At 62.5% G+C, this 54,919-nt stretch carries 64 protein-coding genes (1 of these 64 cut by a window edge); 26 read left to right on the top strand and 38 right to left on the bottom strand.

Translation table 11 applies throughout. From position 1 onward, the window contains the following. Positions 1-632, top strand: the 3' end of a protein-coding gene (locus QRN54_RS25130; RefSeq protein WP_003944677.1) for an MBL fold metallo-hydrolase. Its footprint begins 736 nt before the window's first position; 632 of the gene's 1,368 nt are visible here — the last part of the coding sequence; its start codon lies beyond the left edge, outside the window; its stop codon occupies positions 630-632. A 362-nt stretch (positions 633-994) separates the two neighbouring features. On the opposite strand, the gene QRN54_RS25125 is transcribed toward QRN54_RS25130, so the two are convergent. From QRN54_RS25125 to QRN54_RS25110, 4 genes are read right to left on the bottom strand one after another with little or no spacing between them, the layout of a single operon-like run. Further along, positions 995-1,597, bottom strand: a complete 603-nt coding sequence (locus QRN54_RS25125) for a cadmium resistance transporter (protein ID WP_003944587.1) — start codon at positions 1,595-1,597, stop codon at positions 995-997. A 49-nt stretch (positions 1,598-1,646) separates the two neighbouring features. After that, positions 1,647-2,171 carry a signal peptidase II gene (gene lspA, locus QRN54_RS25120; RefSeq protein ID WP_011133466.1) on the bottom strand — a complete coding sequence of 175 codons (525 nt, stop codon included), beginning with the start codon at positions 2,169-2,171 and terminating at the stop codon, positions 1,647-1,649. Beyond that, complete coding sequence (locus QRN54_RS25115) at positions 2,168-4,120, bottom strand: heavy metal translocating P-type ATPase (RefSeq protein ID WP_285183370.1); 1,953 nt, start codon at positions 4,118-4,120, stop codon at positions 2,168-2,170. The genes lspA and QRN54_RS25115 overlap by 4 nt, the downstream gene beginning before the upstream one ends. Then, positions 4,113-4,493, bottom strand: a complete 381-nt coding sequence (locus tag QRN54_RS25110) for an ArsR/SmtB family transcription factor (RefSeq protein WP_054186437.1) — start codon at positions 4,491-4,493, stop codon at positions 4,113-4,115. Before QRN54_RS25110 ends, QRN54_RS25115 begins: the two co-directional genes overlap by 8 nt. 338 nt (positions 4,494-4,831) lie before the next feature. Between QRN54_RS25110 and QRN54_RS25105 the strand changes: the two genes are divergently transcribed. Then, the gene (locus QRN54_RS25105) at positions 4,832-5,254 is read left to right on the top strand and encodes a heavy metal-responsive transcriptional regulator (RefSeq protein WP_011331632.1); all 423 of its coding nucleotides are present in this window, start codon (positions 4,832-4,834) and stop codon (positions 5,252-5,254) included. A gap of 360 nt (positions 5,255-5,614) precedes the next feature. Here the strand turns inward: QRN54_RS25105 and QRN54_RS25100 are convergent, their stop codons facing one another. The 6 genes from QRN54_RS25100 to pstS form a co-directional block, all read right to left on the bottom strand. Beyond that, complete coding sequence (locus QRN54_RS25100; RefSeq protein WP_011331631.1) at positions 5,615-6,679, bottom strand: helicase associated domain-containing protein; 1,065 nt, start codon at positions 6,677-6,679, stop codon at positions 5,615-5,617. A 52-nt stretch (positions 6,680-6,731) separates the two neighbouring features. Continuing rightward, positions 6,732-7,481 carry a winged helix-turn-helix transcriptional regulator gene (locus QRN54_RS25095; protein ID WP_054186436.1) on the bottom strand — a complete coding sequence of 250 codons (750 nt, stop codon included), beginning with the start codon at positions 7,479-7,481 and terminating at the stop codon, positions 6,732-6,734. A 91-nt stretch (positions 7,482-7,572) separates the two neighbouring features. Next, positions 7,573-8,349 (bottom strand): phosphate ABC transporter ATP-binding protein PstB, encoded by a 777-nt coding sequence (gene pstB / locus QRN54_RS25090; protein ID WP_285183368.1) that lies wholly within the window; start codon positions 8,347-8,349, stop codon positions 7,573-7,575. A gap of 21 nt (positions 8,350-8,370) precedes the next feature. After that, positions 8,371-9,273: a phosphate ABC transporter permease PstA gene (gene pstA, locus QRN54_RS25085; RefSeq protein ID WP_003944617.1), complete on the bottom strand. Its 903-nt coding sequence runs from the start codon at positions 9,271-9,273 to the stop codon at positions 8,371-8,373. Then, the gene (gene pstC, locus QRN54_RS25080) at positions 9,270-10,250 is read right to left on the bottom strand and encodes a phosphate ABC transporter permease subunit PstC (RefSeq protein WP_285183367.1); all 981 of its coding nucleotides are present in this window, start codon (positions 10,248-10,250) and stop codon (positions 9,270-9,272) included. Before pstC ends, pstA begins: the two co-directional genes overlap by 4 nt. 98 nt (positions 10,251-10,348) lie before the next feature. Further along, positions 10,349-11,476, bottom strand: a complete 1,128-nt coding sequence (pstS, locus tag QRN54_RS25075; RefSeq protein WP_285183365.1) for a phosphate ABC transporter substrate-binding protein PstS — start codon at positions 11,474-11,476, stop codon at positions 10,349-10,351. Between the two features lie 231 nt (positions 11,477-11,707). Here pstS and QRN54_RS25070 point away from each other — a divergent pair, with 231 nt between their 5' ends. Genes QRN54_RS25070 through arsA form a run of 10 tightly spaced genes read left to right on the top strand, consistent with a single transcriptional unit; the run spans position 11,708 to position 19,033 of the window. Then, positions 11,708-12,400, top strand: coding sequence for an arsenate reductase/protein-tyrosine-phosphatase family protein (locus QRN54_RS25070; protein ID WP_285183364.1), 693 nt, complete (start codon positions 11,708-11,710; stop codon positions 12,398-12,400). Further along, positions 12,397-13,068, top strand: coding sequence for an arsenate reductase ArsC (locus QRN54_RS25065; protein WP_285183362.1), 672 nt, complete (start codon positions 12,397-12,399; stop codon positions 13,066-13,068). Before QRN54_RS25070 ends, QRN54_RS25065 begins: the two co-directional genes overlap by 4 nt. 33 nt (positions 13,069-13,101) lie before the next feature. Then, the gene (locus QRN54_RS25060) at positions 13,102-13,428 is read left to right on the top strand and encodes a DUF3349 domain-containing protein (protein WP_151532320.1); all 327 of its coding nucleotides are present in this window, start codon (positions 13,102-13,104) and stop codon (positions 13,426-13,428) included. A gap of 24 nt (positions 13,429-13,452) precedes the next feature. Then, on the top strand, positions 13,453-13,833 hold the full coding sequence (locus tag QRN54_RS25055) for an ArsR/SmtB family transcription factor (RefSeq protein WP_151532321.1): 381 nt from the start codon (positions 13,453-13,455) through the stop codon (positions 13,831-13,833). After that, complete coding sequence (gene arsB / locus QRN54_RS25050) at positions 13,830-14,918, top strand: ACR3 family arsenite efflux transporter (RefSeq protein WP_285183361.1); 1,089 nt, start codon at positions 13,830-13,832, stop codon at positions 14,916-14,918. Before QRN54_RS25055 ends, arsB begins: the two co-directional genes overlap by 4 nt. After that, positions 14,915-15,331, top strand: a complete 417-nt coding sequence (locus QRN54_RS25045; RefSeq protein WP_285183360.1) for an arsenate reductase ArsC — start codon at positions 14,915-14,917, stop codon at positions 15,329-15,331. The genes arsB and QRN54_RS25045 overlap by 4 nt, the downstream gene beginning before the upstream one ends. 37 nt (positions 15,332-15,368) lie before the next feature. Next, positions 15,369-16,355, top strand: a complete 987-nt coding sequence (gene trxB / locus QRN54_RS25040) for a thioredoxin-disulfide reductase (RefSeq protein WP_182263378.1) — start codon at positions 15,369-15,371, stop codon at positions 16,353-16,355. Between the two features lie 27 nt (positions 16,356-16,382). Next, complete coding sequence (locus QRN54_RS25035) at positions 16,383-16,793, top strand: arsenate-mycothiol transferase ArsC (RefSeq protein ID WP_054186485.1); 411 nt, start codon at positions 16,383-16,385, stop codon at positions 16,791-16,793. A gap of 58 nt (positions 16,794-16,851) precedes the next feature. Further along, entirely contained in the window at positions 16,852-17,259 is a 408-nt protein-coding gene (arsD, locus tag QRN54_RS25030; protein WP_054186484.1) for an arsenite efflux transporter metallochaperone ArsD, read from the top strand. A 16-nt stretch (positions 17,260-17,275) separates the two neighbouring features. Further along, positions 17,276-19,033, top strand: coding sequence for an arsenical pump-driving ATPase (gene arsA / locus QRN54_RS25025; RefSeq protein WP_182263377.1), 1,758 nt, complete (start codon positions 17,276-17,278; stop codon positions 19,031-19,033). 28 nt (positions 19,034-19,061) lie between these two features. Here the strand turns inward: arsA and QRN54_RS25020 are convergent, their stop codons facing one another. From QRN54_RS25020 to QRN54_RS24985, 9 genes are all read right to left on the bottom strand, one after another. Beyond that, positions 19,062-19,466 carry a hypothetical protein gene (locus tag QRN54_RS25020; RefSeq protein WP_054186482.1) on the bottom strand — a complete coding sequence of 135 codons (405 nt, stop codon included), beginning with the start codon at positions 19,464-19,466 and terminating at the stop codon, positions 19,062-19,064. Then, on the bottom strand, positions 19,463-21,184 hold the full coding sequence (locus tag QRN54_RS25015; protein ID WP_285183358.1) for a hypothetical protein: 1,722 nt from the start codon (positions 21,182-21,184) through the stop codon (positions 19,463-19,465). The genes QRN54_RS25020 and QRN54_RS25015 overlap by 4 nt, the downstream gene beginning before the upstream one ends. Before the next feature lie 332 nt (positions 21,185-21,516). After that, positions 21,517-22,617: a hypothetical protein gene (locus QRN54_RS25010; protein ID WP_054186480.1), complete on the bottom strand. Its 1,101-nt coding sequence runs from the start codon at positions 22,615-22,617 to the stop codon at positions 21,517-21,519. Between the two features lie 61 nt (positions 22,618-22,678). Continuing rightward, on the bottom strand, positions 22,679-23,365 hold the full coding sequence (locus QRN54_RS25005) for a hypothetical protein (RefSeq protein ID WP_054186479.1): 687 nt from the start codon (positions 23,363-23,365) through the stop codon (positions 22,679-22,681). Next, positions 23,362-24,246: a site-specific integrase gene (locus QRN54_RS25000; protein WP_054186478.1), complete on the bottom strand. Its 885-nt coding sequence runs from the start codon at positions 24,244-24,246 to the stop codon at positions 23,362-23,364. The genes QRN54_RS25005 and QRN54_RS25000 overlap by 4 nt, the downstream gene beginning before the upstream one ends. Further along, positions 24,243-24,641 (bottom strand): site-specific integrase, encoded by a 399-nt coding sequence (locus QRN54_RS33670; protein WP_350318891.1) that lies wholly within the window; start codon positions 24,639-24,641, stop codon positions 24,243-24,245. The genes QRN54_RS25000 and QRN54_RS33670 overlap by 4 nt, the downstream gene beginning before the upstream one ends. A gap of 567 nt (positions 24,642-25,208) precedes the next feature. Further along, positions 25,209-25,628 carry a hypothetical protein gene (locus tag QRN54_RS24995; protein WP_147343833.1) on the bottom strand — a complete coding sequence of 140 codons (420 nt, stop codon included), beginning with the start codon at positions 25,626-25,628 and terminating at the stop codon, positions 25,209-25,211. A gap of 2 nt (positions 25,629-25,630) precedes the next feature. Then, entirely contained in the window at positions 25,631-26,017 is a 387-nt protein-coding gene (locus tag QRN54_RS24990; RefSeq protein ID WP_054186475.1) for a hypothetical protein, read from the bottom strand. A gap of 244 nt (positions 26,018-26,261) precedes the next feature. After that, entirely contained in the window at positions 26,262-26,456 is a 195-nt protein-coding gene (locus tag QRN54_RS24985; protein WP_083471082.1) for a hypothetical protein, read from the bottom strand. Positions 26,457-26,463: 7 nt separating this feature from the next. Between QRN54_RS24985 and ligD the strand changes: the two genes are divergently transcribed. Continuing rightward, positions 26,464-27,519 (top strand): non-homologous end-joining DNA ligase, encoded by a 1,056-nt coding sequence (gene ligD, locus QRN54_RS24980; protein WP_350318890.1) that lies wholly within the window; start codon positions 26,464-26,466, stop codon positions 27,517-27,519. A gap of 420 nt (positions 27,520-27,939) precedes the next feature. Here ligD and QRN54_RS24975 read toward each other — a convergent pair whose 3' ends face one another. Beyond that, positions 27,940-28,068 (bottom strand): hypothetical protein, encoded by a 129-nt coding sequence (locus QRN54_RS24975; protein WP_265588687.1) that lies wholly within the window; start codon positions 28,066-28,068, stop codon positions 27,940-27,942. A gap of 164 nt (positions 28,069-28,232) precedes the next feature. Here QRN54_RS24975 and QRN54_RS24970 point away from each other — a divergent pair, with 164 nt between their 5' ends. Then, the gene (locus tag QRN54_RS24970; protein WP_285183357.1) at positions 28,233-28,946 is read left to right on the top strand and encodes an SOS response-associated peptidase; all 714 of its coding nucleotides are present in this window, start codon (positions 28,233-28,235) and stop codon (positions 28,944-28,946) included. Positions 28,947-28,979: 33 nt separating this feature from the next. Here QRN54_RS24970 and QRN54_RS24965 read toward each other — a convergent pair whose 3' ends face one another. After that, entirely contained in the window at positions 28,980-29,345 is a 366-nt protein-coding gene (locus QRN54_RS24965) for a hypothetical protein (protein ID WP_285183356.1), read from the bottom strand. Between the two features lie 36 nt (positions 29,346-29,381). Here QRN54_RS24965 and QRN54_RS24960 point away from each other — a divergent pair, with 36 nt between their 5' ends. The 3 genes from QRN54_RS24960 (at position 29,382) to QRN54_RS24950 (ending at position 30,097) form a co-directional block, all read left to right on the top strand. Continuing rightward, entirely contained in the window at positions 29,382-29,546 is a 165-nt protein-coding gene (locus tag QRN54_RS24960; protein ID WP_285183355.1) for a hypothetical protein, read from the top strand. Positions 29,547-29,624: 78 nt separating this feature from the next. Then, positions 29,625-29,828 (top strand): three-helix bundle dimerization domain-containing protein, encoded by a 204-nt coding sequence (locus tag QRN54_RS24955; protein WP_285183354.1) that lies wholly within the window; start codon positions 29,625-29,627, stop codon positions 29,826-29,828. A gap of 5 nt (positions 29,829-29,833) precedes the next feature. Further along, positions 29,834-30,097 carry a hypothetical protein gene (locus tag QRN54_RS24950; protein WP_285183353.1) on the top strand — a complete coding sequence of 88 codons (264 nt, stop codon included), beginning with the start codon at positions 29,834-29,836 and terminating at the stop codon, positions 30,095-30,097. A 135-nt stretch (positions 30,098-30,232) separates the two neighbouring features. Here QRN54_RS24950 and QRN54_RS24945 read toward each other — a convergent pair whose 3' ends face one another. Next, positions 30,233-32,218 (bottom strand): heavy metal translocating P-type ATPase, encoded by a 1,986-nt coding sequence (locus QRN54_RS24945; protein ID WP_285183352.1) that lies wholly within the window; start codon positions 32,216-32,218, stop codon positions 30,233-30,235. Positions 32,219-32,314: 96 nt separating this feature from the next. Between QRN54_RS24945 and QRN54_RS24940 the strand changes: the two genes are divergently transcribed. Beyond that, the gene (locus tag QRN54_RS24940; RefSeq protein ID WP_285183351.1) at positions 32,315-32,671 is read left to right on the top strand and encodes an ArsR/SmtB family transcription factor; all 357 of its coding nucleotides are present in this window, start codon (positions 32,315-32,317) and stop codon (positions 32,669-32,671) included. Between the two features lie 16 nt (positions 32,672-32,687). Here QRN54_RS24940 and QRN54_RS24935 read toward each other — a convergent pair whose 3' ends face one another. The 7 genes from QRN54_RS24935 to QRN54_RS24905 form a co-directional block, all read right to left on the bottom strand. Continuing rightward, positions 32,688-32,852, bottom strand: coding sequence for a hypothetical protein (locus tag QRN54_RS24935; protein ID WP_285183350.1), 165 nt, complete (start codon positions 32,850-32,852; stop codon positions 32,688-32,690). Next, a complete protein-coding gene (locus QRN54_RS24930; RefSeq protein ID WP_285183349.1) occupies positions 32,825-33,019 on the bottom strand; it encodes a hypothetical protein in 195 nt (64 codons plus the stop codon). Before QRN54_RS24930 ends, QRN54_RS24935 begins: the two co-directional genes overlap by 28 nt. Positions 33,020-33,180: 161 nt before the next feature. Beyond that, positions 33,181-33,879: a DUF305 domain-containing protein gene (locus QRN54_RS24925; protein ID WP_285183348.1), complete on the bottom strand. Its 699-nt coding sequence runs from the start codon at positions 33,877-33,879 to the stop codon at positions 33,181-33,183. Between the two features lie 105 nt (positions 33,880-33,984). After that, positions 33,985-34,998 (bottom strand): hypothetical protein, encoded by a 1,014-nt coding sequence (locus QRN54_RS24920; protein ID WP_285183347.1) that lies wholly within the window; start codon positions 34,996-34,998, stop codon positions 33,985-33,987. 64 nt (positions 34,999-35,062) lie between these two features. Continuing rightward, positions 35,063-37,396: a penicillin-binding protein gene (locus QRN54_RS24915; RefSeq protein ID WP_285183393.1), complete on the bottom strand. Its 2,334-nt coding sequence runs from the start codon at positions 37,394-37,396 to the stop codon at positions 35,063-35,065. A 17-nt stretch (positions 37,397-37,413) separates the two neighbouring features. Then, the gene (locus QRN54_RS24910) at positions 37,414-38,202 is read right to left on the bottom strand and encodes a GNAT family N-acetyltransferase (RefSeq protein WP_285183346.1); all 789 of its coding nucleotides are present in this window, start codon (positions 38,200-38,202) and stop codon (positions 37,414-37,416) included. 97 nt (positions 38,203-38,299) lie between these two features. Continuing rightward, positions 38,300-38,752 carry a hypothetical protein gene (locus QRN54_RS24905; protein WP_285183345.1) on the bottom strand — a complete coding sequence of 151 codons (453 nt, stop codon included), beginning with the start codon at positions 38,750-38,752 and terminating at the stop codon, positions 38,300-38,302. Positions 38,753-38,973: 221 nt separating this feature from the next. Here QRN54_RS24905 and QRN54_RS24900 point away from each other — a divergent pair, with 221 nt between their 5' ends. Both QRN54_RS24900 and QRN54_RS24895 read left to right on the top strand, forming a co-directional pair. Continuing rightward, positions 38,974-40,215 carry an MFS transporter gene (locus QRN54_RS24900; protein WP_285183344.1) on the top strand — a complete coding sequence of 414 codons (1,242 nt, stop codon included), beginning with the start codon at positions 38,974-38,976 and terminating at the stop codon, positions 40,213-40,215. Positions 40,216-40,223: 8 nt separating this feature from the next. Then, on the top strand, positions 40,224-40,601 hold the full coding sequence (locus tag QRN54_RS24895) for an ArsR/SmtB family transcription factor (protein ID WP_285183343.1): 378 nt from the start codon (positions 40,224-40,226) through the stop codon (positions 40,599-40,601). A 153-nt stretch (positions 40,602-40,754) separates the two neighbouring features. Here QRN54_RS24895 and QRN54_RS24890 read toward each other — a convergent pair whose 3' ends face one another. Together QRN54_RS24890 and QRN54_RS24885 are read right to left on the bottom strand one after the other, a co-directional pair. Further along, on the bottom strand, positions 40,755-41,258 hold the full coding sequence (locus QRN54_RS24890; protein WP_285183342.1) for a copper resistance CopC family protein: 504 nt from the start codon (positions 41,256-41,258) through the stop codon (positions 40,755-40,757). Then, positions 41,215-41,505 carry a hypothetical protein gene (locus QRN54_RS24885; RefSeq protein ID WP_285183341.1) on the bottom strand — a complete coding sequence of 97 codons (291 nt, stop codon included), beginning with the start codon at positions 41,503-41,505 and terminating at the stop codon, positions 41,215-41,217. Before QRN54_RS24885 ends, QRN54_RS24890 begins: the two co-directional genes overlap by 44 nt. Before the next feature lie 270 nt (positions 41,506-41,775). On the opposite strand from QRN54_RS24885, the gene QRN54_RS24880 reads away from it, so the two are divergent. Continuing rightward, a complete protein-coding gene (locus QRN54_RS24880; RefSeq protein ID WP_285183340.1) occupies positions 41,776-43,083 on the top strand; it encodes a hemolysin family protein in 1,308 nt (435 codons plus the stop codon). 86 nt (positions 43,084-43,169) lie between these two features. Next, entirely contained in the window at positions 43,170-43,430 is a 261-nt protein-coding gene (locus tag QRN54_RS24875; RefSeq protein WP_285183339.1) for a hypothetical protein, read from the top strand. Here the strand turns inward: QRN54_RS24875 and QRN54_RS24870 are convergent. Next, entirely contained in the window at positions 43,417-43,782 is a 366-nt protein-coding gene (locus QRN54_RS24870) for a hypothetical protein (RefSeq protein ID WP_285183338.1), read from the bottom strand. The genes QRN54_RS24875 and QRN54_RS24870 overlap by 14 nt on opposite strands. Before the next feature lie 1,595 nt (positions 43,783-45,377). Continuing rightward, a complete protein-coding gene (locus QRN54_RS24865) occupies positions 45,378-45,596 on the bottom strand; it encodes a hypothetical protein (protein WP_285183337.1) in 219 nt (72 codons plus the stop codon). Between the two features lie 255 nt (positions 45,597-45,851). On the opposite strand from QRN54_RS24865, the gene QRN54_RS24860 reads away from it, so the two are divergent. Both QRN54_RS24860 and QRN54_RS24855 read left to right on the top strand, forming a co-directional pair. Continuing rightward, positions 45,852-46,115, top strand: coding sequence for a hypothetical protein (locus QRN54_RS24860; RefSeq protein ID WP_285183336.1), 264 nt, complete (start codon positions 45,852-45,854; stop codon positions 46,113-46,115). 61 nt (positions 46,116-46,176) lie between these two features. Beyond that, positions 46,177-46,341, top strand: coding sequence for a hypothetical protein (locus tag QRN54_RS24855; protein WP_285183335.1), 165 nt, complete (start codon positions 46,177-46,179; stop codon positions 46,339-46,341). 374 nt (positions 46,342-46,715) lie between these two features. Here the strand turns inward: QRN54_RS24855 and QRN54_RS24850 are convergent, their stop codons facing one another. Next, positions 46,716-46,958 (bottom strand): hypothetical protein, encoded by a 243-nt coding sequence (locus tag QRN54_RS24850; protein WP_285183334.1) that lies wholly within the window; start codon positions 46,956-46,958, stop codon positions 46,716-46,718. 1,306 nt (positions 46,959-48,264) lie between these two features. After that, positions 48,265-48,390, bottom strand: a complete 126-nt coding sequence (locus tag QRN54_RS24845) for a hypothetical protein (RefSeq protein ID WP_285183333.1) — start codon at positions 48,388-48,390, stop codon at positions 48,265-48,267. Positions 48,391-49,379: 989 nt separating this feature from the next. Between QRN54_RS24845 and QRN54_RS24840 the strand changes: the two genes are divergently transcribed. Then, positions 49,380-49,649, top strand: coding sequence for a MerR family transcriptional regulator (locus QRN54_RS24840; RefSeq protein ID WP_285183332.1), 270 nt, complete (start codon positions 49,380-49,382; stop codon positions 49,647-49,649). On the opposite strand, the gene phoU is transcribed toward QRN54_RS24840, so the two are convergent. Beyond that, a complete protein-coding gene (phoU, locus tag QRN54_RS24835; RefSeq protein ID WP_285183331.1) occupies positions 49,606-50,421 on the bottom strand; it encodes a phosphate signaling complex protein PhoU in 816 nt (271 codons plus the stop codon). The genes QRN54_RS24840 and phoU overlap by 44 nt on opposite strands. Before the next feature lie 575 nt (positions 50,422-50,996). Between phoU and QRN54_RS24830 the strand changes: the two genes are divergently transcribed. Next, positions 50,997-52,178: a hypothetical protein gene (locus QRN54_RS24830; RefSeq protein ID WP_285183330.1), complete on the top strand. Its 1,182-nt coding sequence runs from the start codon at positions 50,997-50,999 to the stop codon at positions 52,176-52,178. A gap of 111 nt (positions 52,179-52,289) precedes the next feature. Here QRN54_RS24830 and QRN54_RS24825 read toward each other — a convergent pair whose 3' ends face one another. After that, positions 52,290-53,027, bottom strand: a complete 738-nt coding sequence (locus tag QRN54_RS24825) for an adenylate/guanylate cyclase domain-containing protein (RefSeq protein ID WP_285183329.1) — start codon at positions 53,025-53,027, stop codon at positions 52,290-52,292. Between the two features lie 4 nt (positions 53,028-53,031). Beyond that, positions 53,032-53,565, bottom strand: coding sequence for a Pycsar system effector family protein (locus QRN54_RS33665; protein ID WP_350318889.1), 534 nt, complete (start codon positions 53,563-53,565; stop codon positions 53,032-53,034). Positions 53,566-54,919 lie beyond the last annotated feature (1,354 nt).

Below are 54,919 nucleotides of genomic sequence, written 5' to 3'. Positions count from 1 at the left end.
CGATCGACCTGTCCATGCCCGAGCCCGTCGATCCAGACGAACTACGTCGCCGCATCGACGCCGGGCAATGGGTCGTTGACCTACGAGCACGCACCGCTTTCGCCGCCGGCCACGTCGATGGCTCTCTCGGGTTCGAACTGTCGACCAGCTTCGTCACCTATCTCGGATGGCTTTATCAGTGGGGCGTGCCGTTGACGCTGATCGGTGAAACAACCGACCAGATCGCCGAGGCGACCCGCGAGCTGGCTCGGATCGGCATCGACAGTCCCTCCGGATCCGCCGTCGGTGAGATTCACTCGCTCGTCGGCGACGGAAAGGTCCGCTCCTACGATGTATCCGACTTCGCCGGACTCGCGGCGGCCACCGGCGAACGTGAGATAAGCGTCCTCGATGCGCGTCAACAGTCCGAGTACGCGGACAGCCACCTTCCTGGTGCCGTGAACATCCCCCTCCACGAGCTACCACACCGACTCGAGGAAGTTTCCGCGGCCGAAGTGTGGGTGCACTGCGCATCCGGTTACCGCGCATCGATCGCCGCTTCACTTCTCGACCGCGAACACCGCACAGTGGTCCTCATCGACGATGACTACGAGCATGCCGTGCAGCTCGGCCTCCACACATCGCCCGCCTGACGAATGCGCCGCCGCTGCGCAAGCCGCACGATGCGAGTGGTTCACGGGGCTGATCTCCCCGATTTCAGCAAACGGCCATCGGATAATTCCGACAGAGGGCAGGAAGCCCAACCCCTGCCCGTGCCGACGTCCGAGAAGGCGGCCACCGCTGGTCCAACGATCATTCGGGCGCCGTCCGAGTTTGTCGTTCTGCCAATTCGCACTGGATCTTCCGCTCGCCTTTGCTTCGGTGGCCGGACCGTTGTGACGCGCCATGCACGGTTCCGGCCGGGATGCGGTGCGCGGAGTCGCAGACATCCGCGTGCCCCGGCGACCGCGAGGAGCCGGGACGGATCAAGGTGCCACCGTGCCAGCAGTGTCGGTCATGCCGCGGCGGCGATCAGGCGGCCGATCACACCGGATTCGAGCAGGATGATGACGCCCAGCCCGATGAAGACTGTGGGCACGAGCCAGTGCTCGACGCGCTCGAGGGTGTCGATGACCTTCTTGTGGGTGCCGAGCATTCTGCCGGCGGCGCACCAGAGTCCGACACAGATCAGGAACACGGCGATGGTAACGATGGTCTGGGGCGCACCGAGAGTGCGGAAGACCGGGGTGTAGACGGCGATGTTGTCGGCGCCGTTGGCGATGGTGATGGCGGCGACGCTGATCGTCCCGGCCGCGACCACTACGGGTTCACCGTCTCCGTCGCTGCGTAAGCCCTGGATCAGTCCCCAGATTCCTAGCGACAGGGGAAGTAATCCGAGTAGTCCAACCCAGTCCTCGGGCACGATCACCAACCCGAGGGCGGCGACCACACTGATCGCGACGAGGGTGATCAGGCCGAGGTACTGGCCGGCAACGATCTGCCATGCCCGCGGCCGTCCTTGACTGGCGGAGGCGACGAACAGGACGGTCAGTACGACGATGTCGTCGATGTTGGTGCCGGCGAACATCGCTACCGCCGCGGCGATGGTGCCGATCATCCTCGCATCCGGCGGCTGCCGCGGCGCGGCCTGATCTCGGGTATTGCTGTCATTTCGAACTCTCCTGTGCGGGCGGGGGATCGGCCGGGTCGTGGGTGGACTCAAAGATCAGTGATGCGACGAGCAGCACGACGCCGCAGGTGATGTAGGTGTCGGCGAGGTTGAAGGTGGGCCACCAGCCGGTGTGGAAATAGTCGGTGACCTTTCCGTCGACGGCACGATCGATCACGTTGGCGGCAGCTCCGGCGAGGATCGCCGACCAACCCACCGTCCCCACCAGTGAAGCGGTGGGGACGGTGCGCCAGGCGTAAATTCCGACGCCGAGAGTGATGGCGGCGGTGACCGCGAGGATGATCCAGGCCGGAAGCTGTTGGCCGATGCTGAACGCGACACCGCTGTTGTACGCCAACTTCAGTTGCAGCAATCCCATATCGACGGTGCGTGCACCGGAAAGGGTACGGCGCGCAACGGGTTCGGCCGACAGTGCGATCGCGATGAGAGCGAGACCGACGACCACGAGAATCACCCGCCGCGTGCTACCTGTGCGGATTGATCGAGCCGCTAATTCGCTCACGTGCGGGCCTCGACCTTCCCCGCCGGTGCGGGTACCGATCCGGTGGGGAAGGCTTGCGCGCGGCCGGCCCGGACACCGTTGGCGATGACCACGATCTCAGCGACCTCGTGCACCAGGACCACGGCGGCCAGGCCGAGAACCCCGAACAAGGCCAACGGCATCAGAACGGTGATGATCGCCAGCGACAGTCCGACGTTCTGCAACATGATGGTCCGGGAGCGGCGCGCGTGCGCCAACGCCTGCGGCAGGTGCCGCAGGTCCTCACCCATCAGAGCAACATCGGCGGTCTCGATGGCCACGTCGGAACCCATCGCGCCCATGGCAATGCCCAAGTCGGCGGTGGCCAGGGCGGGGGCGTCGTTGACACCGTCCCCGACCATTGCCGTCGGGCGGCTCGCACGCAAGGTTTCCACGATCCGTGCCTTGTCCTCCGGGCGCAGGTCGGCGTGCACGTCGTCGATCCCGACGTCGGCGGCCAGCGCCTGGGCGGTGCGTTCGTTGTCGCCGGTGAGCATCGCGACGGTGTACCCGCCGCGTCGTAGCCCGGCAACCACCTCACGTGCTTCCGGTCGGAGCTCGTCACGGACGGCGACCGCCCCGATGACCGTTCCGGCGCGCTCGATCAGCACCGCAGTGGCGCCGGCATGCTGCATCCGCTCGATATCCCCTGCCAGCGGACCCGGGTCGATCCAGCCCGGTCGACCGAGGCGCACAGGTATGCCGTCGATGGCCCCGGTCAGGCCCGCCCCTGTGACCGCGTCCACGTCGTCGGCGGGTGCGTAGTCGTCGACGGCGGCGAGAATCGCGCGAGCGAGAGGGTGCTCGCTGCGCGCCTCCAACGCTGCGGCCACCGCGAGAACGTCCTCGCGGCTGGCGCCGTCCGCCGTGGCCACATCGATCACGGCAGGCTGGTTGCGGGTGAGGGTGCCGGTCTTGTCCAACGCAACGGTGCGGATCCGGCCGAGGGCCTCGAGTGCACCGCCGCCCTTGACCAGGACACCGAGCTTGGACGCCGCACCGATCGCGGCGACAACGGTGACAGGGATCGCGATGGCCAGCGCACACGGGGAGGCGGCGACCAGCACCACCAGGGCGCGTTCGATCCACACCAGCGGATCGCCGAGCACACTGCCGACCGCGGCGATAACTGCGGCGACGATCATCACACCTGGAACCAGCGGTTTGGCGATCTTGTCGGCGAGGCGTTGCGCCTCGCCCTTGCGGGACTGCTCGGCCTCGACGATCCGCACGATTCTGGCCAGCGAATTGTCCTGCGCATCTGCGGTGACCTCGACTTCGAGGACGCCGGTGCCGTTGATCGATCCTGCGAACACCTCGTTGCCGGGACCGGCTTCGACGGGCACCGATTCACCGGTAATCGCGGAGGTGTCCAGAGCGGTGCGTCCGGTGCGGATGACCCCGTCGGTGGCGATCCGTTCCCCAGGCTTGACGACCATGAGCTCGCCGAGCTGGAGTTCGGAGGGCGGAACGGTTTCCTCGCGGCCGCCGCGGAGAACTGTCGCGGTGGCCGGCACCAGAGACAGCAAGGCCCGCAGGCCCCGGCGAGTGCGGGTGACCGCATACTCTTCGAGTCCCTCGCTGATCGCGAACAAGAACGCGAGCATGGCCGCTTCGCCCACCTCACCGAGCAGTACCGCGCCGACAGCCGCGATCGTCATCAGGGTGCCGACCCCGATCTTGCCCTTGACCAGGCGTGCGAGAGTGGACGGGACGAACGTGTAACCGGCAATGAGCAGGGCGCCCACCTCGAGACCGAGCCCGAGAGCATCCGGCCCACCGGTCAGGCCCACTATCAGCGCCGCGATCAGCAGCACGCCCGCAGCTGCAGCCGCCCGGATCTCGGTAACCTGCCACCACTTTTCGGGCCCGTGTTCTTCCTCGCCTTCGACGCGGGGTTCGTCGTGACCGCAACCGCATGCGTCACTCACGGCTATCTCCGATGGCGGTGCCGTAATTCGGGCACAAGGCAACCGCGTTCCCCGTCGCGGCAAGCAGCGTCTCCGCCGAGGCGAGTAGGTCCATCAATTCCGGCCGGGCCAGCGAGTAGAACACCTGCCGACCTTCCGGTCTGCCGTCGACCAAACCGCAATCACGTAGGCATGCAACATGTGCGGACACCGTCGACTGGGCGAGGCCGAGTTCACCGATCAAATCCGCAACCCGCGCCTCTCCTTCGGCGAGACGGCGCACGATCGACAACCGGGTGCCGTCCGAGAGACTGTGGAACAGTGCCACTGCCGCATCCAGACTGGACCCGCTGCCGGTTGCAGCGAGGCATCCCGACTCGTTATTCATCGTCATAAAACGATGATAGCAATGTAGGGCGATTCGAGGAAGATGATGCACCGGACTTGGAAGTGAATGCGGTACGCCAGCCGAACGGTGGCCGGCCGACGTACCTCACCAGGAACGGCGAAGTGACATCGGTAGATTCCGAGTTGCTCGCCACGGCATCACATGGGGGGACAGCAAGGACCCATCGCTCGACACAGCCAGTCGCACAACATCTCCAGTGGGTTCATTTCACACCTCCTTCTGAGCGTTCGCCGTCAGCGCGACGACGAGCGGTCCGAGTCACCTGCGGTTCCCGAACGTCATCCATAATGGACATTCCAGTGCGATGGAAGGTCAAGGATCTCGTGAAAATTGGTGAACTGGCCGCTCGGAGTGGCGTTGCCCCGAAGACGCTGCGTTTCTACGAGGACAGTGGGGTGATTCCCGTCCCGGTCCGAAAGTCCAACGGCTACCGGGATTTCGGTCCGGAATCTCTTTCGCGTTTGCGGTTCGTCCGCAGCGCCCAGTCTGCAGGTCTCACCTTGCGAGAGATCCGCCAGATCCTCACCACCCATGACCGCGGGGCGGCTCCTTGTGAGCAGGTCGTGGAGATGCTCTCGGAGCATCTCTCCCAGGTTCGTGGCAAGATCCGCGAACTTGCCACCCTCGAAACAAACCTTGTTGCGCTGCTGGGTCGAGCGGAAAGTGGGATTCCGCCGGAAACCGACGATGTCGGTGTGTGCTGGATCCTGGAATCTGAGCCTCAGGACGGTGTTGCTGAATCGTGAAATCGATTGCGGGTGCACCCCCCTGTTTCAGCAGGTTCGGCGCTCAGCAATGTGATGAGGTGAGCGAAGCGGTTGTAGCGGTGTTGCCGGTGTGTTGATCAGTCCGGTGCAGAAGTAGTGGTGTCGGGATCTGTCGGGAACATCGATTCGGCGGATTCTCCGGGTGCGGGAATTGACAGGCGCCGCCACTCGGGGGCCGAGGTCACCATTGAGCGTTTCCGGAACTTTCGTTCCCAGGGAGCCATGTGCACTTCGCCTTGCCTTGGAAAGCAGGAATCCTCTGCGAAACCTGCATCGCTGTGATCCAAGGTTGCTGGCGAGCATGAGTGGGGTTGTCTTGCGACGGTTCACTTGCCGGGTTTACTCGTGCTGTTTGTCGTCGATCCAGCGCCAACCTGGAAGTTGTTCGAGTCGTGCGGAGCGGGCGTCGGACAGAATTCCTCGGTGGTGGTGTTTTCGTTGGGTGCTGACCCATTCGCCGAGGGGATAAGTTCCGGTGACCGCGCTCTTGGATGGTCGAGCATGACCGGAGTTCGCGACGAACTGAGTCAATACGGAAAACCCTCTCTCCCATTGTGTTTGGAAAGGATCCCAGTCCCAGCCGGGCAGCGCTTCGAGGGCGGCGATTTTCTCGATCGCCAGGGTGCCGGTTTTGTAGTCGCGGCGCCGGTGGTGGACCCACTGTCCGAGGGAGAACCCGTCGAGGATCTCTGATTGTCGGGGGGAGGCTGTTCCGTGGATGGCGGTGTAGGCCTTAAGGGCCGAGATCCCCTGTATCCACGCGTCGCTCTCGCGGCCCCATCGCCACCCTGGGAGCTTGTTCAGTTCGGCGATACGATCCGGGGGCAGGGTGCCGGCGCGATGCTCTTCTCGGCAGCGGAACACCCATTTGCCCACGTCGAAGCTGTTGGCGCGCGCTGAGCGAGGGACATCGGCACCATCGTGCTCTCGGAGGTACATCTCGAGTGCAGAGCGCCCGGTTTCCCAACGAACGGTGTCGTTGTCCCACATCCAGGCGGGTAGGGCTTCGAGCATGAGAATCTGGGTGTCGGTGAGCTCGCCATTCTGGTGGGCTGTGCGCTGGGCGTTCGCCCATGCGACCAGATCGATACCATCGATCACGAGAGTCGACGACAGGTCCGTGTCGGGGCGCGCGGCGAGCTCGTCCGATAATGCGGACAGTGCTGCTCGCCAACTTTTGCGTCGCGGTTTCCCCCAGGTCCAGCCGGGTAGGTTTTCGAGGAGGTCGGCTTCACCGGCGGAGAGTGTGCCGTCCCAGTATGCGATCCGTCGACGTGCCACCCACCCGCCGAGGTCGATTCCGAACGCATGGACTCGACCTGCGGGGCCGGCATGACCTTTGAGTTCGACGAACTTCGTCAGCGCTCGGAATCCTGATTCCCAGTCGTCTGTGGGTGCGCCCATCACACGACCTGGGAGTTCTTCCGGGTTCTGCTACCGCAGAGAGCTGATGGGTTCATGCACATAAGGAAGGAGCGAGGCGGTAGCCGGCGCCGCGGATGGTGCGAATGAACTGTCCGTGCTGCGCATCCGAGCCGAGTTTTTCACGTAGCCGCTTCACGTGCACCGCGACGGTGTTCGTTTCGGCGCTGTGACCCCATACTGCGAGGCTGATCTCGCTTTGGCTGGCGACGTGGCCGCGGCGTTTGATCAGGTAGACGAGCAGTTCGAGTTCCCGCTGAGTCAACTGTACTTCGCGGTTTCCGACGCGGGTCTCGTAGCCACTGGGGTTGACCCGGATCGGTCCGGCGGTGACGACACTGTCTTCGGCGGGTGAGAGTGTGGTGATGCCGGCGAACGGAGCAATGGTGGTGATGTCGTACGGGCGGGCAACGACCGCCGAGGCGCCCGCGGCGAGGACTTCGCGCACGATGCGCTCGTCGCCCGACTTGGCTGCACCGACCAGGATCGGAACATCGGACCGGCTTCGAATCGTGGCCACCACTCGTGCGGCGTCGACGTTGTCGGTGTGAGCAGCCAAGATCAGGACGGTCGGCACCTCCGCACCCACCGCCAGTAGAGTCTCGGCACCGTCACGGCACCAGTCGGTGCGAATCCCCATGTGGTCGGCGGCCGCCATGAACTGCGCAGCGGTGGCTGGGTCCGGCTCCGCCAGAAGCAGACGCGTATGCGAATCGGCCAAGGAGTAGCCGTAATGCGCTCCCGCCGCGACCTCCCGGTCCGGCTGACGCAATTCGATAGTCAACTGTCGACCCCCTATTTCAGAACGTACCCATTGTCTCACCTGAAGTAGCCGGTGAGGAGGAGGTCGACTGCCCACACAGCCACAGTGTCGCTCAGCCGAAGCGGCCGGAGATGTAGTCCTCGGTAGCTTTTTGTGTCGGGTTCGAGAAGATCTTCTCGGTGTCGTCGATCTCGACGAGTCGACCGGGCTTACCGGTTGCCTCGAGGTTGAAGAATGCCGTCTGGTCACTCACACGCGCAGCCTGCTGCATGTTGTGCGTGACGATGACGATCGTGAAGTCCTTCTTCAGCTCGGTGATCAGGTCCTCGATCGCGAGAGTCGAGATCGGGTCGAGCGCGGAGCACGGCTCGTCCATGAGCAGGACGTCGGGCGAGACGGCGATGGCACGCGCGATGCACAGACGCTGCTGCTGACCGCCTGAGAGGCCGCCACCGGGCTTGTCGAGGCGATCCTTGACCTCGGTCCACAGGTTGGCACCGCGCAGAGAACGCTCGGCCACCTCGTCGAGCTTTTTCCTGTTGCGTTCACCACTCAGTTTCAGGCCGGCGACGACGTTGTCCTTGATGGACATGGTCGGGAACGGGTTGGGCCGCTGGAAGACCATGCCGATGGTCTTGCGAACACCCACCGAATCGACGCTGGAATCGTAGATGTCCTCGCCGTCGAGCAGGACCGAACCCTCGACGCGCGCCCCGGGGATTACTTCGTGCATGCGGTTGAGGGTGCGCAGGACCGTCGACTTTCCGCAGCCGGACGGACCGATGAACGCGGTCACGCTCCGGGGCGGGACGGACAGGCCCACATCGGCGACAGCGTGAAACTTGCCGTAGTAGATGTTGAGATCTTTGATGTCGAGGCGCTTGGCCATGTCTGGTGTTCCTGTCCGTTTCTAGCGCTTGTTGGTGAGGAAGCGGGTCGCGAGCGCCGCAAGAAGGTTGAGGAGTGCCATGACGATGATCAACGTCAGGGCTGCGCCCCACACTCGGAGCTGGCCTGCGGGCTGCGGGTTGATCAGCTCGGTGTAGATCAGCAGCGGGAGCGAGGCCATGTTGCCTTCGAAGACGTCGAAATTGATCGAGCGGGAGTAGCCGACGAGCACGAGGACCGGAGCTGTTTCACCCATGACTCGGGCGATGGAGAGCAAGACTCCGCTGATGATGCCCGGCATCGCGGTCGGGATGACGATGCGCATGATCGTCTTCCACTTCGGAACGCCCAGTGCGTAGGAGGCTTCCCGAAGCTCGTCCGGGACGAGCTTGAGCATTTCCTCGGTATTGCGTACGACGACCGGCAGCATCAGCAGCACCAGCGCCAGCGAGACGGCGAAAGCGCTCTGTTCGAATCCGAGAGTTGCGATCCACAGGCTGAAAACGAACAACGCCGCAACGATCGAGGGCACACCTGCGAGAACGTCGACCATGAAGGTCACTGTGCGAGCAAAGGCTCCGCGCCCGTATTCGACCAGATAGATCGCAGCCATGATGCCGAGCGGGACGGAGATGAGCGCTGCGATCGCTGCTTGGATCAAAGTGCCGTACAGCGCGTGGTAGATGCCGCCGGCGAACTGTTCCGGCAGCACACCCTGCAGAGAATTCGTCCACCAGCCGGAGGAGGTGATGGCGCGCCATCCCTTTTCGATGACGGTGAACAGCACCCAGACCAGAGGAATCAGCGCGATACCGAAGGCAGCGTAGAACAGTACGGTGGCGATACCGTTCTTGGCTTTGCGGCTGGTGCTGATGCTTTGGAACGTCGGCGCCTTGGCCGGCGCATCGAGGAGATCGGCGCTCATCCGTTGACCTTGCCTTTCGCGACCATGCGAGCTAGTGCGTTGACGACGAAGGTCAATGCGAAGAGGACGAAACCAGCGGCGATGTACGCGCCGGTCGGAAGGGGAGCACTGAACTCTGCCGCTGCAGAGGCGATCTTCGAGGCGAAGGTGTATCCGCCGTCGAACAGCGACCAGGTCGAGGCATTGGCAGCCGAACGCAAGATGATGAGCACGGCCACTGTTTCACCGAGAGCGCGCCCCAGACCGAGCATCGACGCGGCAATGATGCCGCTGCGCCCGAAAGGCAGCACGGTCATACGCACGACTTCCCATTTGGTGGCACCGAGCGCTTGTGCCGCTTCGATCTGTGAGCGCGGTGTCTGGCGGAAGACCTCACGGGTGACCGAGGTGATGATCGGCAAGATCATCACTGCGAGAACAATTCCCGCAGTGAAAATGGTTCCGCCGCCGGTCAAGGAGACGTTGCCTTCGCTGAAGAGGAAGAACCAGCCGAGGTTGTCGTTGAGGAACTCCGCGACCGGGCTGAGCTTGGGGGCGAGGATGAAAATTCCCCAGAGACCGAACACGATCGAGGGCACCGCGGCGAGGAGATCGACGATCGAGCCGAAAGCGTGGGAGAGACGCGCTGGCGCGTACTGCGTCAAGAACACAGCGATACCCAGCGCGATCGGCACCGCAATCGCCAGAGCGAACACCGAACTGAGCACGGTGACCGTCAGTAGGTCACGGATACCGAAACGCAGATTCGATGCATCGCTGGTGACGAATTCGGTGCTGGTGAAGAAATTCGCGTTGTTCGCCTGCAACGACGGGATGGCGCGAATGAGCAGGAAGATGGCGATCAGGCCGATGGAGACGACGATCGTGGCACCGGCACCGGTGGCCAGCCACCGGAAGAACTTGTCACCGAACTGGTGTTTTCCGGTCGAAAGAGACGAGGGAATCGTCAGGGAAGTCTTGCCGCTGTGATCAGGCATGCCGGGTATCTTTCCGCCCGCCCCCGGAGCCGCCGCAGTGGGCGTCTCCGGGGAGCGGGTTACGTCGTCGGGGTGCAGAGCCATCGCTGATCAGGCAATCAGGAGATCGCGTTGACTGCGGTGGTCAGCTTCTGCTGGAACGCGCTCGGGAGCGGGATGTATCCGTTTTCCTCGAGACCGTTCTGGCCTGCGCCGATCGTGGACTGCAGAAACGCGCGGACAGCGGTGCCGACCTCGGCGTCGGGGTACTTCGAGCACACGATCTCGTAGGTAGCCAGCACGATCGGGTACGCGCCGGTCTCCGCGGGCTTGTAGAAGGTGGACGTGTCGAGAACGAGGTCGTTGCCCTCACCCTTGATGGTGGCCCCGGCGATGGTCTTGCCGACGGTCTCGGTGCTGATCTCGACCGGTTCGGGACCGGCGGAGGTCACGATCTTGGCGGTCTGCAGGTCCTGAGCCTTGGCGAAGGACCACTCGTTGTAGGTGATCGCGCCTTCGGTGCTCTTGATGGCGGCGGAGGTGCCCTCGTTGCCCTTGGCGCCCTCACCGACGCCACCGACGAACGACTTACCCGCGCCCTTGCCCCAGGCTCCGTCCGAGGCGGAGTCGAGGTACTTCTGGAAGTTGTCGGTGGTGCCCGACTCATCGTTGCGGTAGATCACGTTGATCTTCTCCGACGGCAGCGAAGCACCCTCGTTGAGAGCCTTGATCGCCGGATCGTCCCAGGTGGTGATCGCACCGTTGAAGATCTTGGCAGCAGTGGGGCCGTCGAGCACGAGGTCGTCGACACCCTTGACGTTGTAGGTCACCGCGAGCGGGCCGAAGACGACGGGAAGGTTCCAGGCGTCGCTGGTGCAGCGTTCCTTCGCGCGGTCGTACTCGCCCTTGTCCTTGCTGAGCGGAGAATCGGAACCACCGATGTCGGTCTGGTTTCCGATGAACTCACTCACACCGGCGCCGGAGCCGTTGGAGGTGTAGTTGAGGGTCTGTCCGCTGCACGCCTGCTCGAACGCATTCACGAAACGAGTCATGGCGTTGGCCTGGGCGGTGGAACCACTGCCCTTGAGTGCCGACTTGCCGCCGCATTCGACATTCGAGGTCGAGCCCGCGCCAGTGGATCCGGTCGAACCCGTCGCGCCGGTGTTGTTGTCGCTGCCGCACGCTGAAAGCAGGAGGGTGCTGGCCGCCAGCACACTGAGGGCGGCGCCAGATCGCTTGAGCTTCACGTAGTTCCTTCGAAGTATCGGGGTTGCTCGCGCGGCGCGCGGCCACCGAGATCGAGTGACACTGAGCAGGGCTGATTGCCGCTCGGGTGATGAACCTAGAGGCCGGGGATGAACGGATATCGCTGTGAAAATGAACGGAACATGAATCCATGGGCGAAATTTGAATGAACGGCCCGGTTACCGGCAGGTATTGCTTGACTTTCCTGCATTAACTCAGTGATTATTGACTCAATGAACACTGAGGAAAATCCTTCGCTGGAACAACGGGCCTCGCTCTACGGTGCCCTGGCGGATCCGGCGCGCTTGTCGATCGTCGATATGCTCGTGCTCGGCGATGCATCGCCATCAGAACTGCAGCGCAGGCTCTCCATCTCGTCGAACCTGCTCGCGCACCACATCGGCGTCCTCGAGCGCGCGGGCCTTGTGCACCGATCGCGATCGGAAGGCGACAAGCGCCGCACCTACCTACGACTCGAGCCCGCCGCACTGGATGTGCTTGTTTCCCCCTCGTCGCGCGTGACCGCAACGCGAATCGTGTTCGTGTGCACCCACAATTCCGCGCGCTCGCAACTGGCTGCGGCGTTGTGGAACAAACAATCCTGCATCCCGGCAGCATCGGCCGGCACCCACCCCGCTCCCCGCATCCACAGCGGCGCACTCGCCACGGCCCGTCGCCACGCCCTACCTCTAGAAACATCACGCCCGGCCGCTGTCGAGGACGTCCTCGCGCCTGGGGACATGGTCATCGCCGTGTGCGACAACGCCCATGAAGAAATGCGCGAGAACCCGAACTCTCTTCACTGGTCGATTCCGGACCCTGCCCGCGCCGGCAGTGCCGCAGCGTTCGACCGAGCCTTCGATGACATCGACCACCGAGTCGCTCGACTCGCCCCCCATTGCCTCCCGAACGGAGAACTCTCATGACCGACAACCTCAGCACCGCAACACATCACCGCGATGACCTGACCATCGATCAACGGTTGGCGCTCAAAAGTGCCGCCGCGCACCTTGCCTCTGAATTCACCGACGTCTTCAACACCGAAACCATCGAGCGTTTCCTGCATTCTTCCTATGACCAGTTCGCGGGCCGCGCCTCCGTCGTCAACTACCTCCCACTGCTGGCCGAACGCTTCGCCCGGCAGCGACTGCGCGCCCTGGCCAAAGTCGAAGGACTCTCCAACGACGGCAAACCCACCGTCCTGTTCCTGTGCACGCACAACGCGGGACGATCCCAGATGGCCATGGGATTCTTCGAAAAACTTGCCGGTGAATGTGCCGTCGCGTGGTCAGGCGGATCCGAACCCGGCACCAGCGTCAACGAAGCAGCGATCGAAGCAATGGCCGAACGTGGCATCGACATCAGCAGTGAATATCCCAAACCGTGGACGGACGAAGTGGTCCGCGCTGCCGATGTCGTCATCACGATGGGCTGCGGAGATGCATGCCCGATCTTCCCCGGGCGTCGCTACGAGGAATGGGTCCTTCCCGACCCCGCAGGTCTCGGGGTCGACGCCATCCGTCCGATCCGTGACGAGATCGAACGGCGAGTACTCGCTCTGCTCGATGACATCGACGTTGCTGCCCAGCACTGATGCGCTGGCGAAATTCCGCGAAGAAGGCTTCTCATGTCCATTCCAGCAGTGCTCACCGCTTTTGTGCATTGGCTCCGTAGCGGCTACCCCGACGACGCACCCAGATACGGCCACAGCCCGCTACTGGCCCTGATGGATCAACGGCTCTCACCTGAACAGCTCAGTGAAATCGTGATCGCGCTCGACGGAAAACCTGTCTCCGAGGCCATCGACATCCAAGTGGCCATCACAGCTGCCACAGGGCGAATGCCCTCACCTGCCGATCTGAGTACCGTATGCACGGCTATCGAGAAATCCGCGTCCATCGAGGGGGTCTCCACGTGCTGCAGAATCAGGGGCGTACCCCATGTTGCGAACTGATTCGATAGATGTCAATATTGACGTATGTCGAATCAAGTGGAGCGAAACGAGCCATGCTGCTCGCCGCTCAACCGTGAACCCTTGACCGAGGACTGGGCGGGCGATCTGGCCCGCATGTTCAAAGCCCTCGGTGACCCCGTGCGTCTGCGCCTTCTCAGCTTGGTAGCAAGTCACGAAGGCGGTGAAGCCTGCGTCTGCGACATCTCCGACACGTTCGATCTGTCGCAGCCGACTATCTCGCATCATCTCAAGGTACTGCGCCAGGCCGGGTTGCTCGACTGTGAACGGCGCGGTACCTGGGTCTACTACTGGGTTATTCCGGCTGCCCTGCAACAACTTTCCGCAGTTTTACTCGTGGAATCAGCCCCCACTGTCTTGGACATCCGACAGGAGACAACTGTATGAGCGCCCCAGTCAGTACCGCTCACCCGGCAGTCGTCGGAAAACTCTCTACCCTCGACCGTTATCTACCGGTGTGGATCGGCGTCGCGATGGTCGCAGGGTTGCTGCTTGGCCGCTGGATTCCCGGTTTGAACACCGCGATCGAGAAGGTCCAGATCGACGGCATCTCACTGCCGATCGCCTTGGGTCTGCTGATCATGATGTACCCGGTGTTGGCGAAGGTTCGCTACGACCGCCTCGACACGGTCACCGGCGACAAGAAACTACTCGTGGGATCGCTGGTTCTGAACTGGGTTCTCGGGCCCGCTTTGATGTTCGCGCTCGCTTGGCTGATGTTGCCGGATCTTCCCGAATACCGCACTGGGCTGATCATCGTCGGCCTCGCTCGCTGCATCGCGATGGTCATCATCTGGAACGACCTGGCCTGCGGAGACCGCGAAGCCGCCGCCGTTCTGGTCGCGATCAACTCCGTGTTCCAGGTCTTCATGTTCGCTCTGCTCGGTTGGTTCTACCTGTCCGTCCTACCTGGTTGGCTCGGCCTCGAACAGACCACCATCGACACCTCGCCCTGGCAGATCGCCAAATCTGTTCTGATCTTCCTCGGCATCCCGTTGGTAGCCGGGTTCCTCTCCCGCTTCTTCGGTGAACGCGCCAAAGGCCGCGACTGGTACGACAACAAATTCATCCCCAAGATCAGCCCCTGGGCGCTCTACGGTCTGCTGTTCACCATCGTCGTGCTCTTCTCCCTACAGGGCGAACAGATCACCTCACAGCCGTGGGATGTCGTCCGGATCGCGCTGCCGCTGCTGGTGTACTTCGCGTTGATGTGGGGCGGCGGCTACATCCTCGGCGCCGCAATCGGATTGGGCTATGAACGCACGACGACCCTGGCGTTCACCGCCGCGGGCAACAACTTCGAACTCGCGATCGCCGTAGCCATCGCCACCTACGGCGCCACCTCCGGTCAAGCGTTGGCGGGAGTGGTCGGCCCGCTGATCGAGGTACCGGTGCTCGTCGGCTTGGTCTACGTCTCCCTTGCCCTGCGTAAACGCTTCACCCCCACCGTCGGAAAGGTTTCAGCCTCATGACCAGCAAGCCCAGCGTCCTGTTCGTCTGTGTCCACAACGCCGGCCGATCGCAGATGGCCGCCGGATTCCTCAGCCACCTCGCCGGCGACGCCATCGAGGTCCGATCCGCCGGATCCGCACCCGCGGACACCATCAACTCCGCCGCAGTCGAAGCGATGGCCGAACTCGGAATCGACATCTCCGCCCAGACCCCGAAGATCCTCACCACCGACGCCGTCCAGGACTCCGATGTCGTGATCACGATGGGCTGCGGCGACACCTGCCCGATTTTCCCCGGCAAGAGCTACCGCGACTGGGTCCTCGACGATCCCGCCGGCCAAGGCATCGACGCGGTCCGCCCGATCCGCGACGAGATCAAAACCCGCGTCCAAGCCCTGATCACCGAACTCACCGCCCCGTCGGTATCGCGCTGACCACCCACGCCCCCTTCGATTCCGTGAAAGAGACACTATGACCATCCCGTCCACGGTCCATGACGTCATCATTGTCGGTTCCGGACCGGCCGGCTACACCGCTGGTGTCTACACCGCGCGCGCTGAACTCGCGCCCCTGCTCTTCGAGGGAACCCAGTTCGGTGGCGCCCTCATGACCACCACCGTGGTCGAGAACTTCCCCGGATTCCGCGAAGGAATCATGGGCCCCGATCTGATGGAACAGATGCGCGAGCAGGCACTGCGCTTCGACACCGACATCCGCACCGAGGACGTCGAGGAGATCGATCTCAGCGGCCCGATCAAGACGGTCGTCGCGAACGGCGAAACCTACGCCGCGCACGCGATCATCCTCGCCATGGGCGCGGCAGCCCGCTACCTGGGCATTCCCGGTGAAGAACGCCTCCTCGGCCGCGGCGTCAGCGCCTGCGCCACCTGCGACGGCTTCTTCTTCCGTGACCAGGACATCGTCGTGGTCGGCGGCGGCGATTCCGCGATGGAAGAAGCAACCTTCCTCACCCGTTTCGCTCGCTCGGTCACCTTGGTGCACCGCCGCGAGGAGTTCCGCGCCTCACGGATCATGCTCGAGCGCGCCAAGGCCAACGAGAAGATCCGCTTCCTGACCAATGCCGAGCCCGTCGAGGTGCTCGGTGAGAACAGCGTCACCGGCCTTGTCGTGCGCGACACTGTCACCGGTGAAACTTCCACACTCGAGATCACCGGCATGTTCGTCGCCATCGGCCACGACCCGCGCAGTGAGCTCGTCAAGGGCCAGGTCGATCTCGACGACGTCGGATACGTGCGCGTCGCTCCCGGTTCCACCGCGACCTCCGTCGACGGCGTCTTCGCTGCCGGTGACCTGGTCGATCACACGTACCGTCAGGCGATCACCGCTGCCGGCACCGGATGCTCCGCAGCAATCGACGCCGAACGCTGGCTGGCCGACCGCGGCGACATCACCGCCAACACGCTCGACGCAGCCGGCCACACGGTCGACGCCGTCTGACTCCCACGCCCAGCGAAAGGAACTTCGATGAGCAAGCCTTCAGTGCTGTTCGTGTGCGTCAAGAACGGCGGCAAATCCCAGATGGCCGCCGGCCTCATGCGCAAAGCCGCCGGTGACCAGGTGGACGTGTACTCGGCCGGCACGAAACCAGGCTCGGCGGTCAACGCCCTGTCTGCCGAAACCCTCCTCGAGGTCGGGGTGGACATCACTGGTGAGACCCCGACGCTGATCGATCCGCAACTGGTGCGCGATGTCGACCTCGTCGTCACCCTGGGCAGCGAAGCGAAGGTCGATCCCGTCGCCGGTACCGACTTCGAGAACTGGGACACCGACGAGCCGTCCGAACGCGGCATCGACGGAATCGAACGAATGCGCCTGGTCCGCGACGACATCGCCTCCCGCGTCGACGCTCTCGCTGCCCGTCTAGCGACCCGCTGATATCGGAACCGCTAGCCGCACCATCGAAGACCCGCGAAGTAAGAAAGAGGACATCACCATGAGCACCATCGAAGTATTCGAACCCGCACTGTGCTGCAACACCGGCGTCTGCGGCGACGACGTCGACCAAGCGCTGATCACCTTCACCGCCGACCTCGACTGGGTCGCAAGCAACGGCGGCACCATCACCCGCCACAACCTCGCCAACGACCCCCTTGCGTTCGCCGGCAACGACACCGTCGCAGCATTCCTCAAAATTTCAGGCTCCGAAGGACTCCCGCTGGCGATCGTCGACGGAGTCACCGCCCTGACCGGCACCTATCCCACCCGCAACCAGCTCGCGAAATGGGCAGGCATCACCGAACCGGGCGCCGCGGACGCGCCGGCCGGGATCGCCATGCTCGGACTCGCCGACGGCTCGGCATGCTGCTCCACCGACGACGCCGACTCCACCACCTGCTGCTGAAAGCGCCGACACCGCAATGAAGTTCCTGAACGATGCGCCCCGATTCCTGTTCTTCACCGGCAAAGGCGGTGTCGGAAAGACCTCCATCGCGTGCGCGAGCGCGATCACCCTCGCCCGCGCCGGGAAGAAAGTGCTGCTCGTGAGCACCGATCCCGCCTCCAACGTCGGGCAGGTGTTCGGTGTGAGTATCGGCAACACCATCACCTCGATCCCCGCAGCGGCGGGGCTGTCGGCCCTCGAGATCGATCCGGAACAAGCCGCTGCCGCCTATCGCGAGCGGATCATCGGCCCCGTCCGCGGACTGCTCCCCGAGAAGGAGATCGCGGCGATCGCCGAACAGCTCTCCGGGTCCTGCACCACCGAAATAGCGTCGTTCAACGAGTTCACCGGACTGCTCTCCGGCCAAGGCGACATCACCGCGGGCTTCGACCATGTCCTCTTCGACACCGCTCCGACGGGGCACACCATCCGGCTGCTGCAGCTTCCCGGATCGTGGACCGAGTTCCTCGACGACGGTAAAGGCGATGCATCATGCCTGGGTCCGCTGTCCGGGCTCGAGAAGCAGCGCGCCATCTACGCCGACGCCGTTGCCGCGCTCGCAGATCCGCAGCGGACCCGCCTCGTCCTGGTCTCGCGCGCCCAGCGTTCGACGCTCACCGAAATCACCCGCACCCACCGCGAACTCGCCGACATCGGACTGACCCATCAGCATGTCGTGATCAACGGTGTCCTCCCGGCGCCGGGCGACGACACCGATCCGCTCGCGACCGCGATCCACCGGCGTGAACAAGCCGCGATCGCCGCCCTGCCAACCGAATTGGCGCAATTGCCGACCGATCAGGTCCCGCTCAAAGCGACCAACATCGTCGGCATCGATGCACTCGAGAGCTTCTTCGCTGCCGACCTCAGCCCGGTATCCGCGGCCTCAGCGGACCCGTCCCTGCAGCTGCTCAGTGCTCCGCTCTCATCCCTGATCGACGAACTCGACACCGATGATCACGGCCTGATCATGTGCATGGGCAAAGGCGGAGTCGGCAAGACCACCATCGCCGCCGCCATCGCTGTCGCCCTCGCCGAACGCGGCCACCAGGTGCACCTGACCACCACCGACCCGGCCGCACACCTGACAGAAACTTTGAACGGGGAACTCGACAACCTCCAGGTCTCCCGAATCGACCCCGCCGACGCCACCGAGCAGTACCGCAACCGGGTCCTGACCACCAAAGGCAAGAATCTCGACGACCGCGGCCGCGCGAACCTCGCCGAAGACCTCCGATCGCCCTGCACCGAGGAAGTGGCGGTCTTTCAGGCGTTTTCGCGGGTGATTCACGAATCGAGCCGCAAATTCGTCGTCGTCGACACCGCCCCGACCGGTCACACCTTGTTGTTGCTCGACGCCACCGGCTCCTACCACCGGGAAATCGCCCGACAAATGGGTGAGAACACGAACTTCACCACCCCGCTCATGCGACTACAGGACCCGAACGCCACGAAAGTCCTACTCGTGACCCTCGCCGAAACCACACCCGTCCTCGAAGCCGCCGGTCTGCAAGCCGACCTACAACGCGCAGGAATCGAGCCTTGGGCGTGGGTGGTCAACAACTCCCTCGTCGCAGCCGAACCGACCTCGCCGCTCCTGAAGCAACGCGCAGCCGGCGAGATCGCCGAAATCGGCAGCATCACAAGCCAATACAGCCAACGAACCGCCATCGTCCCGATGCTCGCCGAAGAACCCATCGGCACAGATGCATTGACGGCGTTGAGTAAGGCCTGACGGGAGTGCGGAATCGACTTCTGGCTGGTCATTTACGGGGGCTGGATATGGTGGCGACGGCCGTGCGTTGATGGAGCTCCGTGCGAAGTTGGTGCGCTTCGAGGCTGAGTTGCTGGATTTGTGACGAAGCTAGAGCGACTTGTTCGGTGAGTTCGCGATTACGCGTGCGGAGCTTCCGGTTCTCGAGTTCGAGATTCTGGATGTGATTGGGTGGCGCCGCGAGTGTGGGCGTACTGCGGTCGGTCTGCCGGTGCTTCGTCAGCACCTCGACTGTCTCTGGAAAATTGCGCCTCAGGGTGGTGTTCGCGATGCCGAGGCGGCGGGCGAGAGCAAGAGCACTGGGCAGGACTCCACGTTCGGCCGATTCGGCCAGTAACGCGGCAAGCTCCACGGATACAACTGCCGTGGTTGGCAATCCGCTGGGCGGGGTCATCGTGGGTCCGGGCGGTGGCGGTCGACGAATGCGTGAATCTGTGAGGCCCGTTCGGAGAGTTGGCTGTGTAGGAGCGGTGGGAGTGTGGGACGTTCACGAAGGGTGGCCGCGATTTTCTCGGCCTCTGCGTTCAGTTTCGTGAGGTTGCCGACCGTGAGCGCGACGTTCGTGCAGGCGAGCGGTTGACAGTGATCGAGCTGCGGAACTGCGCTCTTGTCGGCGCTGCTGTTCAGACACAGCGCTTTTCGGACATCGAAGACACATGTTGCGTATTCGCCTGGGTAGATGGCTCCGGCTTTGCCTTTCAGTACACGTGCGAGCCGTTTGGGGTCGGTGATCACAGCCCCGGTGAACTGGGGATGGCCGGCCAGCGCCGCGAGTCGTGTTGCGCCTTCTGCTGCGGCTGGACCGGTCAACGGGGTGTGGGCGTGTTGATCGATCATGGCCATAAGATCGTTGCCTCTCAGTAGCGCTTGCTCAGCTTCGACCTCCGCACGGAAACCTGAATCTGAGGTTCCGGCGTATCCTTCGAACATTTGAATGCTCAAGTGGCGGTATGCGATCGCGCCCGCTACGGCTCCGCCGGGTTGTCGGGCAATGAACCAGGCAAGTGTTCGTCGGAACTGTCGGGTGGACAGTATCCATGGTGCGCCGTTCACCGTGGGAACGATGTCGGTGCGTCCGTGGTCGGCGCAGTAGTTGTTGATCCAGCTGCACAGATCGTTGAGCTGCACATTGGTGGCGCAGGTGGTGAAAACTCGATTGGGGCGGAAACCACTGGCTTCGTCGCGCGATTGGGTGAGAAAGGTGAATAGATACTCGGTGCCTGGCCGGCGTAGTTCGGTGAGGACGTCGATGGCGCGGGCCACTGGCGCGCCGACTGTCCATGTGGCGTCGACGCCGTGTGGATCTTTGGCGCCCTTGAAGGCTGTGCCGGAAACTGTCCATCGGTATGGGGTTCCGTCGGATCTTCGGAGAACCGTGACGCAGCCGGGTCGCAGGCTTTTGACTTCACTTTCGCGCATGCCGGACAGATAGGCGACAAGGACGTAGCAGGCGGTGTGGAGCATCCGTGAGAGCACTCTCGCGGACTTGCTCGGATGGTTGTTTGCGCAGATCCCGTTGGTCCACGGCTTTTCGTCGAGTCTCCCCGAGATGGTTATAGGAAACCATGTGTACGGATCGACGCCGACCAGCTTTTCGGCAGCGGCGATCGATTCCCACTGTTCAGGTCTTCGGATGTCGCTGATGCCGGCCTCCGCGGCGAGGAGTGATCGGTTCACTCCTCGCCTCGTACCGGGTAGGGGTTGTCCAGTTCGGATGTAGCGATCGAGGACCTCCGTCAGGGCTGCGTGTGCTCCGGAGTTTCGGCCAAGAGCGGAGGGCTTGGTTCGGTTCTTGATGGGCCCGCTGTGTTCGAGGGCGGTCAGGATGTCGGGTGCGAAATCGTCGACGAATCTCAACGACCATGCAATGAGCGGACCGAGTACCTGTTCAGGGATGCGAGGGGTGATGTTTTCCGCGCGTGAGCGCGATTGCTGGGACCATCCCTCGGCTGCGTACTGAGGGTCGAAGTTGAGGGGCTCGGTCAGGGCGCTTCGATACCGCCACAGCATGCGCACTGCGCGTCGGGCGTTCTCGCGGTGGCCGGTGTCGGGGACATCGGCGAGTAGGAAGAGGGCGTAGTTTCCGAGCATCTCGGGAGACAGGGCGGCCAACGAAATTCTGGGACACGTGCCATCGGCCCAGATTAGAAACCGTTTAACCTGTGGAAACAGAGCGGTGACGGTGCCCATGGCCAGGCGATACTCTCCCAGCGGTAACGGTCCCGATAAGAGGGCGGCGAAAAGCTCTTTCGCGGTGCGCTGTTGACGGGCGGGGATGGTGGTGAAATCCAAACGCTCCGAACTCAGATGTGATTGCAGCTGGGCGGCGTCGAGTCGCCACACCATGTCCGCGTATCGAGGAAGGCGATCATCGGGGATATCGGGGCGCAGCGGCCGCCCTGTGAGTACATGGGGGCCTGTATCGCAGTGGGGTTGTGGTTCGGTCATGGGATGTCCCAGGGATGTTCGACGAGGTCGAGAAGAGCATCAGCAGGCTTGATCAACTCGGCGTGTGAGACTTGTCCCGGCGTAAATTTGGGGAGTACTTCATATTCGATGGTCACCCAGACGGGGCCGTAGCGGCTCCACCAGTCGGACTCCGATAGCACCGATCGCCGTTCGTCGAGCGCCTGCCGCAAGCCGAGCACAGCGGGAAGGTGACTTGAGGTGATGACGCAGTTCGCGCAGTGGAAGCAGTCGAGAAATGTTGTGCGACGACATATTCGGCCGGTCGCAGGGTGAGCGTCGGGGTCAGTGCAACCATTCCAGAGTGCCTCATGATCCGCAGGGACTGCCGCTTCCGGAACTACCTTCAGCGAGCCGCCCGCGGCCGCAAGTGCGCGAACATGGGCATCGAGCGCAGCGCTCTCGGCTTCGGCGATGGCAGCGGTGAGAGTTTCGGCGCTCCATTCTGCTGCCGAAGCGTCCCCTCGAAGGTAATTCCCAAATAGCACTTCCACACTGTTCGAGCGTGCTGCAGAGGGCAGATGACCGCCCAACCTTTTGACTCTGGCAACTTCGATAGTGGTCCGGATCCGGCCGAACGTCACCGTCAACGGCCGTCCCACCTCCGTTTCGCTCGGCGGATCTGTGAGCAGTGAATGCCCCGCCGCCCATTCGCTGGGCATGAGGGGTGGGTCGGACAAAGATGCGCGAAACGGACTCATGTGTTCAGCAATGCCGGTGATGCCGCCTGCGATTCCGTTGCGCCAGATCGACCACAGTGCAGTCGAATCCGTGTACGTTCGCCCGCGGGTCATCAATCGGTGCAGTAGCAGGTACAGCCCTCCCGGTGTGTCGAGTTCCCGATGCGGTGGACCGATTTCCCAGGTGACGGTTTCATGCCAGTGCTGATCGCCCCGACGACGTTTCGTCAGCTGTATTTGCACGGCCGTTCCTTCCAGGATCTGGTGTTCGGCTGGTAAGTCTTTGAGAGTTTCCACATTCCGGCCGGTCAGCGCGATCAGGAGAATGAGGATCGGAACGAGATCCCTCTTCAGGAGGAACAGTTGTTCTGCCTGGGCGAGTCTGCGCCGCCACGTCATAGACGGTCCGGCCGGGGAACGCGGAACGATTCCGGTGCTGGCGATCTTTCGTAGTTTCGCCCTATCTATAGCGGACAAGGACTTTTCGGTGGACTTTGGGATTGTTACCGGCAAGAATTCGTTCCGAAAACTCGATTCGTGACCGGGTTGCCGAGACGTCAGCGCGTGCAGCGCCGAGGATTCGCGTGAATTCTCCATCCGAGTATCCGGACGCATTCAGCTTTCTGAACTTCGGAACCGAACGTGCCAGAGCAGCGTGGATGTCGGGGGCGATCATCTCGCGCAACGGAGGTTCGATCAATACTCGCCGCAAAATTGTCTGGCACTCCAGCGATCGGTTGATACTGGCCACAGATGCTCGCTGCCGGAGATACCCCTGGACATGCCGCAGCGTGAGAGCGGACGGTACTGCTGGCGAATCGGGAACCAAGTCGAGATACCGCAGAAACGAGGAGAGGAGCAGCCAGATCGAACGCGCGGACGCTTCTGTCCGCAATGTTCCGGTCGGACCTGTGCGTCGGGCGAATGCATCGAGTGCCGGTCCGTGCCAGCCGGGCATGGGCCACTTGTCGGCGGAGAACGTCCGTGTCCGTCCGTCATCTCCGATGAACTGGACCGATGTGGTGCTCGCAGCGTCGGCCGGAGCAGATGCGGTCGACGGTTCGTGGCGTGGTGAAACGTCATACTGACCCGTGGGTGTCTTCGATGGTTGACCGGTATGAGTTCCGGCACCCGTGCGGGGTTTCACTGCGAGGCATTCGTGTTCGAGGCCAATGGATTTGGCGGCGCTGGCGGTTCCTCCCAATCGTCAGGCACCAATGCCATCCGGGTCTCCATTTCCAGCTCGGCGAGGGTGTGAAGGTAAATCATCGTTGTGGTGATCGAGCGATGTCCCATACGGCGCCGAACCCAGTCGAGGGGATCGCCGAAAATTCGTGTGTAGTGGCCACGTTGTTCCGCAGTCTGTTCGCGCAATGCCGCGATATGGCCGCGTTGAAGTTGTTCGAGGGTTACCACCGCAAAGGTATGGCGCAACATGTGTGGGTGCACGCGCAGAGGTATACCGACGTCGGCGCACCGGACGTTGGCCTCGTGGAACAGACCCTTCCACCTCGACACCGACACTGGCATTCCTCGTTCCGTCAGCCAGAACGAGGCGGGTTCCAATCCGCGATCACCGGCGATGTATAGGCGGCGCCGGTCGGTGTGGTCCAGATTGGAGACCTTTACGCGTGCCTTGACGCCGGCGTTCGTGTAGTCGACAGCGATAGGTTGGGCAGGGTCCTCGACGACGAGCGGGCGAGCGATTTTGTCGTACCGTCCGTGTGCGCGAGCGTCGTCGATAATCTGGCGGCGATCGACATCGCGGTAGTTGATCAGTTCTCTGACGATGGATTCCGGTATGTACACCCATCTGGTCGAGGAGCCTTTGGCGATGGCTACCGGGAGTCGGAAGCGTTGATAGGACACGGGCTGGTGCTCGGTGGGCAGGTCGAAGACCGTAAGTGCGGACTGCTCGGCGAGGCGTAGTCCGGTTCGCACCATGAGATCGCAGAACACCGCATTACGCGTCGCCCAGCGTCCGCGGAATGCGGGGCGAGGGAGACCGTCCGCGTTCATACCCTTCATTCCGGTGTCTCTCCATCGCCGATAAGAGGCTTGCGGAATCCACTCGATGTTGTCCCGGTTGACATCTCGCGAATAGGTCGTGGGACTACTTCCTTGATCGTCGATGCGGCCCGGGGTATGAGAGCGACCACTACGGGCATGGTGCGGGATCGGGTTCGCGGCGACGAATCCCTTGCGCACTGCCAGCGATAGAAGTTGTTGACTGCCGCGACTTCTCGGTTCCAAGTTGCTCCGGACACTCGTGGGCCGGAAGCATCGCGCCGTCGCCAGACCAGGTAAGCGACATGGTCGTCCTCATTCGCATCACGCCATGAGATGCCGCTCCGCGCTGAGGTGAGAAATGAAAGGAACGCGGCGATGTTGCGTGCATAGCCCTGCTGGCTGATCGGTGACATCGTGACGAAACTCGGGTTTCGGAAGTACGAATTGAGGTCCACGTCGTACTCGAACGACGGAGACAACAAAAACGGTGAACCGGGAAACGGGTCTTCTGGAAAGAAAATTCTTACGGCACCCTCCGGTGCACCGTAATCCGAGGGACGGGCTACACGAGTTTCGGTGATACACACTCGCCAGGAAGACAACAGCATCTCGGTTTCCCCTCTGCGGTCAATGACCGACGGTACACAAGCTCGCTTGTGTGAAGATTCACGCCACCACGGGCGACGGTAAAACAGGCTTGGACCTTTGGTTATGGGTTACTTCCGATGCGGTAAGCGCCGCACAATAGAACTGCCCCCACGGCGCACCGCGCGGGCGTGTGCCGGCGATCAGAGGGCCAGCGGTTCCCGAACAGAGGCGCGGTCAGGCGCCGGCGATGCTCTGCGATCCGCTGACCTGCACACGTTCCGGTCCCTCACCGAGAGGGAGAGTCCGGATACGGCGATGCCCCGACAACGTCGCCGGGGCATCGAGAGGTGTTCACCTGCCAACTTGTCAGCAAGTTAACATCACAGAATCGGTCAATCGCGCGTGCGCCTGGTCTTGGCCTCGCGCCGGATCTCGGGTGCGCAGGCGATGACCAACGCGACGGCGGACACCACGGCTAGACACACACCGCAGGCGACACCAGCAAGGTAAGGGGTGAAGGTGAGAAAGATGGTCGCGAGTGCGAACCCGCCCGCGATGCCGGCCACTCCGGCCCTGATCGTCGTTTCGCGCACTCGGCGAGTTGCTTTCGGAATCATGGGTTCGGCCCTTTCCTCCGTTTCCTCGGTGTCCGGCCAGGTCTGTGACCGAACATCAGCGCAAATCGGGCAGTAGCTTTCGTCTCTGGCATGCGTCCACCCTCGTTCGAGAACGGATTCGATGTCAGCGCAACCGTTTTCGTTCTCGCCGGCGGTGATTCCACACCCATGGCAGCTCAGATATGGCGACGTCATCGTCATCGCTGCTCGCCGTCGACGCTCGGCGGACTCACGGGCAGCAGTACCGCGGCGATGCGCGTCTCTTCCCATCGCGATGGCCGGCGGCTGACTTCCGATCTTCCATCGACGAGGTCGCTGAGCGATCGGGCAACCTGATCGTCGGTTTCGTAACCGTTCCCCCACATGCTGGCCGGCCCTCGAACACCGCGGTTGTTGTCGATGACTGTGTAGACGACACCCTCGCCTTCAGGGTTCGGCCTGGTGAGGATGACGAATTGGTGGTCGTCGGATACCGCACGGACGGTCCACCACAGGTCTGCCGGTTGAACGAACTGCACGCGGTGCCCGGCAGTGAGGGCACATGCCGTGATCGTCGAGGGTGACGATCGTGTTGCGATGCTCATGATGCTCTGCTCAGCTTTCGTCGAAGTCCAAGCGCAGTGCATCGCTCACGAACGCACGAGTGCGACTGGCCGGGTGAGTCATCGAGCGGCTCGATGACCTGCGCATCGTGTCCGAAATCGGGCGTTGAACTCAACGGGGTGTCCCCTGATCCGGAGGGCGAGCCGGCGCCCGGCCGGCCGACCCTTCGAGGAGTGAGGGGACGTGTCGTCTTCCCAGCTGAAAGACCTTTTTCGACCTATAGGATCAATGATCCGGACGATCGCACCCGGCGGACGTGCCCGGCGGTGCGTCGCGCTCTTCCGGTTTCTCCACGATGAGTGGCCTCACCCCAGCCTTGTACCGAAATCCCCACCAACCATTCGGCAACAGAACCATTCCGGCCTGACCCTCGTCAGGCGGCGGAGTCCAGCCCTCGTCCGGGGCAGGGGGTCGAGTCATATCGACAGTGTCTCAACCTCCCGAAAACAGCCGCGAAGCAGGACAAACCTGCGCACAGTGGAGAGATGAGCGCCGCCACAGGAAAACCGGTTCCGCCGATGCTCGCCACGCTCGGCAATCCACCGACGGGGGAGCGCTGGGCCCACCGACGGGGGAGCGCTGGGCATTCGAGTCGAAATGGGATGGCCAAAGGGCAATAGCCACAACAGGTTCCACGTCCACGACTCTGTGGTCGCGCAACGGTAACAACATCAGTGCCTCGTTCCCCGAGATCGTCGACGCTCTCCGTTCGGTGCTCGATCACCGTGAAGCCGTCCTCGACGGGGAAATCGTCGCTCTCGGACCCGACGGTGTCCCGTCCTTCTCCCTGTTGCAGCGCCGGATGCACGTTCTGCGGCCCACCGCTCAGCTCCGCAACGAGGCTCTGACCTCGTACTATGTGTTCGATGTCCTCGACGTCGACGGAAAGTCGACGACCGAGCTTCCTTACCTCGAGCGCCGTGAAGCGCTCGCCAACCTCAGCCTCGAACATCCACGCATCAAAGTCCCACCACACTGGCTCAACGTCGACGGACCGACCATGTTGGAAGTCGCGAAGAAACACCATCTGGAAGGTATAGTCGCCAAGAATATTTCCTCGATCTACCAGCCAGGCAAGCGATCTCGGGATTGGATCAAAACGCCTCTGAGGGCTAATTGTGAGGCCGTAGTGTGCGGATTCGTCCCTGGATCGGGTGGCGCAGCGGGAGGAGCCGGGTCGCTGATCCTCGGCGCCCACGACGACTCAGGGGGCCTCAGATATATCGGAAACGTTGGTACGGGCCTGACCGATCGACAGCGCCGCGAACTGCGGGACAAGCTCGTCGAGCTCGAACAGTCGGTCAGTCCGTTCACCGTCGAGCCGCCGAGAGCTGTCACCCGCAATGCTTCCTGGTCAAGACCTGTCCTTGTCTGCGATGTGGAGTACCGGGAGTTCACCGGTGGCAGCCTTCGGCATCCATCCTTTCGAGGGCTGCGGAACGACAAGACCGCCGATGAAGTCGACCTTCCCGGTCGGCACTGACCATGTTGTTTGAAGATGCGCTGTTCGGGAAAGAAATCCAGTTATGAGTACAGCTGAACAGACCTATCATCCGGGACAAAAAGCGCCGGTCAGCGGCTTCTACGAGTGCGATTGCGGTGACGCTCATCGGGTCAGTACCGATGTTGCCGGTCACGTGTTGCCGCCGTTGCCGCAGTGTTGTTCGGGCGGGGTGTGGCGGTTGAAAGAAGCTCGCCCCCAATAGAGGCAGATGACGAAGCCGCCGGCACCGAAATGGTGTCAGCGGCTTCACAGGGTCGGTGCCCGTCTTGCGCCTCTCGGCAAGTGGCCGCTCGAAGCGGCATTTCTGGGGTGGTACCCGGGGCAAAGAATCGAACACCGACAGCCTCTACAACGAACACCCGCGAAGAGTTATTCCGCACGGCTGACCAGCGTAGGTCGTCATTTCCGGGTGATGATCGTCCGCAACACGAAGCGGAACACCACCGCGGTACCGGCCCCGACTGCGACACCGGCCACGATGTCGGCCAGGAGAACTCCGACTGTGACACCGAGGACCGTTGCGGCCACTATCGCCAATGCAACATCGGCAGATGCCGGCCGAGGACCGTTGATCGCGCTACCCCTTTCCCTGCTTGTGACGTATTCGCAGAGATCATCACACGCCATCTGAGCGTGGAAGTCGGACCCACGCTGTTCAATGGGACAGGAACCGGTTAACAGGAGGTCAGGCCATGTGCGGGCGCTACGCCAATCGAAGCTCAGATAAGGAATTGCAGTCGTTTTTCGACACCATGCACACCGTCGGCGATGAACTGCCCCCGTCCTACAACGTCGCCCCCACACAACCGGTCCGGGTGATCCTCGAACGAACCCCACGCGAGGAACCCGACTCCGAGCCCCAGCGCCAGCTCAGGACGGTCAAATGGGGTTTGCTCCCTGCCTGGGCAAAAGACCGGAAGATGGCGTCCAAGCTGATCAACGCCCGCAGTGAAACCGTCACGGAGAAGCCCTCATTCAGGAGTAGTGCTGCCAAACGACTGGCCATCGTTCCCGCGAACGGCTACTACGAATGGATGAAAAGCGAAGAGGGAAAGAAGATTCCGTACTTTCTTCACGGAGACGGTGACCTGATCGCGATGGCTGGACTCTACGAGTTGTGGCCCGATCCTGAACTGCCAGAAGACGATCCGAACAAGTGGGTATGGACCTGCACTGTCTTGACTCGGCCAGCTACGGATTCCACGGGACACATACACGACAGATCCCCGCTGATCCTGCCCGAATCATTCTGGGAACACTGGCTCGACCCGACACTCACCGACAAAGGCGAGGTCCAGGCCATGATCAACTCCGTTCCGGAGCCGCACCTCGAACCCTACGAAGTCTCGACTGCGGTCAATAGTCCGAGGAACAACGGCCCGAGCTTGCTCGAACCGGTCCACTGACTGACGTTCTGGGCCTTCGCGCTCGACGAGAGGTCAGGATTCCCGCATCGTCACCCGGGCGAGCATCTGCTCCATCTGCGGCCATCCGAGAGCGAGGTTCGATCCGCTCATCTGGACCCGTGTGTTCCACTCCGGAGCGAAGGCATCGAACATGATCCGAGCAGCGGGAGCGAGTACGTCCCGCTCGACGGCGTCAACGGTGTCGGCATCCCAACGGAACTCCCCGTCGATGGAATCGGGTTCACCGAACACCGACGTCAGACGCGCGGACACATAGCCCAGAGCGACCAGATCCGCCGCACTGTAGAAGTCGTTACTCGATTCAACGACCCGGCCGAACGCCGGTGGCGACGCCGAAAGGCGCCGCGGCTGATCTGGGTGGGCATCGGCGGCGCTCACGACCGTCGCCCGTCCTCCGAGATCCCTCTCCCCGCCATGCACGCGGCGATCGAGGACTTCGGGCCCACGACCCTCGTGGAGGGTTCGGTGACGCCCGTGTCGATCGGGGCGTCGGTGGACATCGCATCCCGGTTCCGTGCACCGTCGCCGGTGTGGGACGAACTCGGCCGGTCGGGTTCGACTCGTGGCAGCACAGCGTGACCATGTGCTGATCGTCGCCTTCAGCCGATAGTTGTCTTTCCTGTTGAACTGTGGGCAGGTGGGGCGCAGTATTTACCGATGAAGACCGAAGAGGAAGAGCGTCTGATCGCTCATGCGGTGACGCGGTTGTCCGCGAAGTATCCGTCGATATCGGCTGATGTCGTCGCGGACGCTGTTGCGTCTGCTCATACTCATTTCGACGGCCACAAGGTGCGTGATTTCGTTCCTCTGCTGGTCGAGCGCATGGCGGGGGAGAAACTGTCCTCACTGGTCGCGTCGTAGCCACGATGTCCGCGGCAGAAGAAACCGATATCGCGCAGGCGAGAGTGTTTCTTGCCCTGTTGAATTCGGAGATCGACGAGTTGTCGGAGCGTATCGAATCCGCGCTGCGACTGGTGCGGGGTACTCGTCCGGTCGCACCTGAGTTGGCGTCGGCGGCGCGCACCGACGCAGCGGCGCTGCGTAAGGACCTTCACCGGGTCCGTCGTATGGTGGAGCAACTGACACGCCGCTTCCCCGACGTAGTGCGCATCGCGGCTCACCCCTCGTAGGGACGCGGACGAGAGGCTTCGTTGCCATTCCAGTCCCGCGTATCCGAGCCCGGGGCGATCGTCCCGATGTGCCGAAGAACCCATTGGCGTAGCTGCGCTGGCGGCTCTGAGCAAGGCATAGATTCTTTTACCGGACTATGACTCGATGTCCTTGGTCCATGCCTTTTCTCGAAGCAACCGGAGGCCGTTGAGGGCGACGATGATGGTGGATCCTTCGTGGCCCGCAACGGCCAGCGGCAGGGGGAGCGTGCCGATCAGGTCCCATACAACGAGGCCGGAAATGAACGTCGCGGCGATCGCCAGATTGGCGACAACAACCCTTCGAGCGCGTCGCGACAATGCGATGACTGCCGCGATTGTGGTCAGGTCGTCGCGTAGGACCACGGCGTCCGCGGTGTCGAGGGCGAGGTCGGATCCAGCTCGGCCCATGGCGAGGCTGGTTCCGGCGGCAGCCATCGCTGGTGCATCGTTGACGCCGTCGCCGACGAGCAGGACATGGTGCCCGCTTTGCTCGAGTTCTCGAACGGCGTCGACCTTGTCCTGTGGGAGCAGCTCTGATCGTACGTCCGTGATCCCGATCGTTGTTGCGAGTTGTGTTGCAGCACGAGTGTTGTCGCCGGTGAGCATGGTCGGCGTAGTTCCTGTCAACGCGGTCAGCGACCGCACCACCGCGTCTGCGTCCCGGCGGAGCTGATCGGTGAACCCCAGTACAGCGACGGGAGTGGCGTCGAGGGAAACGACAACTGCAGTCCGGCCGTGTCTTTCGAGTTCGCTGACAACGACGTCGACATCGATGTCGACATCGATGTCGACGCCGGATAGTTGCGGGCTGTGCTCGTCGATGCGGGTGGGGCTGGTGATCGCAACTTGTCGGCCATCGACAAGTGCGGAGACTCCGACTCCGGGCGTGGATCGGAAATCCTCCACGCGATGTAGCGAGATTCGTCGTTCACGCGCTGCTGCAACGACGGTGCGGCCGAGTGGGTGCTCGCTCGCGGCTTCTGCGCTTGCCGCGAACGCAAGTGCCGAAGCCTCGTCGATATCCGCGGCGGCGAGGACGCGAACGTCGGTCAGTGCGGGTCTACCTTCGGTCAGGGTGCCGGTCTTGTCGAACGCGACTACGGTCGCGTTCCCGAGTTGTTCCATCACGACCGCAGATTTGACGAGGACGCCGTGACGTCCGGCGTTGGCGATCGCGGATAGGAGCGGGGGCATCGTGGCGAGTACGACTGCGCACGGGGAGGCCACGATCATGAACGTCATGGCGCGCAACAAGGTTGGCTGCAGTGCCGAGCCGACTGCCAACGGGATGAAGAACAACGCCACGGTCGCAACGACGACGCCGAGGGAGTAGCGCTGTTCGATCTTTTCGATGAACAGTTGCGTCTTCGCTTTGGTGGCGGACGCTTCCTCGACCATGGAGACGATCCGGGCGATGACGGTTTCGGTGGGATCGCGTTCGACCCGCACGCGTAGGACGCCGCTCCCGTTGTGGGTACCGGCGAACACCTCGTCGTCGACGGCCTTGGCGGCTGGCAGTGGTTCACCGGTGATCGAGGCCTGGTCGACGTCGCTGGCGCCGTCCACGACTCGTCCGTCTGCTCCGATTCGCTCGCCGGGTCGGATGACGATGATGTCGCCGATCGCCACATCGGCTGTGTCAACCTGTTCTTCGGCTCCGGTGGCGGTCACGCGGGTGGCCTGTGCCGGGGCCAGATCGAGCAGGCCCTTCACCGAATCCTCTGTCCTGCGTGTTGCGACGGCTTCCAGGGCTCCGGAGGTGGCGAAGATGACGATCAACAGGCCGCCGTCGAGTACCTGTCCGATCGCGGCCGCTCCGATCGCGGCGACGATCATCAACAGGTCGACGTCGAGGGTCTTCTCGCGCAGCGCCTGCAGTCCTGCCCAGGCCGGTTCCCAGCCTCCAGTGACATAGCAGGCCAGGTACAGGCCCCAGTACATCCAGACCGGTGCTCCTGCGAACTGGGCAACCAGTCCTGCCGCGAACAGCACGGTGGCGGCGACCGCCCATCTGACCTCGGGTAACGACAACGCCGGGGTCCGGCGAGTGGGGAGCGTCCCTGCCCGAGGGGCAGGTGCATCGGCCAGTGTGGTGGGCATCGAATCTTCCTTCAACGGTCGCAAGGGTGAATCGGACGCCATACTACGCATATATGTAGACGTCTTCATATATTGCGTGTGTTTAGAATGTGAGGTATGGGCCACGGAGTGCAAGGTAGGGACACCCCCGCAGCGGTGCTCGACGCCGAGAGCGCTGCCGTCGTCGCCGAAGCCTTGCAGGCGTTGGCCAATCCGAGCCGGTTGCTGATTCTCTCGCGACTGCGCTGTGGGCCGGTCGCGGTCAACGACCTTGCTGAGGATGTGGGAATGACGCAATCGGCTGTCTCTCATCAACTTCGGCTGCTGCGCGCCCTCGGGCTCGTCACGGGAACTCGCACCGGCCGAAGCATCGTCTACAGCCTGTACGACAACCACGTCGCCCAGCTGCTCGACGAGGCGGTTTATCACGTCGAGCATCTGCGGCTCGGGGCGCGGGACATCTCGGCCGGCTGATCCTTTCCCCGAGAGGTCAGGGCGCCTGGGAGCGTTCGAGGAGTGCAGGACGGCCGTCCGTCCCGGCGGTCACCGGGTAGTAGGTGTGGTGGGTGATCGGGTCGACCGCGACGACGTGAGCGTCGTCGGCCAGGTGTCCGGACCCGACGGCGGTCAGGTGCCCGCCTTGTCGGTCGAGCACGCTGACGGTGCCGCTCTCGGCGGCGACGTAAAGACGTTGCGCTCCTTGGTCGTAGGCCAGGACGTCGGGTCAGCCCACCCATGTCGCTCCCGGAAACTGACCAGGGTGAGCGCAGCGGCAAGCGGCAGCCCGAGGGCGGACATCGAGAACCCGACAGATTTGCGCACGGTGAAGTCTCCTGAATATAGCAATGGGAATCGTTTTCGATACTGTAGCGGGGTGAATCACCTCGTTGCGCATCGCCCCATCCCTCGTCGCATCTGATGTGACCAGGGGAGTTTCGGCGGCGCCTCGACATCGGAACAGCCATCGAGGACGAACATTTGCTCTAGGGAAAGGGCAGCGGCTGTTCGTTTCGTTGCGCCAGCATCGTTGTCATCACATCTGATTCGTGTTGCTGCAGCGCAAGCAGTGAGCGTGCGAACCGGCGAATGATCGGATCCTCGGCGCGATCGCTTGCCACCTCGAGCATGTCGTTTCCGCCCTGGTGGTGGCGGAGCATCAGTTTCAGAAATTGTGTGTCCGACTCGTGCCCTTCCGCAGCGCGGAACGTCTCGAAATCCAGCGCCGTGGCCATTCCCGGCATCGAAGTGCCCGAATCGTGTGAGGGCATCTGGTGATCTCCCTCAGCCATCCAGCTCGTGTACGGTTCGGCTGGTTTCCTCGGTTGTCCCCACATGTCCAACCACCCCTGCATCATTCCAATCTGAGTGCCCTGACCTGTGAGGATGTCGAATGCCAGGGTGCGGACTGTGAGGTCGCCGGCATTGGCGACCGAAATTCGCGCAAGCTCGATCGCTTGCTCGTGATGAATGATCATGTAGTGCAAGAACCCGATGTCGACACCACTCGTCGGCGGGGAAGGTGCTTGCGTGTCCGATTCTCGCGTGAGATAGCTCCCGAGGACGATTCCGAGCACCAAGCACACGGCGACAGCCAACGACATGCCTGTTGCTGTGCGGCGGGAGCAGTGTGTGTTGCGGTCATCGTGTCGGCTGTGCGGAATGCGGAGCGACGTGCTGCCCATGGAGCTGGTTCCTCTGTGTGTGATAAGTCGATGTGACTGTGTAGTAACGGATTTCGAATCGGAACCGGGGTGGGGTTCGCGAGTGGCGTCGCCGATTGCGGATGTTCACCTCAGTTGGGCCGGCAGGTCCCCCGGGGTGACACCGAGATGGATGTGATCGCGGTGAACATCGTCGGAGAAGAACCCTGCTCTGTCGCCGTTGAGATCGATCGGGCCACCCACTTCGGTCGCTCCGAGTTCGGAGGCGCGAAGCATGAACTCAGTGAGCACCGGTGAAGTGACGCTGTAGTCGACAATGCGAACGCCGTTGATCTCGCGCACATCTGCCGCTCGACCGACGGCATGATTCGACACTTTCGACGTCGGAAACACCGTTTGAATGTGGCCGGTGTGCATCACCTGGATTCCGAAGGTGAATTCCTCACCGAGACCGGTCAGGACGCGAAGCAGTGTTTCGTCGACCCGGCCGGTACCGACATCGTCTCGTGCAGGTGCGGACAAGATGATGCTGGGGTTGTCGATCACCGCCAGGGCGGACCCGGTGATTGTTTGCTGCTCACCGAGGCTGGTCAATGCCTTGATCTGTCGGACTTGCCAGACGCCGCCACCATGTCGGGCAAGACGAACGTCGAGTGCCATCTGCCTGTTCACAGATTCCGTGGAGTAGGTCAGTTGTTGATCGAACAAGGCGATGACCGCAGCTTCGTCAGTGGCGATGCCGCCGTACTGCGGATAGAGGACCCGCAGGGAACCGGCGATCGCATCAGACGGCTGCAAGATCGCTGCGGCCGCGACGAGTTCGGGTACGAGACCAACTCGCGAGAGCGGATCGGTGACGGTCGACCACGTTCCCGCTGTTTCGAGGAAGTCTGCTGCCGTTCGTTTGATGTCGGGCAGCACCTCATTGGCGCTCGGTGTCCACACGCCCGAAAGCCCCTGCTGCTGTTGCATGTTCGTGGATTTGTGCCGGGACGGCACATCACCGGGGCGCGTGGCGGTGGTAGAGACGGGCGCATCAGGGGTTGTGTGGGGTGTTCGCGGCACTGCACATGCGCTGATCGTTCCGGCGGCGGGGACGGCGACGATCAGCGCTAGAACTTGTCGGCGAGTGAGCTCCATATGGTCCTTGTAGTGGTGTCAGAGAGTCGATACCGGTGATCTGTGGCGGGTTTTCCGCCCCCTGCTAGCGCGGTGCAGGGCCTGGGGGCGTGGCGGATCGAGGTGGGGCGTCAGACGGCAGTTCCCGGGGGCCGGCTGGGCCCGGTCGTGGTTGGGAACCATCACCGATGGACAGCGTGATCACCGAACCGGGAAGCGTCGAACCGACAGGCGAGATGCTGACCACTGTTCCCGGCGTCGAAACGGATTCGGTTGTGGTCGTTGCGACGTCGAACCCTGCAGCTTGAAGCAGCGAGGTCGCTGCGGACGACGTCATCCCGACCACGTTCGGAATTTGAGCGCTCTGCGCACCTCGGACGTATTTCTGATCGACGGGTGGCAGTTCCACAGGACCGAATTTCGTGGCTATCGGCGCCAGCGCGTCGTACCAGGTGCGTGCAGGTTCGTTGCCGCCGTAGAGATCACCGGATCCGCAGGGCCGCAGGGGGAAGGAACAGAGTGCACTCGGAGTCGGCGAATCGCCGTACGTGTACACCGCACCGGCGTAGCGGTTGGTGAATCCGAGGAAACCGGAGGACCGATTCGCCTCGGTAGTTCCGGTTTTTCCCGACATCGGCAGCGACCACCGGGCCGACGCCGCTGCGGCGGCTGCGGTGCCGCCAGGTTGGTCGTCCTTGCTCATCGCGTTGGCCAGGGTGTTCGCCAGTCCTGGGTCGATCACCTGCTCGCACCCTTGTACCGCCATCGGCACCGGGGCGCCCTCGCGATCGAGTACCGAGTCGATCGGGGTCGGGGGACACCACTTCCCCGAGGATGCGAGTGTTGCTGCCACGTTGGACAGTTCGAGTGGGTTGACCTGGGTCGGTCCGAGGGTGAACGAGCCCAGGTTCTGCTGCTTTTGGACTTCGGCCATGCTCTGCTGGCCTTGCCCCGAGGTGCCCGGCTCGTCGTAGGAGCGAAGTCCGAGCCGTACGGCCATCTCCACTGCCGGGGTGACCCCGACGGACTCGAGTAACTTCACGAAGGCGGTGTTCGGTGATTGCGCCAACGCATCGGTCAGCGGGAGGGCGGCGGGATAGTTGCCGGTGTTCTCGACGCAGTAGGTGGACGGGGGGCATCCTTGTGCGCCGCCATCACCGAGTCCTTTGACTTCGACTCGTCGGGGAACCTGCAGGACGCTGCTGCTACCGAGTCCCTTCTCCATTGCCGCTGCGGCGGTGAAGATTTTGAAGATCGAGCCCGCTCCGTTGCCGACAAGCGAATACGGTTGCGGCTGTACTGTTTCAGAGGCTTCGGCGTCGAGGCCGTACGTGCGACTGCTGCCCATTGCCAGTATGCGGTGTTGGTCCTGGCCGGGTGCGACGACATTCATGACGGTCGCGGCCCCGTCCACGTCGGGTCTGGTGTTGCGTACCAGTGCGGTCTTGACGGAGTCTTGGACGTCCGGCTCGAGAGTGGTCCTGATCAGGTAGCCGCCTTTGTCGATTTCTTCGCCGCTGATGCCCGCTTGGGCCAGGTACTGCAGCGCGTAGTCGCAGAAGAATCCGCGGTCGCCGGCGGCGATACATCCGCGTGGGAGTGTATTGGGTTCGGCGAGGACGCCCAGGGGTTGGGTTTTGGCTGCCCGCAGCTCGTCGGCGCGTTCGGGGATGTTTTCGATCATCGTGTCGAGAACGACGTTTCGGCGTGCGGTGACGCCGTCCACGTTCGTGTACGGGTTGAGTGCGGAACTGGACTGGACCATGCCGGCGAGCATCGCGGCCTGCATGGCGGACAGGTCGCTGGCGTCGATGCCGAAGTAGGTTCGGGCTGCGTCTTGGATTCCGAAGGATGCGTTGCCGAATGGAACGAGGTTGAGATAGCGGGTGAGGATCTCGTCTTTGGTCAGTTGTCGGTCGAGGGTCAGTGCCATGCGGATCTCGCGGATCTTGCGCGCGGGTGTCGTTTCGATGGCAGCTCGGCGTTCGGCGTCGGTGGTGGCCAGCACCAGAAGTTGATAGTTCTTCACGTACTGCTGGTTGAGTGTCGAGGCGCCCTGTTCGACCTGTCCGCTGGTGGTGTTGGTCAGGAACGCTCGGAGTGTGCCCTGCCAGTCCACGCCTTGGTGGTCGGCGAAACGTTTGTCCTCGACGGAGACGATCGCGAGCTTCATCTCGTTGGAGATTTGATCGCTGGGGACTTCGAAGCGGCGCTGCTCGTACAACCATGCGATCGGGTTTCCGGCTGCGTCGACCATGGTCGAAACGCCGGGAACAACTCCCTTGGCCAGCTCGGCGGAGACGTTGTCGACGGTGCTCACCGCCTGATTCGATGCGTATCCGAAGCCCCCGACGACCGGAAAGAGCACACCCGCGAGCAGGGCGCCGGCCAATGCCGTGCATCCGGCGAGTTTGGCCACTGTTTTTGTCGCACTGCTCATGTCAATTCCGTTCCGTCCTGTGCTGCGACGCCGAGTGATCGCCGGTAGACCTGCATTCGTCGACCGTCACGATCGAGGTAGGTGCGCGTCGGGGTCCATCCGAGGCGTTCGTAGAAACCGTGGGAGGTGCTCGAAGCGGAATCGGCGGTGTCGACGTGTGTTGCAAGCTCGGCGGTGGGCGTACCGAACTGCGTTGCGGCGGCCTCGAAGCCGGCGGTGAGTTCGGCGCCGATTCCCCGGCCACGCCGTGCGGGGTCGACGGCGACAGCGGCCAGTACCGCTACCGGATCGGCGGGCGGGCGGGGCGGGGACGTCGTCGTCCTGACATCGCGAGGACAGCCCAGGAACAATTCCTTGGCGGCATTGCACCACGGCAGTGCCCGTGTGCGGAGAAACCGGGCAGCCAGTTGCGGCCGCGCGACCAGCGCGATGATGCCGTGAACAGCGAGTGAGGCCATCGTTTGTCGGTCGCGCACCATGTGGCTCAGGTGCGTTCGGTGATCGAGTGTTCCGAGGAGGAATCCCAGAACGTTCCGGTCGGCATCGACTGCGACGAAAGCAACGGCATAGGGGTGGTCGAGGAAACTGTGATGCCACCGGCGCAGAAAGCGGTAGCCGAGTTGGGGAAAGAGTCCCACGGGTAGGGCGTCGAGGTGCAGGTGAGCGCTGCTGGAGAGGTCACCGATCTGGGCGGGACGAATGGTGACGGGCCCGGCCCCGGCGGCAGCGGATGCCGGCGGTGTGGGCCGTGGGTGGGGTCGGGTAGAGCTGACAATGACACGCACGAGGGCGCTCCTGAGGTGAGATCGCGTGCGATCGGCCATCGGCCGACGGCGGACGCGGAACTGAAGTGGGAAAGGTCTGCCGGCTAGTGCAGACCTGTCACACCCTCAGTACGCATGCGGCATCGAGGATCGACACCGGGCGCAGGACGGCGCCGACTGCCGCGAACCTTGCGCCGCTTCGCTTTTCCGTGGCGAGCGAGGGTCGTACGCACACAATCCAGAGCAGTCGCAGCGCAATCACGACCAGTCCCAGCGAGAGAATGGCCAACAGCACGTGCACCGATTCGAACATCTGGGCAGGGCCGTCGGCCTCTCCCGGGCCGCTGTGACGGTGATCAGCAGGTGACCCGACGATGTTTTTCGGGGTCTCGTGCGGCGTCGGGTCTGCGGCTTGATCGATCACGGCAGCAGCGATCGGGGCGTGGCCGGCCGCCGACGAATCCGATGTGTGTGCGATCTGTGAGGAGAGGAGCATGGCGAACACCGCAGCGAGCATCACGGCGCCGAGCAGTACTCGCTGCATCGTCGCGTCAGCTCGAATCGGTCCCACCAGGCCAAGATAGCACCGCGCACACCCTCAAGTTCATATGTGCGCACTCATGCCTTTCCGACCTGCGAGTCGACTGCCGACCCCACCGGACGGGGTGACCTGACGGGCGGTCCGTGGATCACGGCCCCAAAGCGGCCGAATGTGTTTCTACATGTGCGCAAGTGCGCACATGTGGGTTAGAGTGGGGTTTCCTTGTTCACGAGAACGTTCGGAGGATCTCCGTGCTCGACGTATTGCGGCATCGCACCTTCCGCCGATTGTTCACCGCTCAGATCGTTGCCCTGATCGGCACCGGGTTACTGACGGTCGCTCTCGGTCTGCTGGCCTACGACCTGGCGGGCAGCGATGCCGGCGCGGTGCTCGGCACTGCGCTGGCCATCAAGATGCTGGCCTACGTCGGCGTCGCGCCGATCATCTCCGCCCTCACCCATCGTGTGCCCCGCAAAGTCCTCTTGGTATCCGCGGACGTGATCCGGGCTCTCATCGCGCTCGCCTTGCCGTTCGTCGACCAGACCTGGCAGATCTACGTCCTGATTTTTCTGTTGCAGTCGGCATCGGCGACGTTCACTCCGGCCTTTCAATCGGTGATCCCCTCGGTCTTGGTCGAGGAAGAGGATTACACCCGGGCCTTGTCGCTCTCTCGCCTTGCCTACGACCTCGAATCGCTCCTGAGCCCGATCCTGGCAGCAGCACTGCTGACGCTGATTTCCTACCACTCGTTGTTCTTGGGAACCGTCGTGGGCTTCACCGTATCGGGCCTGCTAGTTGTCGGAACCACACTGCCGAAGCTGGCTCCGGCGGGTCCGGCGGTGCCGCTGGTCCAGCGAATCACGCTCGGTGCCCGCGTGATGGTGGGCAGTCCTGTTCTTCGAGGACTGCTCGCGTTGAACTTGGTGGTCGCCTCCGCGACCGGGTTGGTCGTGGTCAATACCGTGGTCTACGTCCGCGATCTCCTCGGCGGCACCAACACCGGTGTCGCACTCGCACTCGGTTTCTACGGTGGCGGTTCGATGCTCGTTGCGCTGTGCGTACCACGAATTCTCGCCTCGATATCTACCCGGCGACTGATGCTCACCGGCTCCGCCGTGGTCGCCCTCGGACTTGCCGCGGCGTCGTCGATGCTCCTCATTGCCCCGACGCCCCCGATCTCCTGGGTGATGCTGACGACCATCTGGATAGCCCTCGGGGCCGGAACGTCCATGATCAACACCCCGTCGGCGCGACTGCTTCGCGACGGATCGACCCCGGAGAACCGGGGAACGGTATTCACCGCACAGTTCTCCCTCTCCCATGCCGGCTTCCTGCTCACCTACCCTTTGGCAGGATGGGTAGGAGCGGAGGCCAATCAGTTCACCGCCGCGGTCGCATTGACCGTGCTCGCTACACTCGCAGCAGTCTTCGCATCACGGGCCTGGCCCGTGAGTGCCGCCCCGACAGTCGAGGCGGCCGCAACGGGAAAGTGAGCACGCCGATGTCCGATGCTGCCGTGCCCGCCGTGACAGACGTCCGGACCGAGGCAAGTCTGGTACATCCGATCGCGCCCGATCAATCCCGTCTCGACGCTGCGACCGGAACCTTCCGCATGCTGGCCGATCCCACCAGGCTTCACATCCTGTGGCTGCTGACTCAAGGCGAAGCCGACGTCACCGCCCTCACCGAAGCCTGCGACGCCTCCCGCACAGCAGTCAGTCAACACCTGGCCAAACTTCGATTCACCGGCCTGGTCGACACCCGCAAAGAAGGACGGCGGGTGATCTACCGAATCCACGACGGACACCTCGCCCGCTTGGTCGGCGAAGGCCTCAACCACGCCGACCACCTGGTCACGGGCGAACCCGCACACGAATAGGCCACAACCCTGCGGCTGCACGTTCCCGTCGCAGTCACGGCGAGTGACGGTCTGCGGGGGATCCTCCGCAGACCGCCACTGCCACCGCTACGAGAGCGGCCCACCGCCGTCCGGTAGGGACGAGGATGGGCCGGTAATCACAGAGGAATTCGGTCAGGACTTCTTCGTGTTCCGGGGAACAAGGAAGAACACCACGGCGCCGCCGATGACGACCACCGCAACGGCGATCAAGATCCATGCCGGGAATCCACCCGAGTCCTCGTCTGCTGGTTGTGCGGTATCGGAGGATCCGGTTGTCGTTGCAGGTGCCGTACCGCTCGCAGAACTTGCTGCTCCGGGGTTTGCTTGGGTCAGTTGGAAGTTGTACGTGCCGTCGATCGGATGGCCGTCTTCGGAGATGACCCGGAACGCGACCGTGTACTGGCCGGCCTCTCCGAGTCCGTCGAGATCGACGGACATGTCGCGGCCCTCGACCACAGGCTCGGATCGACCCCACTGCGTGCCGTCCGCATCGACCACCTTCAAGGTGGCGAAATTGGATTGGATGTTTTGATTGAACGTCAACGTCACCTGGTCAGGGGCTGTGCTGATCTGCGCACCGTCGGCGGGATTACTACCGGCCAGGGCCGCATGCGCCGCAGCAGGTCCCGCACTCAATGCGGCGATGCCCGGCGAGCTGGCCCCCGCTCACTGCCATCAACAGACCCACGCGTCGGGAGAAGATGTTCGCCGACACCGCGATCACCCCCAGGCTGCAGCACACAGCCAACAACAGCACCCATTCTGCGGATCCCGGCCAATGTCCACCCGCGCAGCCGTGCGCGAGAATCGCTGTCGTCGCCGTCGTCGCGCCGACGCCGGCACCGCGAATCTGCACCGCGCAAGACTGGGCAGAGTTCGTCACCAGGCCAAGGATAGAGATACCGAGTCCCCGCCCCGTACCTGCACACCACGACGACGTCGCCGCAGCGTCACCCCGACCAGCACGTGAGCACCCCATTGACCCTGCGACACCGCAAACGCGGACGCAGTGACGACACCAACCGAAATGTCCGTTTTATGCAGTTTTGCTAAACTGAGATCATCTCCACTCGACCTTTCGTCGACTCCTCCGAGGAGGAAGGGACATGGACACCAGCGACAAACCCGGGCCGCCTCGATGTAGGCGGCTGCGATGAACGAGATTGTCGTCAACGGCGCGTTGGTGCTGGTCTTCGTTCTTATGGGTGGTGTGTTCGCCGCCACCGAGATCGCTCTGGTGTCGTTGCGCGAAGGGCAGATTCGACGGTTGGAGCAGCGCGGCGGACGTGGTGCGCGCACTGCCGCGTTGGCGCGTAATCCGAACCGGTTTCTCTCTGCTGTGCAGATCGGGGTGACGGTCGCCGGTTTCTTTTCCGCCGCGTACGGCGCCTCCACTATCGCACCGGCTGTTTCTCCCGCTCTCGTGTCGTGGGGGCTCCCGGCTGCGGCGGCATCGATTACGGCTTTGGTCGGCACCACTCTGGTGATCTCGTATCTGTCGTTGATCCTGGGGGAGCTCGTACCCAAACGTATTGCGCTGCAACGTGCCACCGGCGTTTCGTTGCTGACGGCCCCGGTGGTGGACTGGTTCGCGACAGCGATGCGGCCGGTGATCTGGGTGCTGTCCGTCTCGACCGACCTGTTGGTGCGCTTGGTGGGCGGCGACCCGAAAGCCAAGGGGGAGGACATCACTCACGAGGAGCTGCGGGATCTGCTCATCGGCCACAAAGCCATCGCCGAGGACGAGCGCCGGATCCTGTCTGAGGTTTTCGATGCCGGACATCGATCTCTGGCCGAGGTGATGCGACCGCGTACCGATGTCGATTTCCTTTCCGCCGACACCGCGCTGTCTCTGGCGCGCGAACAGGCATTGCAGTGGGGGCACAGCCGCTACCCGGTCACCAAGTCTTCCCATGACGACATATCGGGGTTCGTTCATCTTCGCGATCTGCTCCTCGCCGACGAGCGCACCGTGAACACTGTTGCCGACGTGTCCCGGCCCGTACTTCATCTTCCGGGCTGCAAACCCGCGTTGGCCGCGTTGACGGACATGCGACGAGAGAATCTTCAGATCGCGATCGTCGTCGACGAGTACGGGGGTACGGCGGGGATCGTCACCCTCGAAGACATCGTCGAGGAGATTGTCGGCGAAATCAGGGACGAGTACGACGATCCCGCCGTCCCTGACGTGTCACCGATCCCGAAGCGTCAACGGGTCGACGGCTTGCTTCTCGCGGATGATTTCGAATCCCGCACCGGGATAGCGCTGCCCGCAGGTCCGTACGACACGGTGGCGGGTTTTCTGCTGCACCGACTCCAACGTCTTCCCCAACTCGGTGACACCGTCGTCTTCGATGGGCACCGGCTCACCGTCAGCGCACTGGACGGCCGGCGCATTTCGGGTATCCGTGTCACCCACCCTCATACCCCGGCCCACGGCAGGGTCTCGATCAGTCGGTGACGGACAACGTGTGTGAAGGCAGCGGGCGATACCGGACCGATTGGCTTCCATTCCCAGGTTCTCGGTCTCGGCGAGGAAGGAACGCGATGCTCCTAGGTCCCGGTATCGAGTCCGGCAATCTGCGGTGGCGATGGATGACCGTTGCCGCGGTCGGGGCATTGGGTGTGATCTGGTTCGTCTCCCCGGTCGCGGTCCTGGTCGCTGGTTCTGTGCTCGGCGGGGTCGGGCTGCTGGTTTTTCACCTGCTCCCGCTACGCGAGGTAGGTGCCCGCGCAGCGTCGGTCGGTGCGGGGTTGCTGATCCCAGCGGTTCCGCTCTCCGTCGTGCATTTGGTCAATCTGTTGTAGCGCCCGAGATCGGCCGCCGAACATCCCCCTCGGGGACCGTTGTCTGAACTGCGTAGAGGGCGGTCGGGCGTAGGAGCGCTTTTCTGCGTCTGGCGGCGGTGGTGAGGAGATATTTTTCGGCGGCGGTGTAGTCGGTGATGGTGGTGCCGTCGGGGCCGGGGGTGTGGGTGATCAGTTCGAGGTAGCGGCGCCGGTAGAGGTAGGCGTCCGGTTCTGCGAGGAGGAATTCCGCAGCGGCGACGACGTCCGGATGCGGGGCTGCCCGGGCGAGTCGCGTCGGGGCGGATTGATGATTGACCACGGCGGTGTAGTGCTGCTCGGTGAGGTCGCCGATGCGGCGAGGGCTGCTCATCGGACCGTTGCCGCGATGAGGAAACCGACCCGCGAACGGCAGCACACCGTAGTGGAGGTGACGGTGAGGGAGACATCACGAACTCGACGAGGGGTGCGGAACATGATCACCGTTCTCCGTGTAGTTAGCCGGGCGTACGAGATATGTATACCGCTCCATCACACTGAGTCACAGATATTCGACGTTACAGATGCGAAAAATTTGGGCTGCCGATTCCCGCCCATACTTCCCCTCGCTTCGCCAGGGCTCCGGTTGCCGGCGGGTGGGCGGCCTCGACGACCACACAAAGGCAGGGGACCGACGAGGCCGGTAGACGTCGGCGACTGCTCCCGCACGCCTATTCCTCGACGGTACGGGGCGGCGGCCGCAGAGGACGGTGAGGTTCGTCCCGATTGCCGTGAGTGGTTCGTACAGACATCATCACCCCTCAAATGCAGCCGCCGATGCACGCCGGCCGGCATGGAACTTTGGGATCGGCCCACACGGGTTGTCGGGAGTCGAACGGAGACAACGCATTCGCTATAATCGGCTAACGCAGCGTCATCCCGACGTGGCGTTGCGCTCGGCCCACCGAACACCGGTCCTGCGCAGGCCGACATCCGGTGGGCCACCCTGTACTGCGCGCCTGTCTCCCCAGACACCGCGCGCACGGCCCATCAGGTCGGACACCTAACCCCGCCCTGATGGGCCACTTCTGGACCGTGCCTCGCGGTCGGCGAACTCTTTACTCGCTGCGTTCACTGCGAAAAGCTTTCTCGCAGTAGCTCTCACAGCTTCGCGATCACTGACCTGTCGATGCCCACGGCTCCAGTCCCGGCCGCGACTGCGGCGAAAGCTCGCTGCAATGCCCGGCCGTCCGACCTCATGGTTACCGCACAAGATATTCGGTGAGGTTCACCGGCGCCGAGGTGTGAGCGCCGACGCCGGTGAACCCTGCGCGCCCTGGTGATGCACTGCCCGTGCAGAGCGCTTTCTCGGAGGTGACCCACCCCCGGCGAGTGGTCAGCCGGAGGGCAGGTCGTCGGTGCGGCTCCCCGCATTCTTTCGCGGGGTTTCTACTGCCGCACCCCAAAGATATCCCGCCGGCACCGAATGCAAACGTCGCTCCCCACCCAATCATCACCGTCTCGGTGACATACCCGCCTAGCGTGCCAGGTGCGCGGGCATCGTTGCAGTGGTGAGTACTTCGAGCCGCTAACACGGGGCCGGCCCGAACCGATGAACCAAGTGCGGGGGGAGCAAACTCCAACATGCGTGCGAGGTGAGGATCATGGGTTCGGCTGGAATCGACTTCAACGTGGCCTTCGCAGCCTTCGTCAAATGGCTGTCCGTCACGTTCGGCGGAGGTATCGGGATCAGCTGATACAACCGTCGGAACACCGAAAGCTGCCCCCGTCGTCATCTTAGAAACCGAGGGCAGTCGCTTCGTGTCCAACGTCGTTCCGCTCCATTGGTTCCTCTACTTGGACAAGGAATCGGCTATCCGACGAGGATTGCGCGGTCCGCAGGCCGGGGCGCTCAGTCACCAGGATCCGCTGAGGATGAAGTGATGAAAACATACCGGCCGGGGGCCCTTTGCCCGATCTGAACAGCTCTCAGACTTCACCGTCCCACGCATTGTCGCGGGCTTGCGCCGTCGACGCCGTCATTCCGGCTGGCAGGCCCCGGGCCTTCAACTCCTCGTTCAGGAAATAGAGCCGCGCACGCTGGTTCGGGCTCAGTTGCTCGGCGTGGTCGCAGAGCCTGTGGTGCTCCGCTACGAGCTGTTCCGATGTCAGCCGGTAGACGGAGACCGGTACCTGCTCGCGTTTCATGTGCGCCTCCTCGAAAGAGTCAGACAGTCCGCAGCGAGTCTTTCGACTACGTGGGTCCGAGGAACGATCGAGCTGTCAACATCATTTTACGTCGCGCAATCTCACTGCAGAGCAACTTGCCGGGCGAGCCGTCCGGCAAGCGACGCGGCGAAACTCCTCCTCACCCAGCAACCGTCGTGAGACTTGAGATTCGAACACAGTCGTTACGGGAACATCGTGGTTACGAGCTTTTTCGACTGACGGCGAGGTCGTGTGATGGAGAGGTACAAGTTCACGTTCGCGGATGGATCGGGCACCGAAGAGTTCTTCGAGTCGGACAATGAGGCGATCGTCGCGGCGACGGCCGCTAACGGCGGTAGTAGTTGGGGGTTGTATGTCCAGCGCTACGACCATCGCGGAGCGTTGCTACCCACGAAACTTCCTCCCGGCGGGCACCGGGGCACATGGTGCCCGAAGATCGGCATGCCGAGTCCGGCGCTGGTGCCGGACTCGGCGGTTGATTCGGCTTCGAAGCCGTGAGGCGTTTACAGGACCGTAGGCGGGGTAACTGGCGGTCAGATGGCATGAAGGAGTACTTCGCATGGATGTCGATGACCTCGATGTGGTGGTGTGGCCCGAATCCGAGGAACGTGAAGCGTGGTGGCGTCAGGTCGTCACAGTCGGCAGCACGGATGCCACGTCGGCGACGATGACACCGAATCGGAGTATCGAGGACGCAGCCTCTCGGGTTCTGCACGCGGCATAGTTCGTCGACTGCGGCGAGTGTCTGCCAACGATGATCTGATCGAGGTTCACGTGTGTGCCTGTGGGGGTTGATAATTCCCGTCCGGCATGGCGCGTGGTCTGACGCTGTTCGCTCGAACTGCTACGAATCTTCAATCATCAATGTGTGAAGGGCCTTTCCGATGAACGTACTGACTTCGAGGTCGAACTCGCCGGCTGTGCACAGCGGTTCGATGAGTACTGCCGAGATCAAGGCTCGTATCGAGGCGATGTACGCCGACCGAGGCACTCTCGTTCCGAAAGGCACCGGAACAAAGTCCTGAATATCGGCTGGGGCCGAGTTGGGAGTCCGTGGCCGTGCCCGGGAGTTCGAGGCCGTGCCCGGGAGTTCGAGGGTCAGGGTTCGGTGGGGAAGCCGTAGCGGCGGCGCATGCGAGTGAGGGCGACGATGTCGCCGTCGGTGCACTCGGTGGCGGCGATCCATCGGCAGGCCTGCTGGTAGTCGGCGTGCGTCCGGGCCCGGCTCTCGCCAGTGATGCCGACGTAGGGGGAGTGTTGTGCGTAGTCGCTGTCGGTGTTCTCGAATTGGGAGAGGTAGGCCGCGAGTACGGCTGCTTCGCGCCGGAATTTACCGAGCACCGAAACCTCCGCCAAGGCAATGCGGGGAGGGACCTGCCACGTGGCGCGGCGCCGAAGATGGATGTGCTGGCATCGGTTGAGGTGCTCCACTCGGCCCCGACCTGATGAAGTACGTGCTGATCAACAATAGCGATTGACCGTAGCGCCGACCACTCTAGCTATTAACAAGCCACCGCATAGACCCGGCGGTTGTTGTGTGCCCTCGCCGAGGAGGTGCCGTGGCGGCGGGCATGTGCGGTAAGGGTTTTCTCGGATCCGGTGTCGTCACTACCTCCATACCCGCCCGGAGTAATCGTGGTGAGGCCCTCAGTTTCAGCAACACACGCGTCCTTCGAAATTGTTGGGCGGAGCGCGTTTGCGTTCGTCGTGTGTGGGATATCTGTGGGGTGCGGCACTGGGAACACCCCGAAGATTATTGGGGGACGCCGCACGGACCTGCCTTCCCTGTCCATTCGCCGGGGGCGGGTCGCTGTGAAAGGAGCGCCCTGGGCGGGCAATGCATCGGGGCGTGCGGGGGTCGCCAGCATTGGTGCTCATACGTCAACGCTGGTGAACCCCCTCTTTTCATGTTTTCGGGTTAGAGGTTCGAGGGCTCGGGCGTGCAGGCCGGGGGTGTGTGTGCGGGCGGTGGCAATGGTCAGCTGTTGGGCGTTGCGGTGTGTGTGCCACCGAAGGCGGAGGCGCCACGTCGTTGATGTGCCGTACGCCCGTTCCGGTGGGTTCGGTGCCGGCATCGGAGGCCGGTGCTCGAATCTCAGAGATGCGCGCGCGGTTCGTGACACCAGCGTGACACCAGTAAGTGGTGGGGTGCGGTCGTCTCGGGGCAGGGACCATTCGGGGGCCGGCGCCCACCGCCGTGAGTGACCAGCGTGCCGGTGGGCGCCTGTGTGCGACTCACCCGAATCGCTCGCCGCGTGGGGTAGTTACCTCGGAGCCGGCGGGCTGAAACATGTGTGGTGGAAGCCCCTTTCCCGTGGTGGTTGTGAGGGATGTCTTTTCGTGGGTATTCACCGATCCGAACGAGTGCGGATCGGAGGGAGTGCACGGTGCAGGATGTCAGGCGCGGGATGAGCGATGAGGATCTGGTGACGGAGTGTTGTCGGTTGCAGGGTCTGGACGAGTTGAGTCGCTGTGAGGAGATGCGGCTTGAGATCGTGCAGGACGAGTTGGAGTGTCGGCAGGCGGGAGCCGTGTCGAGTCGTCGACTCTGAGTGTTCAGTATTTCGGAGTTCGTTGTTGAGGAGGGCCTGCGGGGCAAGGGTTAGCCGGTAGCTTCGGCTGTTGCGCCGGTTGGAGCGGAAGGATGTCATTGCTGTGCGGGCCGCAATGGCGAGTACGTGATGCAGCTGGGAGTCTTCTCGCGGGCGTGGGTGTGGGTGGTGGTGATCGTGCCGGTCACCGCCCCAACCTCCGATCCCATATGAGCGGTCATGCTTCCGCTTTTGGCGGTGATTGCGCCCAGCTGTGTCGGAGGCCACGTCGTGCGCGGCGCTACCCGCGTGATCGCGCCACGCTGGAAGTGAAGTGTTGGGTTGGTAACGGTTCGCCTTCCCCGTAGACCAAACCTGACGGACTGTTTTAGGGTGGAGGTGCAGGGTTGAGTAGTGAGCCCGGCGCGGAAAGTGGGTCCCCGTGCTGTGTGCTCAACACGGGGACGTCTCACCTCGTGGAGTCCCCGCCCAGCATCAGTCGGTGGGGACTCCACTTCGACAGTATGCCGAGTTGGTGTATCTGCAGGTTACGTAAATATTCCAGTATGCGGAAGACGCCCGCTCCAGTCCGGGACTCGATACTCGTCCTGCCTTTGTGGCTGGCGTTGTCATGGCGTGCCTGCGCGTGGGCCCGTGATCGACTGCGCGAAGCATCTCCACTTTCGAACTGGTGTGATGTTGCCGTTGGATGCGCCGCTTTGCTCGTCGATCGCGATCGGGAACATCGGTTTCAGGTATGGGTTCGACGGGGTTGCCGTCGTTGGCATGGTGGCCGAGCAGGCGCGATGCCCTCTCCTCGAATCGGCGTGAGAAGCGCCAAAATTTCTATAGTGGCGGGGGTAGACATTCTCTGTTGGTGTGTTGTATCTTTTTTCTCACAGGAACGAAATCAAGAGGTGCGGGAGAGATGAACTACCCGCAAGCAGTACCGCAGGGCAGGGACGTGCCGGGACCGAAAGTTGTTGTGAGTGTGTAGTTCAGGTCCCGGCGCCCCCTTCAAACGGGCTACCGGACATGGTGTGTGCGTTCGGAAGCTCAAACGAGTGCAGTTGTTGGTTCAGTGAGTGAAATCGACCCCGTCTCGGCCCCCGGCGCACCCCCGCGCCGGGGGCCCCGTCCATTCCAGTGAGAGAAGACCGCCATCTCGGCAGAGCGACCCGCCGGCGACCTGTCCGGCAAGTTCGACGACGAAGACTATCCCGCCTACAGCATGGGCCACGCCGCCGAGCTCCTCGGCGTGCGGCAAGGGTTCCTTCGCAGCCTCGATGCCGCGAAACTCCTCACCCCACAACGCTCGGCCGGTGGGCACCGCCGCTACTCGCGCTACCAACTGCGTATCGCCGCCCGCGCGCACGAACTCGTCGCCGCCGGCACTCCACTCGAGGCTGCGTGCCGGATCATCATTCTCGAAGACCAACTCGCCGAAGCGTGCCGCATCAACGCAGAACTTCAACAACGCGACAACGGGCCCGGCGTCTGATCGCGGTTGGTTTCGGTGAATGTGCCGCCAGGAAGGAGCCTCGGGCCTTTAGCTGGGGTTCATGGTTTCCGGGGTGGTCGATTTGTGACTGTGATCTGCGAGTGTGGTTGTCAGAGAAGGGTTTCGGGTCGGGCGGGAGTTGTCCGGTTTCGAGGAAGATGATGCGTCGTCCGATGTCGACGGTGTGGTCGCAGAACCGTTCGTAGAACCGTCCGAGGAGGGTGACGTCGACTGCTGCTTGTACTCCGTGTGGCCATTGTGGGGCTTGGGTGACGGTGAACAGGCGCCGGTGTAGTTCGTCCATGACGGTGTCGGCTGCGACCAGCTTTTCGGCGCGTCCATGGTCGAGGTGGCGGAGTACCACTTGGGTTTCGGTGGCCCGGGCTACCGCTGTCTTCCCGATGTCCTCGATGACTGGCCGTGCTTCGGGTGGGACCGCCGGTGTCGGGTGGCGTAGACGCGCGATCTTCGCTACATGGGTAGCGAGTCCGCCCATGCGTTGCAGACTGGCGGCGATGTGCAGGCCGCCGACGGTGAATCTCAGGTCATGCGCGACGGGGGCCTGTAGGGCGAGGAGTGAGAATGCCTGGTGTTCCCAGTCGGCGGCGGCTTTATCGAGGTTGGTGTTCGCGTCGAGTACTCGTTCGGCGGTGGGAAGGTCGACATCCAGCAAGGCTGTTGTTGCGTCGGCAATTGCTGTGACGGTGAGAGCGCACATCGAGGCGAGACCGGCAGCGAGGTCGTCGAGGCTGTCGGCGAAGTGTGTGCGCATCTGCTCACTTTAAGCGTGCCGAATGGTGTGCGACCAAGACTGACAGCAAAGTTGCGCCGGTCAATATGGAGCCGAGCCGAGTCGAAGTCACGACAGGACCAGCGCACAGCGCCGCACTGCGGGCACTTCCCCTTCCACCGGTTTCATGACGAAGTCGCCCGGCACCGAGAAGCCCTACCGCGCGGCTGCGATCCTCGCCGGTGCCGTCGTTCTCGCGCTCCTCGCGGTGATCGCGTTCTGCGTCCTGGGCGGCCGGCCCTGAGAACCTGAGCTGATCGCTGCTCGTCGCAAGCGCCGTACACCGTGCCCTGGGGCGGAGATAGCAGCGAGTGTTGAATAGGAATGTGAAACAGACCATTCAGCTTTCTACGACCTACCGCGAGTTTCGGGAGAGTGTTCGACGGTACCGGCCGTCGGATTTGATCCCTGCTCTCGCGAGGTACTCCGCCGAGGCATATAGGGACAGCGAATGGCCAGACCCGAGGGGGAACCCGCCTTGGGCGATCGCGGCGATTGCACGAGACTCGATCCTGCACGGAAACGATCACCGTCACGCCCCGGTGGACAAAGGAACCGTGCGAAAGCTCGTTGGGGCCTTCAACAACACCTATGACAAGGTCGACGGGACAGCCGCGATATTGACCCCGTTGGCGTACGAGCAGTTTCCGTATCAGGAATCTCGCATTGAAGAGTTATCACGTGCTCACGCTCTGTTCGAGGACCCGGCCTTGGGCCCTGCGCCTGACTGGAGTGAGGTGTTCGGCATGCCGCTGTATGAGGCTGTGCGTGCTGCGTTCGCACTGGGAGTGTGGGTCACCATAGAGAATGGCCTTTTCGACCCGGCGACAATGGATTTGGCACACATGCAGGAGGTTTTCGAGACTGTTGCTCCGCGTGAACAGATCGAAAAGGTCGTGGACGCACTCACCACGACCGTCGTCGCCGCTAAGGAAATGAAAACTACGGTCCCGGCTCTCGACCGGTCGCTGCAACGTTGGGAATTCAACCCGCTGGCTGCCCGTCCACTCGTCAATCTTGGTGAGCGAGGAATCTGGGCCCCGCAGGTAATGCTGATCGAACGCGCCATGTACCCGGCCAACCTGTACTACCGAGGCGTGGACGCCTGGGGCACGGATTTCGCCCGTATCCTGGGTGCCCGCACCGAGGCATACGTCGGCAAGCATCTCGGCCTCGTAGCCGGCGAGAACGACCTTCACGGGGAAATCACATATAGAGAAGGCAAGAACGAGGTGAAGAGCGTCGACTGGATCTGGGTCACCCCGCAAGCGATCATCCTCGTCGAGTGCAAGTCCGCACGACTGACACTCGGTGCACGAGCGGGCGATCCAACGCTTCCGACGATCGCCGAGCGGTATCTCACCAAAGCCAGAGAGCAACTCGATCGCACCGCGAAACTCATCAGCGCCCGAACGCCTCCCTTCGATCAATTTCCCAATGATCGACCTGTTGTCGGACTCGCGGTCACGTGCGAGCCCTTCTACCTGGGAAATTCAACCCTCAACGAGTACGGGATTGGCTCGACGATCCCGTCGCTGGTGCTTTCGCTACGAGACCTGGAGAAATGGGTTTGCTTCCCGACGTCGGACGCAGTGGACAATCTCCTGGAGATCCTGAATGACCCGGAGCGGTGCACGTGGTCATTCAGTGTGGCACTTCGCGAGTTACCTGATACCTCAAATCCGATCCTTGAGGCTTCATGGAAGAAGTCCGACTTCGTCGGGCCTCGAATCGAGTGACCTGAGCATGATTTGCCGTCTACGGCGTCCGTGGACGGAAGCGGTCGTGGTTTTGGGGGTTGATGCAGTTCTCGTCTATCGGAAGCGACGGCAGTCAGCGATTTCTGCAGGTCAGAGCGAGTCAATCCATTCGTTCATCTCGGTGAGTATTACATACCCGGTCCGGTAGTTACCCAATTCGTAGGAGAATTTGCTTTCCAGTAGCTTTTTATTCTCCTCATTGAGGTTTTGAGCAAATATCTCTCCCACCCAAATTGGATCCTGGGCGAAGAATGTATTCCTACCGGCGCTGTGGGCGAGATGTGCTGCACGGTTGACCACGTCACCCATGTATACGATATCGTTTATCCCGCTGCCGCTGTATCCTGCTTTGATCATCAGGACTCGCCCGTAATCCACTCCAATGCCAATACGTAGAGTATCGGTATATCCCTTTTTCTCCATCTTTTTGTTGACCAAATTAATTAGAGTGTTAGCTCGTGCGGCAATGGTAAACACATCATCGATGTCTGTTGTTTTCGGAGTTTTGTATACCGCCCACACGCAATCTCCGACTATGTTCACTTCCAGGACGTAAAGATCGCTGCCTAGAACCGCAACCATCTCGGAGATAAATGCCCGATATATCTTGGCCAAGCGGGGGCGAGTGTACTTATCAGGAAGTTTTGAGGAGTCACGAATGTCTACAAACAACGCTGTGCAGTGCGCATAGTACCCGTTCGTGTAAGTGAGCCTACTGCGGTCGGGCAGCGAATCAGCTTCGACGAACTGGCCGCGAGGCTGACTGAGAATCTCGTCCAGGCGGTCGGCGCTCTTCTTGTAGTCGTAAGGCTTGTAATTTCCTTCCATTTTGTTAGTTTCCAATCCCGGATGTAAGGGCCAATACCGCCACGAAAACCACCGAAGCAAGGCCGCACCAGATCGACGTGTTGATATAGCGCATTTTTGTTGTCGCGATTCTCGAATTTGCGTGGACTTGATTGGCGATGTGGTTCGTTAGTTCCTCCGGATTGGATGTGAGAGTGGAAAGAACCGTCGTATACCGTATGTCGTTGTTGTTGTAATTCGCGGAAATGTGACCGAAGAATAAAGGATTCACCGATATATCAGAATTTTCTAGGTGGGGCTTACTAGTCTCTGCTGACACGCGAGGCGTAAGGGTTGCTACGACAAATAATACCGTAAAGAAAATAGACGCCACCGCTAGCACTACCACGAGGATCAAGTACCAAGGCCATTCAGATCGGCCCTTGGCGAGGTTGAACAGCGCGACGGAGGTTGCACCGGTAAATGCGAGAACAACTCCAGATTTCGCGTCTGCGTGACGTATCCACTCATTAGTCGTAGACAGAAGCTTCCATGCATGGTCAGGATTGGGAACCGGCACCGGCTGAGAGTGGTCGGCACCCGGCGTCTGGATTTCGGGGGTAGAGAGGGCATGCCAGGATCGTACTCAGGCGCTCAAGAAATACCTGAGGGCCCGAGGCCACTTTTAGGTTTTATCTGCGGTGATGGCACCTCTGGGCGGTTGTTGTGGAGTGTGCGTGGTGCTGGCGGATTTTGGTTCCGGCCTTGTTTTGCAGACGATCTGCGTTGCTGTGCTTGTCACGCCTAGTTAGGCGTGACGCTACCGGTGCACAGAGGCGACGCGACGTTTTGTCCAGGGCGGGGGAGAGTGAATGCTGGGTTGTGTTGATCGGTTTGACCGCCTGATCGAAATGGCACGGCCGACACCAACCGGGCCGGGGCATCCCAGTTGGGTGTCCAGAGGGGCGCTCACTATCCGGTGAGGGGCCTATTTGGGTCGAGTGGCATCCAGCCGCACACCGTTTGTCGCACAACACCTCCTGTTAGTCCAGACTAGGCATTTGTTGCAGGCGCGCCCACAGTTGCCAGTCTCCGTCGCTTCGCTTCTGCCATCCATCCGGCTCGGGACCGTGTTCCGCGAACCGTAGAAAGCGGGATTTCGCCCACTCCGCGAATTGCTCTCGCGTCTCGCCGGCTAATCCCGGACGGATGGCGGCCTTCATCATTAAGCCGTCATCGAGCTGCCGCACCAGGAGGCATCCGCTCAACGCGAGATCGCAGTCGGACCCGAAATCGGTCGACTCGAGTGGCACACCGAGTGTTTCAATGAGTCGTTCCTCCGCAGCTCCCATGCTGGCAAACCTACCAATTAGGAACCGGTCGGGTCCCATGATTTTTGACGAAAAATGAGCCGGCGGGGTGTTCGGGTTGGGCGGTGTGGGGGGTGTGATGCCGGGTCGGGTGGGGGGTGTTGTGAGGCTCGTTTTGAGTGTTTTTGAATGTTGTTGTGTGTCAGTAGGTTTCGGTATTCGGTTGGTGTTGGGTTGGTTTCGTGGTTTGTGCACGAGGGTGTTTTTCTTAACATCGAATGTTGTTGCGGTGGTGTGGGTTTCGATGTTTCGTGTTTTCGGTTTGTTTTGCGGTTTGGTGGGTGGGGGGTGTATGATTGGGAGCATGATGATGGCGAGGCAAGGGTCGCGATACGGGGCGCTTTTCGCGACCCTTCCCCTCCTCCCCAGCCTCGTTCGGGTGTCGGGTACCGGTTCAGACGTTGCGATGAATTCGATTGGTGAGAACCGAGATTCGGAATTCAGAGGAGCGAAGCGACTCGATCGACGGCAACGGCACTCGACCCACTGCGAGCCGCGCAGCGGCTCCCTGGCGGGGAGCGCAGCGACTCGCTCCGTCTCCCGACGCGAAGCGTTGGGAGGAGT

The sequence above is a fragment of the Rhodococcus sp. MEB032 genome, from assembly GCF_030208925.1.
Lineage (GTDB): Bacteria > Actinomycetota > Actinomycetes > Mycobacteriales > Mycobacteriaceae > Rhodococcus_F > Rhodococcus_F qingshengii.
Note: the sequence above shows the minus strand (reverse complement) of the source record. Positions and strands in the feature narration are given on the sequence as shown.

Coding starts and splice junctions, on each gene's coding strand:
- arsB (WP_285183361.1), top strand. CDS start 13,830: ATGAGCGCCCCAGTCAGTACCGCTCACCCGGCAGTCGTCGGAAAACTC.
- QRN54_RS25060 (WP_151532320.1), top strand. CDS start 13,102: ATGTCCATTCCAGCAGTGCTCACCGCTTTTGTGCATTGGCTCCGTAGC.
- QRN54_RS25055 (WP_151532321.1), top strand. CDS start 13,453: ATGTCGAATCAAGTGGAGCGAAACGAGCCATGCTGCTCGCCGCTCAAC.
- pstA (WP_003944617.1), bottom strand. CDS start 9,273: ATGAGCGCCGATCTCCTCGATGCGCCGGCCAAGGCGCCGACGTTCCAA.
- QRN54_RS24875 (WP_285183339.1), top strand. CDS start 43,170: ATGCTCCTAGGTCCCGGTATCGAGTCCGGCAATCTGCGGTGGCGATGG.
- QRN54_RS24825 (WP_285183329.1), bottom strand. CDS start 53,027: ATGGAAGGAAATTACAAGCCTTACGACTACAAGAAGAGCGCCGACCGC.
- phoU (WP_285183331.1), bottom strand. CDS start 50,421: ATGCGCACACACTTCGCCGACAGCCTCGACGACCTCGCTGCCGGTCTC.
- QRN54_RS24950 (WP_285183353.1), top strand. CDS start 29,834: ATGTCCGCGGCAGAAGAAACCGATATCGCGCAGGCGAGAGTGTTTCTT.
- QRN54_RS25035 (WP_054186485.1), top strand. CDS start 16,383: ATGAGCAAGCCTTCAGTGCTGTTCGTGTGCGTCAAGAACGGCGGCAAA.
- QRN54_RS25125 (WP_003944587.1), bottom strand. CDS start 1,597: ATGATCGGCACCATCGCCGCGGCGGTAGCGATGTTCGCCGGCACCAAC.
- QRN54_RS25045 (WP_285183360.1), top strand. CDS start 14,915: ATGACCAGCAAGCCCAGCGTCCTGTTCGTCTGTGTCCACAACGCCGGC.
- arsA (WP_182263377.1), top strand. CDS start 17,276: ATGAAGTTCCTGAACGATGCGCCCCGATTCCTGTTCTTCACCGGCAAA.
- QRN54_RS33670 (WP_350318891.1), bottom strand. CDS start 24,641: ATGTCACCGATCAGCCAGCAGGGCTATGCACGCAACATCGCCGCGTTC.
- QRN54_RS25070 (WP_285183364.1), top strand. CDS start 11,708: ATGAACACTGAGGAAAATCCTTCGCTGGAACAACGGGCCTCGCTCTAC.
- trxB (WP_182263378.1), top strand. CDS start 15,369: ATGACCATCCCGTCCACGGTCCATGACGTCATCATTGTCGGTTCCGGA.
- QRN54_RS24870 (WP_285183338.1), bottom strand. CDS start 43,782: ATGAGCAGCCCTCGCCGCATCGGCGACCTCACCGAGCAGCACTACACC.
- QRN54_RS24880 (WP_285183340.1), top strand. CDS start 41,776: ATGAACGAGATTGTCGTCAACGGCGCGTTGGTGCTGGTCTTCGTTCTT.
- QRN54_RS24940 (WP_285183351.1), top strand. CDS start 32,315: ATGGGCCACGGAGTGCAAGGTAGGGACACCCCCGCAGCGGTGCTCGAC.
- QRN54_RS24840 (WP_285183332.1), top strand. CDS start 49,380: ATGGGCCACGCCGCCGAGCTCCTCGGCGTGCGGCAAGGGTTCCTTCGC.
- QRN54_RS25000 (WP_054186478.1), bottom strand. CDS start 24,246: ATGAAGGGTATGAACGCGGACGGTCTCCCTCGCCCCGCATTCCGCGGA.
- QRN54_RS25100 (WP_011331631.1), bottom strand. CDS start 6,679: ATGGGCGCACCCACAGACGACTGGGAATCAGGATTCCGAGCGCTGACG.
- arsD (WP_054186484.1), top strand. CDS start 16,852: ATGAGCACCATCGAAGTATTCGAACCCGCACTGTGCTGCAACACCGGC.
- QRN54_RS24960 (WP_285183355.1), top strand. CDS start 29,382: ATGCACGCGGCGATCGAGGACTTCGGGCCCACGACCCTCGTGGAGGGT.
- QRN54_RS24955 (WP_285183354.1), top strand. CDS start 29,625: ATGAAGACCGAAGAGGAAGAGCGTCTGATCGCTCATGCGGTGACGCGG.
- QRN54_RS25020 (WP_054186482.1), bottom strand. CDS start 19,466: ATGACCCCGCCCAGCGGATTGCCAACCACGGCAGTTGTATCCGTGGAG.
- QRN54_RS24995 (WP_147343833.1), bottom strand. CDS start 25,628: ATGACGTCGCCATATCTGAGCTGCCATGGGTGTGGAATCACCGCCGGC.
- QRN54_RS24860 (WP_285183336.1), top strand. CDS start 45,852: ATGGAGAGGTACAAGTTCACGTTCGCGGATGGATCGGGCACCGAAGAG.
- QRN54_RS24970 (WP_285183357.1), top strand. CDS start 28,233: ATGTGCGGGCGCTACGCCAATCGAAGCTCAGATAAGGAATTGCAGTCG.
- QRN54_RS24855 (WP_285183335.1), top strand. CDS start 46,177: ATGGATGTCGATGACCTCGATGTGGTGGTGTGGCCCGAATCCGAGGAA.
- QRN54_RS24990 (WP_054186475.1), bottom strand. CDS start 26,017: ATGAGCATCGCAACACGATCGTCACCCTCGACGATCACGGCATGTGCC.
- pstC (WP_285183367.1), bottom strand. CDS start 10,250: ATGCCTGATCACAGCGGCAAGACTTCCCTGACGATTCCCTCGTCTCTT.
- QRN54_RS24925 (WP_285183348.1), bottom strand. CDS start 33,879: ATGGGCAGCACGTCGCTCCGCATTCCGCACAGCCGACACGATGACCGC.
- QRN54_RS24845 (WP_285183333.1), bottom strand. CDS start 48,390: ATGACCGCTCATATGGGATCGGAGGTTGGGGCGGTGACCGGCACGATC.
- QRN54_RS24985 (WP_083471082.1), bottom strand. CDS start 26,456: ATGACTCGACCCCCTGCCCCGGACGAGGGCTGGACTCCGCCGCCTGAC.
- QRN54_RS25110 (WP_054186437.1), bottom strand. CDS start 4,493: ATGACGATGAATAACGAGTCGGGATGCCTCGCTGCAACCGGCAGCGGG.
- pstB (WP_285183368.1), bottom strand. CDS start 8,349: ATGGCCAAGCGCCTCGACATCAAAGATCTCAACATCTACTACGGCAAG.
- QRN54_RS24945 (WP_285183352.1), bottom strand. CDS start 32,218: ATGCCCACCACACTGGCCGATGCACCTGCCCCTCGGGCAGGGACGCTC.
- QRN54_RS25010 (WP_054186480.1), bottom strand. CDS start 22,617: ATGACGTGGCGGCGCAGACTCGCCCAGGCAGAACAACTGTTCCTCCTG.
- QRN54_RS24920 (WP_285183347.1), bottom strand. CDS start 34,998: ATGGAGCTCACTCGCCGACAAGTTCTAGCGCTGATCGTCGCCGTCCCC.
- QRN54_RS25065 (WP_285183362.1), top strand. CDS start 12,397: ATGACCGACAACCTCAGCACCGCAACACATCACCGCGATGACCTGACC.
- QRN54_RS24865 (WP_285183337.1), bottom strand. CDS start 45,596: ATGAAACGCGAGCAGGTACCGGTCTCCGTCTACCGGCTGACATCGGAA.
- QRN54_RS24895 (WP_285183343.1), top strand. CDS start 40,224: ATGTCCGATGCTGCCGTGCCCGCCGTGACAGACGTCCGGACCGAGGCA.